General features: G+C 64.0%; 53 protein-coding genes and 1 tRNA gene. 17 read left to right on the forward strand and 37 right to left on the reverse strand.

Going from position 1 to position 54,309, the window contains the following annotated elements; all coding sequences use genetic code 11:
* Positions 1-58: 58 nt before the first annotated feature.
* From IH615_RS08820 to IH615_RS08835, 4 genes are read right to left on the reverse strand one after another with little or no spacing between them, the layout of a single operon-like run.
* A complete protein-coding gene (locus tag IH615_RS08820; RefSeq protein ID WP_291361461.1) occupies positions 59-613 on the reverse strand; it encodes a DNA-3-methyladenine glycosylase in 555 nt (184 codons plus the stop codon).
* Between the two features lie 43 nt (positions 614-656).
* Positions 657-1,718, reverse strand: coding sequence for a D-TA family PLP-dependent enzyme (locus tag IH615_RS08825; protein ID WP_291361462.1), 1,062 nt, complete (start codon positions 1,716-1,718; stop codon positions 657-659).
* Complete coding sequence (locus IH615_RS08830) at positions 1,715-2,488, reverse strand: SDR family oxidoreductase (RefSeq protein ID WP_291361464.1); 774 nt, start codon at positions 2,486-2,488, stop codon at positions 1,715-1,717. Before IH615_RS08830 ends, IH615_RS08825 begins: the two co-directional genes overlap by 4 nt.
* Entirely contained in the window at positions 2,485-2,871 is a 387-nt protein-coding gene (locus IH615_RS08835) for a RidA family protein (RefSeq protein ID WP_291361465.1), read from the reverse strand. Before IH615_RS08835 ends, IH615_RS08830 begins: the two co-directional genes overlap by 4 nt.
* A gap of 211 nt (positions 2,872-3,082) precedes the next feature.
* Between IH615_RS08835 and IH615_RS08840 the strand changes: the two genes are divergently transcribed.
* Entirely contained in the window at positions 3,083-4,549 is a 1,467-nt protein-coding gene (locus IH615_RS08840) for a M81 family metallopeptidase (RefSeq protein ID WP_291361466.1), read from the forward strand.
* On the opposite strand, the gene IH615_RS08845 is transcribed toward IH615_RS08840, so the two are convergent.
* From IH615_RS08845 to IH615_RS08880, 8 genes are all read right to left on the reverse strand, one after another.
* The gene (locus IH615_RS08845; protein ID WP_291361468.1) at positions 4,546-4,782 is read right to left on the reverse strand and encodes a hypothetical protein; all 237 of its coding nucleotides are present in this window, start codon (positions 4,780-4,782) and stop codon (positions 4,546-4,548) included. The two genes, IH615_RS08840 and IH615_RS08845, sit on opposite strands and share 4 nt — an antisense overlap.
* 78 nt (positions 4,783-4,860) lie before the next feature.
* Positions 4,861-6,873 (reverse strand): beta-N-acetylhexosaminidase, encoded by a 2,013-nt coding sequence (locus IH615_RS08850; protein WP_291361469.1) that lies wholly within the window; start codon positions 6,871-6,873, stop codon positions 4,861-4,863.
* 138 nt (positions 6,874-7,011) lie between these two features.
* Entirely contained in the window at positions 7,012-7,878 is an 867-nt protein-coding gene (locus IH615_RS08855) for a MurR/RpiR family transcriptional regulator (RefSeq protein WP_291361470.1), read from the reverse strand.
* A 27-nt stretch (positions 7,879-7,905) separates the two neighbouring features.
* Complete coding sequence (ugpC, locus tag IH615_RS08860; RefSeq protein ID WP_291361471.1) at positions 7,906-8,982, reverse strand: sn-glycerol-3-phosphate ABC transporter ATP-binding protein UgpC; 1,077 nt, start codon at positions 8,980-8,982, stop codon at positions 7,906-7,908.
* Between the two features lie 91 nt (positions 8,983-9,073).
* Positions 9,074-10,288 (reverse strand): sugar ABC transporter substrate-binding protein, encoded by a 1,215-nt coding sequence (locus IH615_RS08865; protein ID WP_291361472.1) that lies wholly within the window; start codon positions 10,286-10,288, stop codon positions 9,074-9,076.
* A gap of 119 nt (positions 10,289-10,407) precedes the next feature.
* Complete coding sequence (locus tag IH615_RS08870; RefSeq protein WP_291361538.1) at positions 10,408-11,250, reverse strand: carbohydrate ABC transporter permease; 843 nt, start codon at positions 11,248-11,250, stop codon at positions 10,408-10,410.
* Between the two features lie 101 nt (positions 11,251-11,351).
* Positions 11,352-12,236: a sugar ABC transporter permease gene (locus IH615_RS08875; protein WP_291361474.1), complete on the reverse strand. Its 885-nt coding sequence runs from the start codon at positions 12,234-12,236 to the stop codon at positions 11,352-11,354.
* Between the two features lie 11 nt (positions 12,237-12,247).
* Complete coding sequence (locus IH615_RS08880; protein ID WP_291361476.1) at positions 12,248-13,402, reverse strand: Gfo/Idh/MocA family oxidoreductase; 1,155 nt, start codon at positions 13,400-13,402, stop codon at positions 12,248-12,250.
* 374 nt (positions 13,403-13,776) lie between these two features.
* On the opposite strand from IH615_RS08880, the gene IH615_RS08885 reads away from it, so the two are divergent.
* The 4 genes from IH615_RS08885 to IH615_RS08900 all read left to right on the forward strand — a co-directional run bounded on the left by IH615_RS08885 (position 13,777) and on the right by IH615_RS08900 (position 17,997).
* Positions 13,777-14,262 (forward strand): hypothetical protein, encoded by a 486-nt coding sequence (locus tag IH615_RS08885; protein WP_291361478.1) that lies wholly within the window; start codon positions 13,777-13,779, stop codon positions 14,260-14,262.
* Positions 14,263-14,418: 156 nt separating this feature from the next.
* Positions 14,419-15,606: an MFS transporter gene (locus tag IH615_RS08890; protein WP_291361479.1), complete on the forward strand. Its 1,188-nt coding sequence runs from the start codon at positions 14,419-14,421 to the stop codon at positions 15,604-15,606.
* The gene (locus IH615_RS08895; protein WP_291361480.1) at positions 15,606-17,039 is read left to right on the forward strand and encodes a M81 family metallopeptidase; all 1,434 of its coding nucleotides are present in this window, start codon (positions 15,606-15,608) and stop codon (positions 17,037-17,039) included. Before IH615_RS08890 ends, IH615_RS08895 begins: the two co-directional genes overlap by 1 nt.
* Positions 17,040-17,217: 178 nt before the next feature.
* Entirely contained in the window at positions 17,218-17,997 is a 780-nt protein-coding gene (locus IH615_RS08900; protein ID WP_291361481.1) for an SDR family NAD(P)-dependent oxidoreductase, read from the forward strand.
* Positions 17,998-17,999: 2 nt separating this feature from the next.
* On the opposite strand, the gene IH615_RS08905 is transcribed toward IH615_RS08900, so the two are convergent.
* On the reverse strand, positions 18,000-19,724 hold the full coding sequence (locus tag IH615_RS08905) for a patatin-like phospholipase family protein (protein WP_291361482.1): 1,725 nt from the start codon (positions 19,722-19,724) through the stop codon (positions 18,000-18,002).
* Positions 19,725-19,823: 99 nt separating this feature from the next.
* Positions 19,824-20,867 (reverse strand): LacI family DNA-binding transcriptional regulator, encoded by a 1,044-nt coding sequence (locus IH615_RS08910; protein ID WP_291361484.1) that lies wholly within the window; start codon positions 20,865-20,867, stop codon positions 19,824-19,826.
* A gap of 235 nt (positions 20,868-21,102) precedes the next feature.
* On the opposite strand from IH615_RS08910, the gene IH615_RS08915 reads away from it, so the two are divergent.
* The 8 genes from IH615_RS08915 to IH615_RS08950 all read left to right on the forward strand — a co-directional run bounded on the left by IH615_RS08915 (position 21,103) and on the right by IH615_RS08950 (position 29,401).
* A complete protein-coding gene (locus tag IH615_RS08915; RefSeq protein WP_291361486.1) occupies positions 21,103-22,137 on the forward strand; it encodes a Gfo/Idh/MocA family oxidoreductase in 1,035 nt (344 codons plus the stop codon).
* Between the two features lie 10 nt (positions 22,138-22,147).
* A complete protein-coding gene (locus tag IH615_RS08920) occupies positions 22,148-23,086 on the forward strand; it encodes a sugar phosphate isomerase/epimerase (protein ID WP_291361487.1) in 939 nt (312 codons plus the stop codon).
* A 111-nt stretch (positions 23,087-23,197) separates the two neighbouring features.
* On the forward strand, positions 23,198-24,421 hold the full coding sequence (locus tag IH615_RS08925; protein WP_291361488.1) for a sugar ABC transporter substrate-binding protein: 1,224 nt from the start codon (positions 23,198-23,200) through the stop codon (positions 24,419-24,421).
* A 66-nt stretch (positions 24,422-24,487) separates the two neighbouring features.
* Positions 24,488-25,390: a sugar ABC transporter permease gene (locus tag IH615_RS08930; protein WP_291361490.1), complete on the forward strand. Its 903-nt coding sequence runs from the start codon at positions 24,488-24,490 to the stop codon at positions 25,388-25,390.
* Positions 25,387-26,208: a carbohydrate ABC transporter permease gene (locus IH615_RS08935; RefSeq protein WP_291361492.1), complete on the forward strand. Its 822-nt coding sequence runs from the start codon at positions 25,387-25,389 to the stop codon at positions 26,206-26,208. Before IH615_RS08930 ends, IH615_RS08935 begins: the two co-directional genes overlap by 4 nt.
* Entirely contained in the window at positions 26,205-27,266 is a 1,062-nt protein-coding gene (locus tag IH615_RS08940) for an ABC transporter ATP-binding protein (RefSeq protein WP_291361493.1), read from the forward strand. Before IH615_RS08935 ends, IH615_RS08940 begins: the two co-directional genes overlap by 4 nt.
* Positions 27,267-27,339: 73 nt before the next feature.
* Positions 27,340-27,720: a hypothetical protein gene (locus tag IH615_RS08945; RefSeq protein WP_291361495.1), complete on the forward strand. Its 381-nt coding sequence runs from the start codon at positions 27,340-27,342 to the stop codon at positions 27,718-27,720.
* 91 nt (positions 27,721-27,811) lie between these two features.
* On the forward strand, positions 27,812-29,401 hold the full coding sequence (locus tag IH615_RS08950) for a PAS domain S-box protein (RefSeq protein WP_291361497.1): 1,590 nt from the start codon (positions 27,812-27,814) through the stop codon (positions 29,399-29,401).
* 7 nt (positions 29,402-29,408) lie between these two features.
* Here the strand turns inward: IH615_RS08950 and IH615_RS08955 are convergent, their stop codons facing one another.
* The 7 genes from IH615_RS08955 to IH615_RS08985 form a co-directional block, all read right to left on the reverse strand.
* Positions 29,409-30,356, reverse strand: a complete 948-nt coding sequence (locus tag IH615_RS08955) for a BadF/BadG/BcrA/BcrD ATPase family protein (protein ID WP_291361499.1) — start codon at positions 30,354-30,356, stop codon at positions 29,409-29,411.
* The gene (locus IH615_RS08960) at positions 30,350-31,018 is read right to left on the reverse strand and encodes an N-acetylmannosamine-6-phosphate 2-epimerase (RefSeq protein ID WP_291361500.1); all 669 of its coding nucleotides are present in this window, start codon (positions 31,016-31,018) and stop codon (positions 30,350-30,352) included. Before IH615_RS08960 ends, IH615_RS08955 begins: the two co-directional genes overlap by 7 nt.
* Positions 31,015-31,878, reverse strand: coding sequence for a carbohydrate ABC transporter permease (locus IH615_RS08965; RefSeq protein ID WP_291361502.1), 864 nt, complete (start codon positions 31,876-31,878; stop codon positions 31,015-31,017). The genes IH615_RS08960 and IH615_RS08965 overlap by 4 nt, the downstream gene beginning before the upstream one ends.
* On the reverse strand, positions 31,875-32,795 hold the full coding sequence (locus IH615_RS08970; RefSeq protein WP_291361504.1) for a sugar ABC transporter permease: 921 nt from the start codon (positions 32,793-32,795) through the stop codon (positions 31,875-31,877). The genes IH615_RS08965 and IH615_RS08970 overlap by 4 nt, the downstream gene beginning before the upstream one ends.
* Positions 32,796-32,866: 71 nt before the next feature.
* Positions 32,867-34,108, reverse strand: a complete 1,242-nt coding sequence (locus IH615_RS08975; RefSeq protein WP_291361506.1) for an extracellular solute-binding protein — start codon at positions 34,106-34,108, stop codon at positions 32,867-32,869.
* Positions 34,109-34,155: 47 nt separating this feature from the next.
* Positions 34,156-35,220 carry an ABC transporter ATP-binding protein gene (locus IH615_RS08980; RefSeq protein ID WP_291361507.1) on the reverse strand — a complete coding sequence of 355 codons (1,065 nt, stop codon included), beginning with the start codon at positions 35,218-35,220 and terminating at the stop codon, positions 34,156-34,158.
* 157 nt (positions 35,221-35,377) lie between these two features.
* Positions 35,378-36,226: a MurR/RpiR family transcriptional regulator gene (locus IH615_RS08985; protein WP_291361509.1), complete on the reverse strand. Its 849-nt coding sequence runs from the start codon at positions 36,224-36,226 to the stop codon at positions 35,378-35,380.
* Positions 36,227-36,415: 189 nt separating this feature from the next.
* Between IH615_RS08985 and murQ the strand changes: the two genes are divergently transcribed.
* On the forward strand, positions 36,416-37,348 hold the full coding sequence (gene murQ / locus IH615_RS08990; protein ID WP_291361511.1) for an N-acetylmuramic acid 6-phosphate etherase: 933 nt from the start codon (positions 36,416-36,418) through the stop codon (positions 37,346-37,348).
* 56 nt (positions 37,349-37,404) lie between these two features.
* Here murQ and IH615_RS08995 read toward each other — a convergent pair whose 3' ends face one another.
* Positions 37,405-38,406 carry a serine hydrolase domain-containing protein gene (locus tag IH615_RS08995; RefSeq protein ID WP_291361513.1) on the reverse strand — a complete coding sequence of 334 codons (1,002 nt, stop codon included), beginning with the start codon at positions 38,404-38,406 and terminating at the stop codon, positions 37,405-37,407.
* Between the two features lie 167 nt (positions 38,407-38,573).
* Here IH615_RS08995 and IH615_RS09000 point away from each other — a divergent pair, with 167 nt between their 5' ends.
* Positions 38,574-39,221, forward strand: coding sequence for a TOBE domain-containing protein (locus IH615_RS09000; protein ID WP_291361514.1), 648 nt, complete (start codon positions 38,574-38,576; stop codon positions 39,219-39,221).
* A gap of 151 nt (positions 39,222-39,372) precedes the next feature.
* Here the strand turns inward: IH615_RS09000 and IH615_RS09005 are convergent, their stop codons facing one another.
* The 4 genes from IH615_RS09005 to IH615_RS09020 form a co-directional block, all read right to left on the reverse strand.
* Positions 39,373-39,822, reverse strand: coding sequence for a hypothetical protein (locus IH615_RS09005; protein WP_291361516.1), 450 nt, complete (start codon positions 39,820-39,822; stop codon positions 39,373-39,375).
* 585 nt (positions 39,823-40,407) lie between these two features.
* Positions 40,408-41,139 (reverse strand): DUF4386 domain-containing protein, encoded by a 732-nt coding sequence (locus IH615_RS09010; RefSeq protein WP_291361518.1) that lies wholly within the window; start codon positions 41,137-41,139, stop codon positions 40,408-40,410.
* Positions 41,140-41,250: 111 nt separating this feature from the next.
* Entirely contained in the window at positions 41,251-41,745 is a 495-nt protein-coding gene (locus IH615_RS09015; protein WP_291361519.1) for a zinc-binding dehydrogenase, read from the reverse strand.
* Positions 41,690-42,247 carry a hypothetical protein gene (locus IH615_RS09020; protein WP_291361520.1) on the reverse strand — a complete coding sequence of 186 codons (558 nt, stop codon included), beginning with the start codon at positions 42,245-42,247 and terminating at the stop codon, positions 41,690-41,692. The genes IH615_RS09015 and IH615_RS09020 overlap by 56 nt, the downstream gene beginning before the upstream one ends.
* Before the next feature lie 94 nt (positions 42,248-42,341).
* Here IH615_RS09020 and IH615_RS09025 point away from each other — a divergent pair, with 94 nt between their 5' ends.
* Positions 42,342-43,286, forward strand: a complete 945-nt coding sequence (locus tag IH615_RS09025; protein WP_291361521.1) for a LysR family transcriptional regulator — start codon at positions 42,342-42,344, stop codon at positions 43,284-43,286.
* Here the strand turns inward: IH615_RS09025 and IH615_RS09030 are convergent.
* The 8 genes from IH615_RS09030 to IH615_RS09070 all read right to left on the reverse strand — a co-directional run bounded on the left by IH615_RS09030 (position 43,258) and on the right by IH615_RS09070 (position 50,035).
* Complete coding sequence (locus IH615_RS09030) at positions 43,258-44,250, reverse strand: NAD(P)-dependent alcohol dehydrogenase (RefSeq protein ID WP_291361523.1); 993 nt, start codon at positions 44,248-44,250, stop codon at positions 43,258-43,260. The two genes, IH615_RS09025 and IH615_RS09030, sit on opposite strands and share 29 nt — an antisense overlap.
* A 322-nt stretch (positions 44,251-44,572) precedes the next feature.
* Positions 44,573-45,796 carry an FAD-dependent oxidoreductase gene (locus IH615_RS09035; RefSeq protein WP_291361525.1) on the reverse strand — a complete coding sequence of 408 codons (1,224 nt, stop codon included), beginning with the start codon at positions 45,794-45,796 and terminating at the stop codon, positions 44,573-44,575.
* A 27-nt stretch (positions 45,797-45,823) separates the two neighbouring features.
* Entirely contained in the window at positions 45,824-46,264 is a 441-nt protein-coding gene (locus tag IH615_RS09045; protein ID WP_366484950.1) for a RidA family protein, read from the reverse strand.
* Positions 46,251-46,997 carry a gamma-glutamyl-gamma-aminobutyrate hydrolase family protein gene (locus tag IH615_RS09050; protein WP_291361527.1) on the reverse strand — a complete coding sequence of 249 codons (747 nt, stop codon included), beginning with the start codon at positions 46,995-46,997 and terminating at the stop codon, positions 46,251-46,253. Before IH615_RS09050 ends, IH615_RS09045 begins: the two co-directional genes overlap by 14 nt.
* 4 nt (positions 46,998-47,001) lie before the next feature.
* Positions 47,002-47,673, reverse strand: a complete 672-nt coding sequence (locus IH615_RS09055; protein ID WP_291361529.1) for an amino acid ABC transporter permease — start codon at positions 47,671-47,673, stop codon at positions 47,002-47,004.
* Complete coding sequence (locus IH615_RS09060) at positions 47,670-48,320, reverse strand: amino acid ABC transporter permease (protein WP_291361531.1); 651 nt, start codon at positions 48,318-48,320, stop codon at positions 47,670-47,672. Before IH615_RS09060 ends, IH615_RS09055 begins: the two co-directional genes overlap by 4 nt.
* A gap of 11 nt (positions 48,321-48,331) precedes the next feature.
* Entirely contained in the window at positions 48,332-49,099 is a 768-nt protein-coding gene (locus IH615_RS09065; RefSeq protein WP_291361533.1) for an amino acid ABC transporter ATP-binding protein, read from the reverse strand.
* Between the two features lie 69 nt (positions 49,100-49,168).
* The gene (locus tag IH615_RS09070) at positions 49,169-50,035 is read right to left on the reverse strand and encodes an ABC transporter substrate-binding protein (protein WP_291361534.1); all 867 of its coding nucleotides are present in this window, start codon (positions 50,033-50,035) and stop codon (positions 49,169-49,171) included.
* Between IH615_RS09070 and IH615_RS09075 the strand changes: the two genes are divergently transcribed.
* Positions 50,010-51,239: a helix-turn-helix domain-containing protein gene (locus tag IH615_RS09075; RefSeq protein WP_291361535.1), complete on the forward strand. Its 1,230-nt coding sequence runs from the start codon at positions 50,010-50,012 to the stop codon at positions 51,237-51,239. The two genes, IH615_RS09070 and IH615_RS09075, sit on opposite strands and share 26 nt — an antisense overlap.
* Positions 51,240-51,512: 273 nt before the next feature.
* Here the strand turns inward: IH615_RS09075 and IH615_RS09080 are convergent.
* The 3 genes from IH615_RS09080 to IH615_RS09090 all read right to left on the reverse strand — a co-directional run.
* Positions 51,513-51,589: transfer RNA gene (locus tag IH615_RS09080), tRNA-Arg, on the reverse strand.
* A gap of 129 nt (positions 51,590-51,718) precedes the next feature.
* Entirely contained in the window at positions 51,719-53,149 is a 1,431-nt protein-coding gene (locus IH615_RS09085) for a HAMP domain-containing sensor histidine kinase (RefSeq protein WP_291361536.1), read from the reverse strand.
* A 53-nt stretch (positions 53,150-53,202) separates the two neighbouring features.
* Positions 53,203-54,309: FAD-dependent oxidoreductase (locus IH615_RS09090; protein WP_291361537.1), on the reverse strand; the 1,107-nt coding region annotated here is incomplete at its 5' end.

Consider the following 54,309-nt stretch of genomic DNA (forward strand, 5'->3'; position numbering starts at 1 on the left):
CCCTCGGTCCCTCCCCTCAAGGGGGAGGGAGGCGGAGGCATCGAGTTTGACGGCCGACTTACCGCAGTGGCTTGCTCAGGAACGGGGAGCCGCGGCGCACAAACCGCCATGGGGTCTCGACGCCCTTGGTGATGCCGATGCGCGGGCCGGTGGCGATGTCGTGGCTCTGGTCCGGCGGCACCAATGCGAATGGCGCTGCATCCAGTGGCAGGCCGTTATGGGTGATGCCGACATCCAGCGCCTGGCAGAGCTTGCCGGGCCCCGAGCAGAGTTGGCGCTCCGGCATGCCGCCCCGTCGCTCCTGCATCTGCGTCAGGCCATGCAAGGGTTCGAGCGCGCGGATCAGAACGGCGCTGCCCGGCTGGCAGACGAAATTGAGGCACCAGTGGATGCCGTAGATCTTGTAGACATAGGCGTGCCCCGGCGGGCCGAACATGGCCGCATTGCGCGGCGTCGGTCCTTTGAAGCTGTGCGAGGCCGGATCGGTCTGGTCATAGGCCTCCACTTCCACCATGGGGCCGCCGACGCCATCGACGAGCAGGGTCACGCCGATGAGGTCGCGGGCGACGTCGGGGGCGGGACGGTGGAAGAAGGTGGGGGTGAGCACGGTCATTTGCGCGTGTTGCTCCGCAGACGCGAAACCAACCGCACCGCCTTCAATCCACCCTGCCCCGCGCATCCACCTTAACCGTCTCGACCACCGCGTTCTTGCTGATCAGCGTCACCCGGTCGAACAGGTTGCTGACCACGCAGGCATGGTTGGGGATGATGCGCAGCTTGTCGCCGATCCTTGGTTTGTTGGCGCAATGGGTGAGGTCGATCGTGCCATGCTCTTCGCTCAGGCCCACGATGACCGCCTCAGGATAGGCCTCGATCAGCCCGAAGCCGGTCATGCCCAGCGTGTCGCTGGTCAAGGCCTTGGAACCGGCGTCGATGATGGCCCGATCCTCTGTGGGGCGGCTGACCACCGTAGCCAGCACGGTCAGGGCGCAGTCCTCGAAGGTACCGACGCCTTTGGCGACCTGGAAGCGGTCCATGTAGATGTAGGTGCCGGGGCGGTGCTCGGTGGCCGCAGTGACTTCGTGAGCACGCCAGAGGTCGGGCGTGCCGCCGTTGGAGATTATGACGGGCGGCATGCCGCCAGCGGACAGCGCGATCTTTGCAGCCGCCAGCCAGGCCGAATTGGCCTCCACCTGCCCGGCGGCCGGATAGGTCATCAGCCCGCCAAAGGCGAGGCCCGGCGAATTGGTGATCTTTTCGGCCAAGGCCAGCGCGGCGGCCGGTGTCTGCACGCCGCAACGCCCCATGCCGGTATCGCACTCGACCAGCACGGTCAGCGGCGTGGGCGAGCCGGCGAAGGTGCGCGACAGACCCTCGACGGTCTCGGGGCTGTCGGCAGTGACCGTGATGTGGATGCGATCATGCAGGGCCCTGAGCCGGGCCAGCTTGGCCGCACCGATGATGTTGTAGGGCAGGAAGATTTCGCGGATGCCGGCATCGGCGAAGACCTCGGCCTCGCCCAGCTTCTGCACGGTAATGCCCACAGCACCCAGTTCCATCGCCCGCTTGGCGAAGCGGGGCAGCTTGTGGGTCTTGATGTGCGGACGAAGCTTGAGACCATGGCTATCCGCATAGTCCTGCGCCCGCCTGAGGTTGGCCTCGACGCGGTCGATGTCGATCAATACGGCGGGAGTATCGAGTTCCAGAATGCTGGTCATTTTCCCCTCAGGACTTCATCGACAAAGCGCAGATTGCCCGCGGTCAGGCCGGCATCGACCGGCAGCACGGTGCCGGTAATGCCTGACGCTGCGTCGGAACTATAGAACAGAGCCGCATTGGCCACTTCCAGGGGCAGTACCATACGCCCCAGGGGATAGTGGGGCAGCACATTGTCGAGCAAGGTCGGGTCGGCGGCAAGGCGGTGGTCCCAGGCCGGCGTGCGGACCGAGCCGGGGCAGATCACATTGGCGCGCACGCCCTGCCCGCCGCGCTCAACGGCAATCGCCTTGGCATAGGCGATGAGGCCCGCCTTGGCGGCCGAATAGGCCGGGTTGCCGAAATGGGCCAGCGCGTTGACCGAGGAAATGAACACCAGGCTCCCCCTGCCCCGCTCGGCCATGGCTGACACGATGGGGTCGGTCATGGCATAGGCGCCGTTGAGATTGACGGCCAGTTCCGACGCCCAGATGTCGTCATCGAGCTGGCCGAGATGCTCGGCGCGGGTGAAACCGGCATTGGAGACGACGGCGTCGGGGGTGCCATGCTCTGCCAAATGGCTGACGATCGCGGCTCGGGTGGCCCTGGGGTCGGCCTGGTCGAACAGGACTTGGCCCGCCAGATCAAGACCATCAAGCATGCGCGCATCGCGATCGGCGCCGATGACGCTGGCGCCCGCTTCGCGAAATACTCGGACCAGCGACTGGCCGATGCCGCCGCCAGCGCCGGATATCAGCACGGTCTTGCCGTCGAGGCGGAAGGGCGAGGTCATGCGGGATCCTTATAGGCGACGCATTCGATCTCGACCTTGCAGTCGACCATCATATGGCTCTGCACAGCAGCGCGGGCGGGGGGATTGTCGCCGAAATAGCCTTTATAAACAGCGTTGAAGCTCCAGAAATCGCGGGGGTCGTCGAGCCAGACGCCGCAGCGGACGACGTGTTCGAGGCCGTAGCCGGCTTCCTCGAGGATGGAGATGAGGTTCTGGATGGTCAGGTGGGTTTGCTCGACGATGCCAACCCCTTGAATTTCCCCGTCTTTCATCGCCACCTGACCGGAGACGAAGAGGAAGCCGCCGGCTTCGACTGACCGGGCGAAGGGCAGGTTCTGGCCGCCGGCACCGGACTTTTCTGCTCCGTAGCGCTTGATGGGCATGAGGACGCTCCTTAGGTGAGTTTCTGAAAGCCAGTTTCGTAATTCGGGATTATATCGACGCCAATCGGCAATTTCTGCTGAAAATTGTGCGCAAGGATGTAAATTTCTTTCGTGATTGCTGCCCGCGGCCTATGCTAGCGTGAATGGCGGCAGCTGTCGGCATGCCGCAATCTTTCTTGCTGTTTTCCTGTTGTTTTCCTGCGAGCTCCCTGTGCGCGTCTTCACCGCGGCCCTGGCCACCGAAACCAATACCTTTTCGCCCATCGCGATCGACAGGCGCGCCTTCGAGGCTTCGCTCTATGCCCGACCGGGCGAGCACCCGGCGACGCCGACTTTGTGCACAGCGCCAATCACCGTGGGTCGCGAGGTCTGCGCGCGGGAGGGCTGGGAGCTGATCGAGGGCAGCGCCAGCTGGGCCGATCCGGCGGGGCTGGTGGCGCGTGCGACCTATGAGGAACTGCGCGACGAGATTCTCGGTCAGCTGCAGGCGGCCATGCCCGTCGATGGCGTGGTGCTGGGGCTGCATGGCGCCATGGTGGCGCAGGGATATGACGACCCTGAGGGTGACTTGCTGGGGCGGGTTCGCGACATTGTGGGGCCGGATGTGCTGGTCTGCGCCGAGCTCGACCCGCATAGCCACCTCACTGCCCGGCGTGTGGCGGCGGCCAACTTCTTCGTGGTGTTCAAGGAATTTCCGCATACGGACTTCGTCGACCGGGCGCGGGACCTGTGGGCCATCGCGGTGCGCGCGCTCAAGGGCGAGATCAGGCCGGTCATGTCGGTGTTCGATTGCCGGATGATCGACGTGTTCCCGACCTCCAAGCAGCCGATGCGCGGCTTCGTGGACAGGATGTTTGCCCTGGAGAAATCCGAGCCGGGGCTGCTGTCGCTGTCTGTCATTCACGGCTTCATGGCCGGCGACGTGCCGGAAATGGGCACCAAGGTGATCGCCGTGACCGATGGCGACGCGGCGCAGGGGGCCAGGCTGGCGGAGACGCTGGGGCGGGAACTGTTCTCGATGCGGGGCACCTTCATGGTCGCCCAGGTGGATGAGAAGACCGCCGTCGATGCGGCCATGGCCGCGCCTGAGGGACCGGTGGTGATTGCCGATGTCTGGGACAATCCGGGCGGCGGCACGGCGGGCGATGCGACAGTGATCCTGGCGGAGCTGATCGCGCGCGGCGTGACCGACGTGGCGGTGGGGACGATCTGGGACCCGATCGCGGTGCAGATCTGTTTTGCCGCCGGCGAAGGAGCGGAGATTCCGCTGCGCTTCGGCGCCAAGTCGGCGCCCCGGACGGGCAGCCCGATCGACCAGCATGTGACGGTCAAGCGGCTGGTGCGCGACGCGCAGATGCGGTTTGGCGAAAGCTATGCGCCGTTTGGCGACGCGGCGTGGATTTCCTTCGGCGGGATCGACGTGATCCTCAACTCCACCCGGGCGCAGAGCTTCGACCCGAGCCTGTTCTCGGCGATGGGGATCGATCCCAAGTCGCGAAAAATCCTGCTGATCAAGTCGACCAACCATTTCTACGACAGCTTCTCCAGGATCGCGTCCGAGATCGTCTATTGCTCGGCGGGCAAGCCCTATCCGAACCGGCCGGCGGAGACGGAGTACCGCAAGGCGCGGCGGGACATCTGGCCGATGGTCGAGGACCCGTGGACCGCGCGGGACTAGAACAGGCTGACCTCTTCTCCGGCGCGAAGGCGGTCGGCTATGGCCCGGCAGGGTTCGCTCAGCTTTTCATAATTGGCGTCGATGCAGGTCTGCATCGCTTCGCCATAGGCGACACCATCGCACCAGAGCTTGGCATCGTCGCCGCAGGACTGGGACAGTTCCCAGACCGAAACGGCCATGGCCTGGCTGGTGGCGAATAGCATGATGGCGGCGATGTAGACGCTGTTGCGCATGTCGAAAGAACCCCTGGCGGCAACAGGCCGCCAGGATAGATACGGAGGGCGCAACGATTTAGTTCACCAGGCGCGGTGCTACTCGGCGGCCCAATTTCCGTACATGATCGGCATGGTGCCCACGAGCGCCTTGAACCGCTCCCAGCTTTTGCGCTCGGGCAGGGTCCAGCCGGCTTCGGCGATGGCCGAGAGACGCGGGAAGACCAGGCGGTCGAAGATGGCGCGGTCGGTCATGCTTTCGCTCCAGATGCAGGCCTGGATGCCCAGCAGGTGGCCGAGGGCCTTTTCGGAAAAGCCGGCGCGGCTTTCGAACTCATAGGTTTCCTGCGGGCCGGACCAGCCGGCCCAGCCGGCGCCGGGCTCGGCCCAGGCGACGCCGTTGGCCATGTCGAGATAGTAGCGCTGACCGGGGGAAACGACGATGTCGTAGCCGCGCTCGGCCAAGGCCGCGTTGATCTCGACATTGCGCCAGCCGATGACGAAGGCCTTGTCCTTGTCCACGGCATCGCCATGGGCCGCCTCTTCCCAGCCGCCGGTAATGGCGCCCTTGGACGAGATATAGTCGTGGACGCGGCGGATGAAGGCGGCCTGGATCAGCGCGGTGGGGGAACCCTCGATCTCGTCGGCGCCGTGATGGTTGCCGAGCTGGTTGTACTGCGCCTCGTGCTTCCGGCGCATTTCCGGGCCGGCAAGTTTCTCGATCATGTCGAGCGCGAGGGGCGAGCCGGACCAGGCGGCCAGCGGCACTTCATCGGCGCCGATATGGAACACACCTGCTGGGAAGAGTTCGAGCATTTCGTCGATGACGGTTTCGACGAACTTGTAGACCGGCTCATAGGCCGGGTTGAGGCTGTTATTGGGGAAGCCCTGCACCGACTGGTATTCGCCGGTCTCGTTGGGATCGCGGAGTTCGGGCAAAGCCTGGAGCGCGGCGTAGAAGTGGCCGGGCATGTCGATTTCGGGGATTACCGAAATGGCGAGGCTGTCGGCCAAGGCCACGATCTGGCGGATGACGGACTTGGAATAATAGCCGCCGGTGGGATGCGGACCCGAGCCCAGCAGCGGCGGCAGGGCCTTGCCGTGGCCGCGCCAGGCGCCGATTTCGGTGAGTTCGGGGAAGGCCTCGATCTCGACGCGCCAGGCCTCGTCTTCGGACAAGTGCCAATGGAACTTGTTGAGCTTGTTCCAGGCCATCAGCTTGATCAGGCGGCTGACTTCTGCGCCGGTATAGAACTGACGGGCCACATCGAGATGGCAGCCGCGATAGCCAAAGCCTGGCTCGTCGGTGATAGTGCCGCCCGTGGGGAAGATGAAGGTCTGCGGGTGGAGTTTTGCGCCGCGCAGGATCTGGCCCAGGGTGACGAGGCCATAGAACATGCCCTGGCGCGTGGTGGCATCGACGATGGCGGCGTCCTCGGCGAAGTGGACTTCATAGGCCTCGGCCCCGAGGCCATCCTTGTAGCGGATGGTGACGGGCATGCCGGCCTCGGAGGCCGGGCGCACGATGGCCTCGACGGGAAAGAGATCGTCGACCAGACCGGCAAAGGCCGCGGCGGCCCGGCCTGCATCGGTGCCTTCCGGCTTGAGATCGAGTCCAGCAGGGGCGGTGCGGGTGCCAGTGGTGGCAACCGATTTCGGCCAGGGGATGATCGAGACCGGCACGGGCGCCTTTGCCGGAACGGGGAATTTGGCCGCACCCTTGAGCAGCGGCGAATTGTGGCCCTTGGCCTGGGTCGGGCTGGTGGCGAGCGTGACGATGGTGCCATCGGCCAGCACCACATAGCCGGAATTGGCGCCATCGCTCCAGTGGCGCAGACCATAGGACAGGCCGCGCGCGGTGGATTTCCAGGTTTCGCCCGGCTGCAGCACGAAGCCATCGGGCGGGGCGATCAGCGTGTGATTGGAGAGGCGCTTAAGCAGCTTGCCGTTTTCGAGCGTGGCATGCGGGTCGATGCGGGCGGGGCCGGAAAAGCCAAGCTGGAAGTTGCTGGCGGGTGTGTCGCCGGTATTGGTGAGCTCGATGCCGTAGCCGAGGGGGCTGTCATCGGTGGCGGGGGTCCAGGTGGTTACGAGAGAAAAGGAGATGGTCATGGAAATGTCTCTTGGTCGGATGTTTGGCTCCCCTCTCCCTTGAGGGGCGGGGTGGGGGCCAGCAGTGATGAACTGACCGACCCCCTCCCTCGATCCCTCCCCTCAAGGGGAGGGAAGATTGACTGAAGATGCGACGGACTAGTCCCCCAGTGGCTGGCCGTCGTCGCCGTCTCTGTTGACGACGAGCTGGTGCTTGATGCGGCGCATGCTGGCGATGGCGGAGGGCCCCAGGCGCGTGGCCACGGTCTGGGCGAGCACGTCGACGGTGGCGAGGAAGGCATAGCGGCCGGGCGTGGGTCGCAGGATATCGGTGTTTTCGTGCCAATTGACCGGCAGGAGAATATCGGACTGCGCCGAGACCATGGAGGCCGAACGGGTGATGACGATGCGGGTCAGACCATATTCGCCGGCCACGGTCAGCGTCTTGGCCAGTTGGGCATTGTTGCCCGACAGCGAGAAGGCGATGATGACCGTGCCTGGCGGGGCCGAGGCCGCGCGCATCATCTGCAATTGGTGATCATCCGTGGAGGCGACCTTGAGGCCCAGGCGAAACAGCCGCGTCTCGATTTCGCCGGCCATCATCGAGGAGGCGCCGCCGGAGCCGAAGGCCAGTACGAAGCTCGACTTGACGATGCTCTCGGCCGCCCGCTCGACGGCGGCGAAATCGAGGTGGTCGAAGGTTTCGTAGATGATGGACTGGATGCCGTTGATGACCCCCTGGCTGATCTCATGCACGCTGGAGGGGCCAGCGGCCGGGGCGAAATAGCGCTGGCCGACGAAGCGCGACTGGGCCAGCCGAACCTTGAAATCGGCATAGCTGTCGCAGCCGAGGCGCCGGCAGAAGCGGGTGACGGTGGGCGGGGAGACGGCGGCCTGGGCGGCGAGGTCGACGATGGACATCTTGAGCACGCTGTCGACATCGGCCAGCACGATTTCGGTCAGCGCGCGTTCGGAGCGAGTGAACTCATTCTTTTCGGTCTGCAACAGGCCGACAATATCCAGCATGGTTCCCTCCCCGGCGGCAGCCGGCCGTTAGTAGACGGCCAGGCCTGCGGAGTCGAACAGGTGAACCTGGTTCTGCGCGAAGCTGACTTCGAGCGGGCGCCCTTCGGGGACGTCAGGATCGCCCTCGAACAGGCCGACGAAGTTCTCGCCGCCGGGCAGATCGGCGTAGGTCACCGTATGAATACCCAGATGCTCGACGATCTTTGGCGTCACGGTGAGGGTAAAATCCCCCTTGCCCAGACGCAGGTGTTCGGGACGGATGCCGACGATGACGCTCTGGCCGGCAACGGAACGGGACTGACGCGGCAAGCTGATCGTGCCGAGGGCGCCCAGATCGACAGTAGCGGTGGTGCCATCGGCCGCGGTCACCGTACCGTTGATGAAGTTCATCTTGGGCGAGCCGATGAAGCCGGCAACGAACAGGTTGTCGGGCTTGTGGTAGAGCTCAAGCGGCGACCCCACCTGTGAAATGGTGCCAGCATCAAGCACGACGATCTTGTCGGCCATGGTCATGGCTTCGACCTGATCGTGGGTGACGTAGATCATGGTGGAGCCCAGGCGCTTGTGGAGTTCCATCAGTTCGATGCGCATCTCGGAGCGGAGCGCGGCGTCGAGGTTGGACAGCGGCTCGTCGAAGAGGAAAATCTGCGGCTCGCGCACGATGGCGCGGCCGATGGCGACGCGCTGGCGCTGGCCACCGCTGAGCGTGCCGGGGCGCTGCTGCAGGCGGGTTTCGAGCTGGAGCACGCGGGCGGCGGCGCTGACACGCCTGTCGACCTCGGCCTGGGGCAGGCGCTCGACGCGCAGCGGGAAGGCAATATTCTCGTAAACGGTCATATGCGGATAGAGCGCGTAGCTCTGGAAGACCATGGCAATGCCGCGCTGCACGGGCGGCAGGTCATTGACGGTGCGACCACCGATGACGATTTCGCCCGAGGTGACCTCTTCAAGGCCGGCAATCATGCGCAGCAAGGTGGACTTGCCGCAGCCGGAGGGACCGACGAAGACCACGAACTCGCCTTCGGAGACCTCAAGGTCGATGCCCTTGATGATGTGGGCTTCGTTGAAGGACTTTTCCACGCGCTTGAGGCTGAGCTGGGACATTGCTGGACTCCGATCGGGGGAGCCGCCGCCATCCCCGGAGGGACGGCGGCGGCGGGAGGATGTCGACCGCCCCTGACGGGGCGGCGGCGACTTACTTGTACTGCTCGAGATCGGCAGCGGCCTTGGTGAGGGCGGCAGCGGGCTCGGCAGCGCCGGTCACGACGGACTGGACCAGCTCGATCATGACGTTCTGCAGGCCGAGATAATCGGTCAGCAGCGGCTCGGGACCACCAAAGGCGATACCGTCGAAGAAGGGCTTCCAGTTCGGATCGGCGGCGACGATGGCGTCGACGGCCGGGCCCGGACGGAGCGGGGTCAGACCCTGCTCGGCTTCATAGGCCGACTGGTTTTCCGGGTTGGTGAGGAACTTGGCGAGGTCCATCGCCTTGTCCTCGTAGCCGGTGCCCTTGAACACTGCCATCGAGTCGGTGATCAGCAGCGTGCCCGGACCCTTGGCCGAGGGGCCGACCGGCAGCGCGGCGACGCCCCACTTGAACGGCGAGTCGGCCAGCAGGCCCAGCGTGCCCGAAGCGGCATGGATCATGCCGAGCTTGCCATCGAGGAAGATGGCGCGCACTTCGTTCTGCTCGTAGGCGGTCGGGCCTTCTTCGGCATAGGCGGTGATATCGCGCAGGGCCGTGATGGCTTCCAGGTTCTGCGGGCTATCGAGCACGATGTTGTTGTCGGCGTCGATGACCAGGCCGTCATTGGTGTAAACCCAATGGAGGAACTGGTGCATGGTGTTGTCGAAGGTCTTGGCGACAACGCCGAAGCCGTCGGCATCGGTCTTTTCCTCGATGGCCTTGGCGGCAGCGATTTCTTCGGCCCAGGTGGTCGGGGGCGCTTCAGGATCGAGACCGGCTGCGGCGAACAGGTCCTTGTTCCAGTAGAGGGCCTTGGTCGAGAACGCGACCGGGCGGCCCCACTGGGTGCCGTCGAAGGTTACAGTATCGGCGACATAGGGGTAGTAGGCGGCCTTTTCCTCATCGGTCATCGGCATATCGACGATGAGATCGTTGGAGGCGAGCTGCTTGAGGGCGCGCGAACCGATATAGGCCAGACCCACGGGGGTGCCGGCGACGGCAAGCGTGGTCACCTTGTCCTGGCACTGGCCCCAGCCCACGACTTCGACCTGAACGTCGAAACCGGGATTGGCGGCTTCCCAGGCCTCGATGGTGGCGACGTGGACGGGGCTGGGCGTATCGCCGCATTCCACGAAGGAGATCACCTGGTCCTGCGCGGCGGCATAGGCCGTCGAAGCAAGCAGCGCGACGATCGCACCACCCAGAATCTTGGATTTCGTCATTGTTGTTACCTTCCCTTGCTTACTGCCCCGAGGGGCGAGTTGCTTATTCGCCCCGAGGGGCAGGCACCTTGGGCCGCGTTGTTGCCCGGAAACCTAAGTCCCTGCTTTCCGGCCGCGGCCTAAGTTTTCACGGCGCCGGCCGTGAGGCCCGCGACGAGATATCGTTGTAGAAAGACGATCAGAATGAGCACTGGCGCGATGCCGACGAAACTGGCGGCCATGAGCTCGTTCCACACCACTTCCTGGCGGCCGAAATAGGCGAACAGGCCGATCGCAAGAGGCATGAACTCGGTTTTGGAGTTGAAGGTCAGCGCAAAGATGAACTGCTGCGCATAGGCTCCGATGAATGTGGTGATGGCCACGACCGCGATGCCAGGCATGGCAATCGGCAGGATGACGCGGCGCAGGGTGTAGAGGCGGCTGGCGCCATCGACCCAGGCGGCTTCGTCGAGCTCGCGGGGGATGCGCATCATGTAGGTGCGCAGCAGCCAGATGGCCGAGGGGATGAGGAAGGCCGCGCCGGGCACGATCATGGCCCAGTAGGTGTTGAGCAGGCCCATCTGGCGCATCAGTCGGAAAAGCGGGATGAGCAGCACGGCGCCCGAGAACATGTTGACCGCGAGGAACGCCCCCAGCAATGCGCCACGCCCGGGGAACGGGAAGCGGGCGAAGGCATAGGCGGCGGGCACCACCATGATCAGCACGATGACGGTGGCGGTGGTGGAGATGAAGAGCGAATTGACGATGTAGCGCCAGAAGCCGGGCACCGATTCCCACATGGTGAAATAGGCGGTGAGCGAGCCTTCCTTGGGCCAGAAGCTGTAGGGCGAGGAGAACAGACGCGACAGTGGCTTGAGCGAGACCATGAAGCCTTCGATGAAGGGCGCCAGCACGAAGAACAGGAACAGGGCGATGCCGGCATAGATGGCCGCGTATTCGTACCAGGTGTAGCGGTCGATCATGGCGCGGACGGCCTTGACCGGCTTGGCCTTGGCGATGGGAGCCACGGCGGCGTCATCGGCGGGGTGCGCAACCTTCTGCGCCGCGGTCATCGGTTCGCTGGTCATGCGCGTTCTCCGGTGTTGATCTTGCCGACGACGCGGAAGTAGGCGAGGCAGAAGAGCGACAGGAAGATGCAGATCATCACTGCGCGGGCAGCGCCTTCGCCATATTTGTAGGAGCCGATGGCGGTCTTGTAGGTGTCGATGATCATTGTCGTGGTGGAGCCGGATGGACCGCCGCGCGTCAGGATCCAGATGATGTCGAACGAATTGAAGGTCGCAATCAGCGAGAGCAGGCTCATGGTGACCATGGCCGGGATGATCATGGGCAGGGTGATGCGGCGGAAGCGGTAGAAGCGGCCGGCGCCATCGGTCCAGGCGGCCTCGTAGAGGTCGCGGGGGATCGATTGCATGGCGGCCAGGAGATAGATGGTGACCAGCGGCACGCCGATCCACACGTCGGTGACGATGGTGGCCCAGAAGGCGGTGTTGCCATAGGCGAGCCAGGCGACCGGCCCGTCGACGATGCCGAAATTCTGCAGGAGGCCGGAAATCATGCCGAACTGGCCGTTATACATCCAGCCCCACATGAAGATGCCGATGGCCATGGGCACGACCCAGGGCGGCATGGTGAGGATGCGGAACAGAGCCCGGCCGGGCACGGCGGCATTGAGCAGCACGGCGCCGCAGGTGCCGATGATCATCTTTATCGAGACCGAGAAGAAGGTCCAGACGAAGGTACGGACGATGACCTCGCCGAAATTGGCCCCGAATATCTTCTGGTAATTGGCCCAGCCGACCCAGTCATAAGCCGGGCGGAGCGCGGCATTGGTGAAGCTGAGATTGATGGTGTCGACCAGCGGATAAGCGACAATGGCGATGATATAGATCAGAGCCGGAGCCAGCAGGGCGAAAGCGAAGATCGAAGCGCTACGGGTGCCGGTCATCTCTGATCTCCTCAGTTCGCTCGCCCGAGAGCAGCATCGAATTGCTGCCAGATCGGGGTCATGTCGATGACGGAGCGGGTTCGCATCGCCTGGTCCATGGACAGGGCCAGCAGCCCCGCCTCGAGTGCGTCGGTCACCGATACCGGCAGCGGGACGCCCTCGAGCATGTGCTTGAGGATATCCTCGGCCATCTGCTCATCGGCACCATAGTGCTGGCTGAGCTCGCTCATCTTGTAGGTGGTGTCGACCAGCCGGTCTGATGTGCGCGAGTCAGTGACGCGCAGGAAATTGCGGATGAAATCACCCTCGGCCATGCCCTTGGCGCCCATCACGGCGAAACGCCGGAAATCGTCGGGGACGTTGAGGTTGGTATGGAAGGTGAGTGCCGCGCCATTCTCGTATTGCACGATGGCGGTCTGGAAATCGATGATGTCGCCATCGCTGTCGAACACCTTTTCGCTGCCCTGCCAGCCGCTGGGCTTGCGGTGATAGATTTCCATGTCGTTGACGCCGGCACTGGCTGGAGCATTGGCCGGAGTGAAGCTGCGGCGGCCACCAAAGCTCGAGACATATTGGGGCCGGCAACCCATGACGCCATTATAGAGATCGAGGTCGTGGCAGCATTTTTCGAGCATGAAGCTGCCGGCATATTTCTCGTAGCGGCGCCAGTCGCGCATGAAGAAGGCGCCGTGATAGGGCGGAATATGCTCGGACGCCTCGATGGAGGTGATATCGCCCAGCACGCCATCGGCCTGGGCCTTGCGCAGGTCGACATAGAGCGGCGCATAGCGCAGCACGAGGCCGACCATGACATTGTCCGAGCCGTACTGGCCAATGAGCCCGGCCAGTTCCATGGTGTCTTCAACCGTGGTGACGACAGGCTTTTCGGTGAAGATCTTCTTGCCGCGCTCGAGGCCGATGCGGATATGGCCCAGATGCAGGTGATTGGGGGAGCCGACCATCAGCAGGTCGAGATCCTCATTGTCGAGCAAAGCCTCGAGCGAGTCATACTGCTTGCCGACCGAGACGCCATGCTCGGCCGTATAGGGAAGCCCGGCGGGCGCCGGATCGACATAACCCACAATGGTAAAGTCAGGCCGGGCGGCGGAGAAAATCCGCGCCAGGTAGCCCAAACGATATCCGAGGCCGATAATGCCTACTCGCATGCTGCCTTACCCTGTTGTTCGTCCGCCAATCTCTGCCGGATTGGTGTGGTATTCTGTAAACGATTTTCAAGACTAGGATCGTTTCGAAACTGATGTCAACATGAATCCGTCACACTTTCAATACCAATTTAAGCCACCCGGTCGATTTGCTCAATGAGGCAGCATTTTGCCGAATTTCTGGGCGTTTTTGTGGAGTATCGTGGATGTTCGGGTGTGGACAAGCCCGACGGAAACGGGCAGCATGTCCGAATTGGTATTCATCTGGGCTCCATTCGGTCGTTTCACCCTTGTGGCGTCAATGAAAATTTGGAACACAATTGCTTTGCAGCAATGGCGCGCGATTTTCAGCGCCAGAAGAACCCGCGAGAGCATTCATGAGCAGTATGAACCCTTTCCCCAACGATCCGGATCGAAGCGCCATCTGGACCATGCTGGTAGAGCGCGACATCGCCGCTTTTGTCGCCGCCGACTGGGCACAAGTGGATGGCGACTTCATCAAGGAGGGGTTCCTGGGCATCAACGGCAAGAAGTCCGGTAATCCCGATGACTGGCGCATCAGCTTTCCGACGCTGGAGGCCTATCGGGACGACTGGATCCGCCAGGCCCAGGAAAGCCAGAAGCTCGACTATGCCGAGGACGTGCTCGAAGGCATCCATCGTGCGACCAGCCTTACCGAGATCGAAATCAATGGCGACATCGCCATCGCACACAAGAAGTTTGACGGCGAGATCAGGCTCAGCGACGGCAGCAAGGACGTCCTGAACTGGCAGACGCTGTATTTCTGCCGCAAGGTGGAGGGCGTGTGGAAGCTGACCGGATTTGCGGGGTACCTGCCCTATCCGATGGGCGCAGCCACCTGATTTACCCCGCGCGCGTGTCATCCCGGCGCAGGCCGGGATTCATGACCGCATGCTTCCACCGGCGCCGGTGTTCCGGGCGATGTCCGGACCTGGATTCCGGCCTGCGCCGGAAAGACCCGGTGGCTTGAATACCCTCAGCGGCAAAGTTGCAGAAGAATGCCCCTCCCCTCCCCGCAGCGCCTAACCATGCTGGTGTTCTTCCTGCAGCCTGTTGCCTTCGGGTCGTGGCTGCCGCGCATTCCCGATGTGCAGCAGGCGCTTGGCCTGGGGCCGGCGGGATTGGCCCTGGCCCTGCTGGGGCTGCCTTGCGGCACGCTGCTGACGCTGCCTTTTGCGGGTCCGCTGGTGGGCAGGATCGGGCCGCGCATGGCGATCCTCGCCGGCTTCGTGCTCTATTCGCTCGCCGTCAGCCTGCCGGCCCTTGCGACTGACCCGGCCATGCTGTTCGTGGCACTTGCGCTGGCCGGGTCGACCATCTCTTTCGTCGAGCTGGGGCTGAACGTCCAGGCGGACGCGGTGGAGAAGGCGACCGGCTCTGACATCATGACCACGTCGCACGGCTTCTGGTCGGTCGGCATCATGGTAGGGAGCCTGATCGGCTCTGGCCTGGCAGGGCTCGGCATTGAGGCACAATGGGCGATTCCGTTGGTGGCGGTCGTCGTGCTGCCGGTAGCGCTTGTGGCATCAACCGCCCTGCCCGTCCTTTCGGCCGAGGCGCCAGCGAGCGAAGACCAGCGCTCGGCCTGGGCGTTGCCGAGCTGGGCGCTATTGGGCATCTGCGCCTTCGTCTTCGGCATCACCATGACCGAGGGCGCCATGGCCGACTGGTCGGCCATCTTTCTGCGCGACGTGCTCGGCGCGGAAGCGGGCATGGTGGGCCTCGGCTATTCGGTGTTCGCCATGATGGTGGCGGCGGGACGCTTTGGCGGCGATACGCTCAAGAAGCGCTTCGGCGCGGTCAATACGGCGCGCATCTGTGGCACGCTGGCGATGATCGGAGCGGCCATGCTGTTCCTGGCCCCCACGACCCCGATCGCGCTGTTGGGTTTTGCCATAATCGGGCTGGGCGTTTCAGTCGGCTTCCCGCTCGCGGTGACGGCGGCGGCGGGGCTCACCGACCGCTCGGCATCGGCCAATGTGGCGGTGCTGAGCTTTGTCGCCCTGCTGGGCTTTCTCGTCGGCCCGCCGGTCATTGGCCTGGTGGCCGAGCAATTCAATATGCGGCTGGGCATTGCGTGCCTCGTGCCGGTACTGCTGGTGAGCCTGCTGCTCACCGGCCGGCTCCGGACGAGGAGCGCCAGACCCGGCGCCAACCCCGAAGCAGAAATACCCGGAGTTCTCTGATGCGCATCGCCGTTGCCGGCCTGCATACCGAATGCAGCACCTATAATCCCGTATTGGCGCGCGAGGCCGATTTCCGCGTATTGCGCGGCCCCGCCATGCTCAAGGACGGCTATTTCGATTTCCTGACGCATTTCCAGGCCGAGTTCATCACGATCCTGCATGCCCGGGCCATTGCCGGGGGACCGGTGGAGCGCCGCAGCTATGACCGCTGGAAGGCGGAAATCCTCGATGGCATCAAGGCGGCGTTGCCGCTGGACGGGGTCTATCTTGCCATGCATGGCGCCATGTTTGTCGAGGGCATGTTCGACGCCGAGGGGGACTTCATCAGCGCGGTGCGCGATGTCGTCGGGCCGGAGGTGCTGATCGCCGCGAGCTATGACCTGCATGGCAATGTGAGCCAGAAGATCATCGACAGCCTCGATATCTTTTCAACCTATCGCACCGCGCCCCATATCGATGTGGCCGATACGATGCGCCGGGCCGTGACAATGCTGGTGCGGGCCTTGCGGAGCGGGCAGCGGCCGGCAGTGGCCTGGGCGCCCGTGCCGGTGCTGCTGCCGGGCGAGCGAACCAGTACACAGGACGAGCCCGCGCGCAGCTTCTACACGCAATTGAGCGAGGTCGAGGACCCCACCGGCATCTGGGACGCCTCGTTCCAGGTCGGCTATGTCTGGGCGGACGAGCCGCGCGCCACCGCCTGCGCCGTCATTACCGGCACCGACCGGGCCGCCATGGCTGAAGCGGCACGGCACCTGGCGCAGGATTACTGGAATATCCGCGAAGGCTTCGTCTTCGGCACCAGGACCGGCTCGATCGAGGAATGCGTCAACTGGGCGATGACGGCCGGGAGCGGCCCTGCCGTATTGGCCGAATCTGGCGACAATCCAACTGGCGGCGGGGTGGGCGACCGCGCCGAAGTGCTGGCGGAACTGATTGCGCGGGATGCGCAGGGCGTGGTGTTTGCCGGCATTGCCGACAAGGCGGCGACCGACGCTGCCTATGCCGCCGGGGTGGGTCGATCGATCGACCTCAGCATCGGGGCGACGCTCGATACGTCCAGCAAGCCGGTCTATGCCGAAGCAGAGGTGGTGTTCCTGCTCGAAACCGATGAGCCCCGGTTGCGCGAGGCGGTGGTGCGGATCGGCGGGATAGAGCTGGTGCTGACGGCGCGGCGCCGACCGTTCCACAATATCGCTGATTTCACCCGGCTGGGGCTCGATCCGCGGGCGGCCAGGATTGTCGTAGTCAAATCAGGCTACCTGTCGCCCGATCTCGGACCGATCGCCAATCCGAGCCTGATGGCGCTGTCGCCGGGGGTGGTGGACCAGTTCGTCGAGCGGCTGGAGCGCAAGCACAAGAGCGTGCCGCAATATCCGTTCGATAAGGATTTTGCGTTCACACCGCAGGTGCTGTGGAGCAGCCGGGCGGGATAGCGGCCACGGGAGGCTGCCTGGTCGAGTGGGGCGCCGGTGGTTCACACAGAGACCCCCACCCTCATTCCCTCCCCCCCAAGGGGAGGGAGGCGCTGAGCCGCGCGCGGTGGACGGGTGCCGGGCGTAACCGAATCGCTTTCCGATGCGTTCCGCCTCCAGGCAAGCATCGGAGAGCATAATGGAATTTGCAGGCAAGGTGGCGCTGGTGACCGGCGCCGGATCGGGGATCGGCAAGGCGACCGCCCTGCGGCTGGGCGCTGGAGGCGCGTCGATGGTGGTGATCAGCCGGACGGTGGACGAGATCGAGGAGACCCGCGACGAGATCATCAAGGCGGGCGGCAAGGCGATAGCCATCGACGCCGACATTGCTGACGAAGCCGAGATGGCCAGGGTCATCGATGCCACGATCAAGCAGTTCAAGCGGCTCGACATCGTGGTGGCCAATGCTGGCATCAACGGCATGTGGGCGCCGATCGACGACCTGACCCCGGACGAGTGGGACCAGACCATGACGGTCAACCTGCGCGGGACCTATATGACGCTGCATCTGGCGGTGCCGCACCTGAAGGAGCGCGGCGGCTCGGTGATCATCGTCAGCTCGATCAACGGCAATCGCACGTTCACCTCGGCGGGCGCCACGGCCTATGCCGCGACCAAGGCGGCGCAGGTGGCCATGGCGCAGCAATTGGCGCTCGAACTGGGCAAGCACAGGATCCGGGTCAATGCGGTATGTCCGGGGGCCATCGATACCGAGATCGACGACAATACCGACAAGCGGAACACTCAGCTGGCCGAGATCCCGGTCGAATGGCCGGAGGGCGACATTCCGATCACCGGCGGCGAGCCGGGCGAGAGCCGGGATGTCGCCGATGTCATCGCCTTTCTGGCCTCGGACGCGGCGCGGCATGTGACGGGCGTGCCGGTCTATGTCGATGGCGGGCAGTCGCTGCTGCGCTAAGGCTAGAGATCGGGGCCGATCTTGAGGCGACCCGGCGGGCGGGGCAGCTTGCGCTCCTTGCCGACCATAGGCGGGGAGAAGAGGCGCGCGAGGCCGGCAAAGCCATTGAGACGCGCCCTTATCCTGGCGCGGTCCGCCTTGCCCACGCGACCATAGCTCTTGCTGACCGCCATGTAGCCCTTGAGCCAGGCGCCGAAGCCGCTGGCCGACCAGGTCTGCGCGGTGGCATGGACGGTGCGCTCCAACTGTTCGTAGGCGACAAGGGCGCGGCGCCAGCGATGTTCGTCGAAGTCGAGGGCGCCATTGGCAAAGCCCAGGCCCACTTCGCGGCCATAGCGCATCAGTGCTGCCGACCTGGCGGGCGGCATGGTGAGATTGAGGCCGCCTTCGGAGGCCGAGAGCATGACCCGGGCGATGCGCTCGCGCTGCCCGGGCATGCCGGACAGCATATTATCCTGCCAGTCCTTGGCGGCATCGAGAATGCTGCCGGCAAAGGCGAACAGGCCATCGACCTCATGCACCGGCAAGTTGACGCCGTCGCCAGCCGAGGTCGAGAACTTGACGCGGTTGCCTGATGCCAGGCCGCCGGGCGGCAGGGCATCGAGGCTGAGGGCGAAGGTGGGCCGCGAGGGCAGCAGGGCATCGAACATGTGGATGGGGAAATTGCTGCTGACCCCGCCATCGATGAACCAGAGCCGGCGCAGCCGGACCGTGCCGTCGCCGCCGGTATGGCGGGCGAGGACGGAGCTGGCGATATCCCTTGTCCACATCGGGACGGCACAGAACAGCAGCGGGAAGCTCAGGCTCATGCGGGCAGCCACGACGACAGGCAGGTCGGGCGCGGCAGGGAAGTCGCGCAGGGTTTCGTGATGCTTGGGGACGGTGGTGACCTTGGCGAGGTGATCGATGATGGCGGCGGGGAACATTGCGCGCCAGGCATCGAGGTCGAGGAAGGCGCGCATGCGGAGATTGGGCAGGGTGTGGGGGCGGCGCATGGAGAGATTGGTGGTCATCATGCGCAGTTCGATCGGCTTGCCATCAGGGCTGAGGCTTTCGAGGTCGCCGAAGGTCAGCGGCTCGGGACGGCCAGCCGGGCCGAAGGCGATGTCCTGGATGGCGGCATGCATCCAGTCGGTGAGCCCTTGCTGGGAGGCGCCGGGCTGGGTGAGGCCGGTGCAGAGGCCGAAATTGTGGCGGGCGAGCGCGGTGGCCGTGCCACGCAGGAAGAGGATCAGGGCCGCGACAGCGCCGATGGCGCCCCCCAGGATCGCCGCGACCGCCCCGCCCTGCGCCAGGACCGCAAGCGCGGCGCCAATGGCGATACCGGCCGAGAGAATGGGCCAGAACAGGGCCATGACGGCACCGGCGGTGGCGAGCTTGCCGCTATCGGCTTGGGCGCGCAGCAGGAACGCCATGAGCGTCCTGAACTGTGGCGCCGGCTGGAACAGGCCGGCCAGCAGGGCCGGTAGTTGCTCGCAATGGGCTTGCATGCGCAGGAAGCCATCGGGGTCGTTGCGGGTGCTGCGGGCATATTCGGCCGCGGCGGCAAAGGCGGCGGCGATGGCGCCGGCCGAGGTGCCGCCGATGGAGCGGAAGCGGTAGACCCGGGCCATTTCGAGGATGGCATAGGGGTAGACCAGGCCCGAGGTCACCCCACCCTTCATGATGATGTCGCAGTCTTTGGCGGGATCGGCGAAGTCGCTGGCTTGATAGCTGGCCAAGGGCATGGGCGGCTCCAATCGCGTTCGGCGGGACGCGACCAGCATAGCCCCCTATGCGCCGGCGAGGCGAGCCGTCAACGGATAGGGGTTAACCCTTGCTGCGCGTCAGGCGCTCGGCGGCGCCGGACAGTCGCTGTCGCCTTCGATCAGTTCGAGCGGCAGGACCTTGCGCACCACGCCCAGCGGATAGTCGGCGGCAAATTCGGGCATGGTGGCCAGAAGGGATTCGGCCAGCGTGATGCCGAGGTCGCGCAGCGACAGGCGGAAGCAGGTGAGCTTTGGCGTCAGGTAATGCGCCTGGGGGCTGTCGCGACCCATGACGGCAAAGTCCTTGCCCGGGTGAAGGCCGGAATCGGCGAGCCCGCGATAGAGGCCGACGGTCATCATTTCGTTGGTGAGGATGAAGGCCGTTGGGCGGGTTTCTGGTGGCATGGCGGCGATGCGCTCGCCAATCTGGTGGCCGCCGCGATCGTTGGGATGGGCGCGGAAGATCAGGTCGGGATCGAAGGCAATGCCGTGGCGCTCCAGCGCCGCCCGGTAGTGATCGATGAAGATGTAGCCCAGATTGGTGTCGTCCATAGGTGCGAAGATGCCGATGCGGCGATGGCCCTTGGCCACGAGACGATCGACGCCCGTCTCGGCCATGCCCTCGAAATCCAGGTCGAGCCAGGGATGACCGACATCGGTGAGGCTGCGGCCCAGCGCGATGAAGGGAACACCGCGCTGCGACAGGAAATCGATGCGGTGATCGTGCCGCTTGGTCGCCGAGATGATCAGCCCATCGACAAAGCCACGGTCGACGACACGCTGCAGATAAGCGTCGGGATCGTCTTCCGATGAGCAGAGCAGCACCACGAGATCGAGCTTGTGGCGGGCGCAGACAATCTGCACGCCGTCGAAGACGCTCATGAAGAAGACGTCGCCCTCGCCGGTGATCTGGCTGCCCGATTGCATCATGAAGCCGACGACACCGGTGGTGCCCTTGCGCAGGGCGCGGCCAGCCTGGTTGGGGACGTAGCCCATTGCCGCCGCCGCGTCGAGCACGCGTTGCCTGGTCTGCTCGTTGACGTCGGGCTTGCCATTGAGGGCGCGGGACACGGTGCCGATCGAGATGTCGAGCTTTTTGGCGAGCTGCCTGATGCCCTTCATGTTCGTGCAATCCCCCCTTCACCCGCCAGGCCGGCGATTTTGCCAGCTTCATGGACGGCGATTAGCGCTAATGCAAGCGTCCCCGGTCGGCGTTCTCCACAAGCGCAGAACGCACCAGCAAGCCTATTGACACCCGACCCTTACCACACATAGCATCGTAAACGTTTACGGGACATGCGCAAACGGTTTCCCACGCAGATGGGACGTTTTCGCCAGGTCCAGGGAGGTTTTCGCTTTGGTATTCAGGGCCGTTCTTGCGGGCTGCGGAGCCATGTCCAAGGGGTGGTTGTCGGCGGTGGCCGAACATCCGCTGCTCAAGGGCAGGATAGAGATTGTCGGGCTGGTCGACCTGCACCAGCCAACGGCGGCGGCACGTGCGGCCGAATTCGGACTTGCCAATGCCATCATCGGCTCCGATCTCGATGCCGTGCTGGCCGCCACCAAGCCCGACCTGCTGTTTGATGTGGTGATCCCGGCGGCGCGCCAAGGCGTGGTCGAGACCGGGCTGCGCCATGGTTGCCACGTGCTGAGCGAAAAGCCGATGGCGGCTACCCTCGAAGCCGGGCGCGCTTTGGTCGCCCAGGCAGCGGCCGCCGGCCGCGTGCATGCGGTGGTGCAGAACCGGCGCTTCATTGCCGGGGTGAGGCGCATTCGCCGGCTGATCGAAAGCGGTGCGCTGGGCGACGTCACGGCGCTGCATTGCGACTTCTTCATCGGCGCCCATTTCGGCGGCTTCCGCGAAGAAATGGAAAATGTGCTGCTGCTCGACATGGCGATCCATACGCTGGATGCGGCGCGGTTCATGGCCGGGGTATCGCCCAAGGCAGTCTATTGCCTCGAAACCAATCCACGCGGCTCCTGGTACGCGCATGGCGCGGCGGCCAATGCAATATTCGAATTCGATGACGGCGTGGTGTTCAACTATCGCGGCTCCTGGTGCGCCGAAGGGGCCAATACGAGCTGGGAAGCTGCCTGGCGGATCGTGGGCACCAAGGGCACGCTGCTCTGGGACGGCACGGATGCATTCGAAGCCAAGGCGGTGGCTGGCGATACCGGTTTCTTCCGCGAGTTGCAGGCCATCGAGGTACCTGACCCGGCCGATATCGACCAGACGCATGGCCATGCCAGCGTACTCGCCGAATTCCTCGATGCCATCGAGGAGGGAAGGCCGCCCGAGACGGCAAGCAACGACAATATCAAAAGCCTGGCCATGGTGTTCGCGGCGATCGAAAGCGCCAAGACCCGCCAGCGCGTCCTTATTGCAATCTAGGAATTTGCCCATGAGTAACCCCGCCAAAGCCATCCGCATCGGCACCATGATCCAGGCGACATCAGGCCAGGCGGCCGAGAACATTGCCGCCATCGCCGATCTGGGCTTTGAGAGTTTCGAGCCGTTCTTCTGGCAGACGACCAATGGGCAGGACCTGGCGGAACTGGGCAAGCGCTCGCTCGACGCCATCGGCAATCGCGACATCACCATCTCGACGCTGGGCATGTTCGGCAATCCGCTGGAAGACCAGGAGATGGACCGTCAGACCCTGCAGGGCTGGAAGGACTGCATCGACAATGCCCACCATTTCGGCGCGACCTGCGTGGCCGGCTTTACCGGCCGCATCCGCAACAAGCCGCTGACCGACAGCCTGCCGCGGTACAAAGAGGTGTGGAGCGATCTGGCCAAGCGCGCAGCGGACAAAGGCGTCAAGATCGCGTTCGAGAACTGCGCCATGGACGGTAACTGGGCGACCGGCGACTGGAACATTGCGCATAATCCCGACGCCTGGGAGCTGATGTTCAACGAGACGCCGGACGACAATATCGGGCTCGAATGGGAGCCCTGCCACCAGATGGTCTATCTCATTGATCCGATGCCCCAAATTCGCAAATGGGCGCACAAGTTCTTCCATGTGCATGGCAAGGACGCGACCATCCGCTGGGACGTGATCAAGGAGCATGGCGTCTTCGGCAAGGAGAAGTTCGTGTTCATGCGCACGCCGGGATTCGGCGACAGCAACTGGACCGACGTGATCTCCGAACTGCGGCTGGCCGGCTATACCGGCTCCATCGACATCGAAGGCTGGCATGACCCGGTCTATCGCGACGACCTCGAGATGACGGGCCAGGTCCACGCCCTCAACTATCTCAAGCGCGCCCGTGGCGGCGACTATGTCGATCACAACTCACTCTATGCGGGTGGCGATCCGTCGCTGGCACGCAACTGAGGCAGCTCCGCGGGCCACAGGCCCGCGGCACGAATGAATTGAATTCCACGGCCCGCCGGGAGGGCAGGTCGATGGTTTGCGGATGGTCCGCACTGTTGGGAGGAAACCAAAATGAGACTACAGAGACTTGCCTTCCTCGCAACGCTGGCACTTTCCAGCGTTTCGATGTTCACACTGCCCGCCGCCGCCCAGGTCACCGTCAAGATGTGGTCGATCGACGGCGATAACGGGCTCTACACGAAGCTCGCGGAGGACTTCAATGCCTCCCAGAGCGAGGTCGTTATCGAGAGCAGGCTGCTGGCATTCGACGACCTGGTGAACGAGGCTCTCAAGGCCTTCGCCACGGGCCAGGCGCCTGACATCATCTCGCTCGACAACCCGGATTTCGCGCTGTTCTCGTCACGCGGCGCGATGCTCGACATTACCGACCGCGTCGCAAACTCCGACGTGATCGACACCAGCGTCTACTATGAAGGCCCGCTGGCTTCGGCGATGTGGGACGGCAAGCTGTATGGCCTGCCCAAGGCGACCAACACCATCGCGCTGTTCTACAACAAGGACCTGTTCGCCAAGGCCGGCATCACCGAGCCCCCCACGACCTGGGACGAACTGCTTGAAGACGCCCGCAAGCTCAACGACCCCGCCAACAATGTCTATGGCATCACCTTCTCGGCGCGTGCCGGTGAAGAAGGCACGTTCCAGTTCCTGCCATGGGTGCAGATGGGCGGCGGGTCGTTCAAGGAAGTCAACACGCCCGGCGCCGTCAAGGCTCTCGAGATCTGGAAAACCCTGATCGACGAGAAGCTTGCCAGCCAGGACGTGCTGAGCCAGGGCCAGTGGGACTCGACCGGCACGTTCAACGCCGGCAACGCCGCCATGGCCATTTCCGGCCCGTGGGAACTGGGCCGCATGGCTGCCGATGCCAAGTTCGACTGGGGCGTTGCCCTGCTGCCCACCGAAACCGAAGGCGGCCCGCGCTCTTCGGCCATGGGCGACTTCAACCTGGGCATCTTTGCCAACTCGCAGCACCCGGACGAAGCGTTCAAGGTCATCGAGTATTTCGCATCGCAGAGCGATCGCCTGTTCCCGGAATTCTCCAACATTCCGGCGCGCAGCGACATTCCGCTGCCGGCAACCGGCGATGCCCGCACCGACGCGGCGCTCAAGGTGTTCCAGGAACAGCTGCAATACGCCCAGCCGCGTGGTCCGCATCCTGAATGGCAGAAGATCTCCAAAGCGATCTATGATGCCTTCCAGGCAGCACTGACCGGCCAGATGTCGCCCAAGGATGCGCTCGATGCAGCCCAGGCTACCATCACGGGCATTGTGGGCTAATACTTCCTCCCTGACTGGGCCGGTCGGAGCAATCCGGCCGGTCATATCGATTTTTGCGGAGGCGAGATGTCCCGGATTTTCAACAGCATGCGCGACGGCGTCGGGTTCGACCTGATCCTGGTGGGTGCGGCCCTGCTGTTCCTGCTGGCGCTGGCGGGCCTGCCGCTGGTCTATAATGTGCTGATGAGCTTCCAGCAGGTGGATATGTTCACCTTGGGCACGCTGATCCGGCCATGGGCCGGTTTCACCAACTATGTCGACGTGGTGCGGCAGCCCGAATTCTGGCTGGTGGCCAAGAATACGCTGATCTTCGTGTTTGCCTCGATGGCCGGGCAGTTCGTGATCGGCTTCAGCCTGGCCTTGTTCTTCGCGCAGAAATTCCCTGGCGCCGCGACCATTCGCGGGCTGTTTCTGGTGTCCTGGGTGATGCCGGGCCTGGTGGTGGGCGCGATCTGGAGCTGGATCCTGGCGGGCGATTTCGGCGTGCTGAACACGATCCTCAAATCGCTCGGGATAATCCAGGAAACGGTGTTCTGGAAATCGGACCCGAACTATTCGATCTGGGCGGTAGTCATCGCCAATATCTGGCTGGGCACGGCGTTCAACATGCTGCTGCTGGCAGTGGGCCTGGCCGCCATTCCGCGCGACCTCTACGAGGCGGCAGAGCTCGATGGCGCCAATGCCTTCCAGCGCTTCTGGACGATCACGCTGCCCATGATGCGCTCCACGATCGGCGCCGTGCTGTCGCTGGGGCTGATCGGCACGTTGCAGCAGTTCGACCTGTTTCCGGCCATTACCGAGGGCGGGCCGGCCAATACATCCAGCGTGGCCGGCTACTGGTCATGGCAGATGAGTTTCCAGCTTTACGACTTCGCCAAGGGCGCAACAATTTCGGTGATGATGTTCCTGCTCGTGCTGTTTGCCTCGGTGATCTATGTGCGCTCCACTCGCCATGAGGTGCGCGGATGACCCGGCCCTACGTTCCATGGCTGCTGCTGGCGCTGGCGCTGGCGGCCTTCTACCTGTTTCCGCTTTACTGGATGTATGTGACGAGCCTCAAGTCGGCCTCGGAAATCTACTTCAATCCGCCGACCTTCTGGCCGATCGCGCCTGATACGAGCATCTATCCGCAGGTGTGGTTCGGGCGGACCATGTCGACATTCCTGTGGAACTCGGTGGTCATCGCCACAGGTGTCACGACCATCACGGTGATCCTGGGCACGGGCTGCGCCTATGTGCTGGCGCGCTATCGCAGCGTCTGGGTCGATGTCGGCCTGTTCCTGATCCTGATGCTGCAGGTGCTGCCGGCGTCCGTGATGATCACGCCGCTCTTTGTCGGCTTCAACCAGGTCGGGCTGCTGAACTATCCGCGCACGGCGGTGGTGCTGGCGGCGGCGGCCAAGGCGATGCCGTTCTTCGTGGTGCTGGTGCGGGCGACCTTCATGAGCGTGCCGCGCGAACTGGAAGAAGCGGCGCTGGTTGACGGCAATTCGCGCGTGGGGGCCTTCTTCTCGATCGTGCTGCCGCTGGCGCGCAACGGCATCCTCGTTTGCGCCATCCTCACCTTCATGAGTGCGTTCGGCGAATTCATCTATTCCAAGTCGATCATCCAGGAAAAAAGCCTGCAGCCGGCCAGCGTGGGCCTTTCGGGCTTCCTGGGACCGAACTCTTCTGACTGGAACTCCATCATGGCCTACTCGGCGATCTATGTGACACCGATCCTGGCCCTCTTCGTCCTTCTGCAGCGCCGCATCGTCTCCGGCCTTACTTCGGGAGCCCTCAAATGAGTGCACAGATCGAGCTGAGCAATATCGACAAGCATTACGGGGCGTTCCACGCCCTCAAGGGCGTGAGCCTTTCGATCGAGAAGGGCAGCTTCGTGGCGCTGGTGGGGCCCTCGGGCTGCGGCAAGTCCACCCTGCTGCGGTCCATCGCGGGGCTGGAGACCATTACCTCCGGGTCGCTCAAGATCGCGGGCGAGACCATGACCGGGGTGCCGCCGCGCAAGCGCGACGTGGCCATGGTGTTCCAGAGCTATGCGCTCTATCCGCATATGACGGTGGAGGAGAACCTCACCTATTCGCTGCGGCTGCATGGCGTGAGCAAGGCCGAGGCCAAGCTCAAGGCGGCGGAAGTGGCGGCGACGACGGGACTGTCGGCGCTGCTCAAGCGTTATCCGCGCGAATTGTCGGGCGGGCAGCGGCAGCGCGTGGCCATGGGCCGCGCGATCATCCGCAACCCCAAGGCCTTCCTGTTCGACGAGCCGCTGAGCAATCTCGACGCGGCGCTGCGCGTGCATATGCGCAAGGAGATCCGGGCACTGCATGATCGGCTGGGGGCGACCTCGGTCTATGTGACGCATGACCAGATCGAGGCCATGACCATGGCCGATCATGTGGTGGTGATGCGGGACGGGGTGATCGAGCAGCAGGGCAGCCCGCTTGAGCTCTATGATCGGCCGGTCAGCAAGTTCGTGGCCGGCTTCATCGGCTCGCCGGCGATGAATTTCGTCCCGGGTACTGTCGGGGCCGACGGGCAGAGCGTGCAACTCGATATCTCCGACAGCCTGTCGCTGCCGCTGGGACGGAAAGTGGATGCGGGACGCAAGGTGCTGGTCGGGCTGCGGCCCGAGCATCTGCTGGTGGCCGAGGCTGCGAGCCTGCGCCTGCCGGTAGCGGTGGTGGAGTCCACGGGCTCGATGACCTATGTGACCACCGATACGACGCCGGAACTGACCGTGGTCGAGACCCGCCGCATGGGGGTCAAGGCGGGCGACGTCATCGGGGTCAGCATTGCGCCCGAGCATATTCACCTGTTCGACATGGCAACCGAGAAGGCCATCTAGGCCGGAATCGGGCCGCTTGGCTGGAACCAGTTGGCCGCCGGTGTGGTTGCACCGGTGCCAAGGAGGTTCCGGCATGACCATGTCTGCAAGTTACCGGCTCGTACCCATAGGCCAGCAATCCCCCGACGCGGTGACTGTTGGCGTCGAGCTGGCCGAGGACGGAACGCGCAAGGCGGCCGTCTGGTGGGAGTCCAAGGGCGACATCGACGCGGATGAAGCCGAATATGGCGACGTGGTCGAGGCGCTTGCCGCCGCCGAAGCGGCCCGCGCGCTGCATGGCCTGGCAGAAGTCGTGGTGGTGTTGTCCCGACCCGACCTCTGGGACAACCAATGGGGCTACTTGCGCCTGCCCGATATCGCCAAGGAGCCGATCGGGGACGTGCGGGACACCGACCTCAGTTCGCGGGAAACCTACGCGCTTGCGGCCGGCATCGAGGAAGAGCGCGACGCGTAGTTTTTTGGGAGCATTCAGGGCCCTAGTGATGCAACCGCTCGTCCCGCGGCGCGTTCTATTTGGCCGTCGGTGCGGCAGTTGAGGGCTACGCATGTCTGATCTATCCGATCCCATCCGCCACGACCTGATGGAGCGGAAGGTGCAGGGCGAAGCCCTGCGGGTCAGCGAGCAGCAGTTCCGCATGCTGGTCAAGGGCGTCACCGACTATGCGCTCTACATGCTCGACCAGGATGGCAATGTGGCCAGCTGGAACTCGGGCGCACGGCGCATCAAGGGCTATGAGGAATCCGAAATCGTCGGCCAGCATTTCTCTCGCTTCTATACCGAGGCCGAGCGCCAGGCCGGCGAACCGGAGCAGAATCTGGCCATTGCGCGGGCCAAGGGCAGCGTCGAACGCGAGGGCTGGCGGCTGCGCAAGGATGGCAGCCAGTTCTGGGCCCATGTGGTGATCGACGCCATCTATGATGACAGTGGTGAGCTGGTGGGATTTGCCAAGGTCACGCGCGACATTACCGAACGCCGCGAGGCGCAGATCCAGCTCGACCACGCGCGCAATGCGCTGTTCCAATCGCAGAAGATGGAGGCGATCGGACAGCTCACGGGTGGCATAGCCCACGACTTCAACAACCTGCTGATGGCTATATTGGGGAGCCTGGAGATCGTTTCGCAGCGCCTGCCGCACGACCCCAGGATCAGCCCGTTTCTCGACAATGCGGTCAAGGGTGCGCAGCGCGGTGCGGCGCTCACCCAGCGCATGCTGGCTTTCGCCCGGCGGCAGGAGCTTGAGTCCGGTCCGGTTGACGTGGCCGAGACGGTCGCCAGTATGCGAGACATCTTCGATCGGGCGCTGGGCCCTGGCGTGCTGGTTACCACGCGGATGCCGCCGGCGCTCCCACCCGCGCTGACCGACCGCGCCCAGCTGGAATCGGCATTGCTCAACCTGGCCGTCAATGCGCGCGACGCCATGCCCGCCGGCGGCTCGATAATCGTGGGCGCCGAGGAGAAGGTCGTCGCCAAGAGTGAGGGGAGCCTCCAGCCTGGTCACTATGTCGTCCTCACGATCAGGGATGAGGGCGAGGGGATGGACGAGACGACGCTTGCCCGCGCCACGGAACCGTTCTTCACCACCAAGGGTGTCGGCAAGGGTACGGGCCTGGGACTATCGATGGTCCATGGCCTGGCCGAACAGACCGGCGGGCGGTTTGTGCTGAGGAGTAAGCTCAAGGAAGGCACGACGGCGGAACTGTGGTTGCCGGTAGCGGCCGACGAGGCGGCCCCGACGTCGGCCACGGAGGAGTTCGACACGCCCAGCTTTCATCCCAGGCGGGTGCTGGTGGTCGATGACGATGCGCTGGTACTGCTCAACACGGCCACGATGACCGAGGACCTGGGCCATCACGTGGTGGAGGCGAGTTCCGGCAAGGAGGCGCTGGAAAAGCTGCGCAGCGGCCCCTTCGACCTGGTGATAACCGACTATGCGATGCCGCAGATGAATGGCGGACAGCTGGCTTCCGCCATCACGGCCGAATGGCCCCATATCAAGGTCATTGTCGCCACCGGATATTCGGAAATGCCCGAGGAGCTGCGGGGAAAGTTCGAGAGGCTGGGTAAGCCGTTCTGGTCGCACGACCTCAAGGCGGCCATTGAGCGCACGTTTTCCTCAGCGGCGCCGTTGACTTAGGCTCGGCCTAGCCGATCGACGACCTGTTAGCGAGCACCTGACGCCACCCTGCGTCGCCGGTTGTTCGCAGCCGGGCGGCGGCAAGACAGGCATCTGCATCGAGCAGGCGAACCTCATGGCCGGGCAGTGCGTGCCTGATCTCGCTGGCGATAAGCGGGTGAAGGTTCAAGACGCCGCCGACAAAGCCGATCGGGCGATGGCCCACGCGCGCAACGAGCGCCTGGGCCAATTGCGCCAGTTCAGCGGCGGCCTGCCGAAGGATGGACGCCGCGACGGCATCGCCCTCTGCCGCTGCCCGGGCAACGGCGACGGCGAGCGTACCGATCCGGCCCCGGTCACCGGCATAGACGAACTGGCGGACATCGTGCCAGCTTTCGCCCCCGATCTCGCCGAAGACCTGCCGCGCCAGCGCGGCGACACTGTCGAACGATCCCAAATGGTCCAGGGCGCGATACATGGCGTCCAGCGCTTGCAGCGCAATCCAGCTGCCAGAGCCAGCATCGTCAATCAGAATGCCGCGACCACCGACCCGCACGTAGTCGTCGTCCCCCGCGCCCAGGTGAAGGCCGATAGAGCCTGTGCCGGCGGATACCAGGTGGCCCACGCCGGGAGCGAAGTTGGCCATATAGGCCAGGACGATGTCGTCGGTGACGAGGATGGCGCCGGCCTCGAGGCCGAACAGGCGGGTTAGCAAGGCTTTGACGTCATGCGCGACGGCCGAGCCATAGCCGGTCAGGCCTGCCGTGAGGCTTCCCGCTGCCAGCCCGGCGCTGGCGAGGGCCTGGGCGATCTGCGACAGGGCACCGACGAGGCGATCGCGCTCGGCTGGATTGAATATGTGTCCGGTGGCCCCTGCCGCCTTGCCCCGGGTCAATTCGGTGCCGGCATCGTCGCAGGCGACCCAGCGGCTGGCCGTGCCGCCCACATCGATGCCCAGGTGGACCCTGGTCACCATGAAGGCACGCCCTGGGCGACGAAATGCCGGGTGATCTCGCGCGGATTGGTGATCATGGTGCCGACGACGACCGCATGCGCCCCCGCATCGAAAGCGCGGCGAACCAGAGCCGGCGTATTGTAGCGGCCCTCGGCAATGACGGGTGTGGCAAGCCGCGATGCGAGAGCTTCGAGCAGCACGAAATCGGGCTCCGAGGGTTTGGGTTCCGTCGCCGCAGTATAGCCCGAGAGGGTGGTCGCGACATAGGTCGCGCCGAAATCGGCGGCCGCCAGGCCTTCCTCCACGGTCGAGATATCGGCAAAGACTTCGGCGCCCAGGTCAAGCACCCGCCGCACCAGCCGATCGGGTGGCTCACCATCGCGCGGGCGGAGTGTACAGTCGAGCGCCACCACCTCGGCGCCATTGGCAACGATAACCTCGGCGGCGGCGAAACTGGGTGTGATGTAAACCGGGTAGTCTGCCGAAAAGAGCTTGTGAATGCCGATGACTGGCAGGCCTGCGGCCTTGACTGCCCTGATATCGTCCGGGCCATTGGCGCGGATGGCGACGGCGCCGCCATCGCGGGCGGCCAGCGCCATAGCGCCCATGAATTGCGGCCCATACAGTGGATTGTCGGCGCGCGCCTGGCAGGAGACGATGAGCCCGCGGGGCAGCAGCGTCACTTGACCGCGCCCGAGGTCATGCCGGCGATGAACTGCCGCGACAGCACGATATAGATGATGATGATCGGCGCGGCCGAGAGCGTCAGGCCCGAGAACAGCACGCCCCAATCGGTGGTATATTCGCCCATGAAGGTGGTCAGGCCCTGCGGCAGGGTCTTGAGATCGTCATTCTGGATGAAGACCAGCGGGAAGAAGAAGTCGTTCCAGATCGGCACCACGTTCTGGATGCCTGCGATGACCATGGCGGGGCGAACCAGCGGCAGCATGATCGACCACATGATGCGCGCCTCGCTGGCGCCATCCATGCGCGCGGCATCCTCGAGTTCATTGGGCAGGGTGCGGATGAACCCGGTCATGATGAACACGGTCGTGGGCAGGCCCATGGCGGTATAGACGAAGATCAGCGACAGCTGGTTGTTGAGAATGGACAGGTCCCGCATCAGCATGAAGAGCGGAATGATGGCAAGCTTGAGCGGCAGGGTGAGGCCGGCCAGGAAGAACATGAGAATGAAGCCCGACCCGGTGAACTGGTAGCGGCCGATGGCATAGGCGGCCATGGTGCCCAGGGTCAGGATCAGCGTCATCGAGGCGCCGGTGACGATGAAGGAATTGAGCAGGTAGCGCAGGAAATTCGTCTGGGTCCAGATTTTGACGAAGTTGCCCACCTGGGTGAAATCGGGAATGCCGAAGGGCGACTGGAATATCTGCGGGGTGGTCTTGAAGGCCGAAAAGATCATGATGACGATCGGCGCCAGCATGATGATCGTATTGGCGATCAGGATGATCTGCAGCAGGCCATCGCGACCGAGCGCACCGAGCAGGCCCCTACGATCGTAATAGGTGGTGGAGGCGGCGCTCATAGCTGGATTTCCCGGGCTCGCAGCCGCACGGTGATGACGCTGGCGATGACGGCGACAAAGAGGAAGATCAGCACGGCCAGCGCGCTGCCCAGGCCGAAATCCTGCTGGCCGGAAGAGACATTGCCGAAGGCGGTGCGGTAGAAATAGAGGCCGAGCACGTCAGTGGAGCCGAAAGGCGAGCCATCGAGCCCGGCCATGATATAGGGCAGTTCGAACCAGTTGAAGGCGCCGACGAAGAGCAGGGTGAAGACGATGGTGGCGCTGGGCGCCACCAGGGGCCAGACGATGCCTGTGATCTTGACCCACTCGCTTTCGGTTTCCATGCGCACCGCATCGAGGATTTCGCCGGGAATGCGCTGCATGCCGGCGAGGAAGACCAGGGTGGGGAAGCCCACCATGTGCCAGGCCTGCGCCACGATAAGCGACCAGATCGCGGTGTTGCCCTGACCGAGCCATGGCTGGGCGAGCCAGCCCATGCCGATGCCCCGCAGGCTGATATTGACCACCCCGAAGAGCGGATGCAGGAACAGCTTGAACAGGTAGGCGACGATGATGGTGGACAGAACCACGGGCAGGAAGACGGCGATGCGATGGAAGCGGGCGCCGGGAAGGCCACGCCACAGCGCATAGGCGAGGATGAAACCCAGCCCGTTCTGCAGCACCATCAGTGCGAAGAAGACGATGACGTTGTTCTTGAAGGCGTTGATGGTCCAGCTGCGATAGGGCTCGACGAACAGGACCGTGTGGAAATTCTCCAGCCCGACAAAGTCGCCCCGGCGCAGGCCCTGCCAATCGAAGAAGGCATAGGCGAAGGCGGAAATGATCGGATAGACGATGAACAGGGCCACGAAGGCCAGTGGCGGCACGATGAGCGCGGTGATCCACAGGCCGCGGCCGGTCATCCGAAGGTGAGGCATGTCGGGTTGTTTCGCTCTCGTGGCGGCAGATTATGCCCTCCCCCCGTGGGGGAAGGGCGGCGTCGGGAGGACTATTTCTTGAACGGCTCGTACCAGGCGGCAAGGCCCTCGGTCAGCGTGGTGCCGATGGCTTCGGGCGTGGTCTGGCCGGAGAACAGCTTCTGCATTTCACCCTGGATCAGCACCGAGCCGGAGGGCTCGCCATAGCGGAAATGCGCCAGCATCAGGTAGGGGATCGAGGACTGGTTGAGCTCATTGACCTCGGCCAGCAGCGGATTGTCGAAGGTGACGCCCGGCACGGTCGAGATATTGCTCAGGGTATCGGCAAAGGCCTGGCCGAATTCCTTGCTGGCGAGGTAGTTCAGGAACTTGAGCGAGGCTTCCTTGTTGGCGCCGGCAGCATTGGCCGCGTAGCCGCCGTCGAAATAGAGGCCGACCAGCTTTGCATCCTCGGCGGTCTTGCCGGGCGCGGCGAAGACGCCCAGTTCGATATCGGGATTCTGCGTCTTGAAGGTCGCCAGCTCATAGGAGCCGCCGATGAACATGCCGGCCATGCCTGACGAGAACAGCTGCTGGGCCGAGGGATAGTCGAGGCCGATAAAGCCATCGGGGAAATACTGGGCCGCCACTTCGGCGACGGCAGCCAGGGCACCGGTAAAGCGCGCGTCGGTGAAGTCGGTCGTGCCGGCCATCAGTTCGTCGTAGAAATCCTTGCCCATGAGCGAGGAGCCCAGGCCAAAGGTGACGGTCTCGTTCTGCCAGGCAGTGGCGGTGCCATTGGCGAAGGGGATGACGCCGGCATCCTTGAGCTTCTGGCTGGCCGCGACGAGTTCTTCCCAGGTCTGCGGCTCGGCAATGCCGTTGGCGTCGAACAGGGCCCTGTTGTAGATCACCAACTGGGTCTGGCTGGCGAAGGGCACGGCATAGAGGGTGCCATCGGCCCGCCCGCTTTCGGCGGCGAGGGAGGCCGCGGAGAACTCGGCCAGGGCCGGCACGGTTTCCGTGGTGAGCGGCTCGAGATAGCCGGCAGAGGCGACATTCTCGAGCCCGCCATAGGCGCGCACCATCATCAGATCGGGGCCGGTGCCGCCGGCCAGGGCGGTGGCGAGAATGGTGTTGTAGTTGGCGGCTTCGAAGGTCTCGAACTTGACCGTGATACCGGGATTGGCGGCCTCGAAGGTATCGATGAACTGCTCATAGGCGGCGCGGTCTTCCTGGCGCCAGCTCCAGAAGGTCAGGTCCTGGGCCAAAGCGGGGGCGGCGATGAGCACGGCCGCCAGGGCCGTGCCGATGCGGATAAGTCTGTTGTTCATGAATTCCCTCCTTGATTTCGTTCTGGCATGGACCTGTCCCCGGCGCCTCATGGCGCCAGCCGCCGGCCATCCTCGGCGGAAAAATAGTGCCCGGCGCCGGGCTCGACCTTGACGGTCACCGGGGCATCGGGCGGAAAGCTGTCATTGGGGGCGGTGCGGGCGGCCAGCAGCGTGCCATCGGCCAGGCGCACATAGACATAGGCGTTGTCGCCCAGATATTCGGTATAGATCACCTGGCCGGCAAAACCGTCGCCCGTGGTGCCCGGCTCCAGGCGCACGGCGTCGGAGCGCAGGCCGAGCTTGAGCGTATCGGCGCTGGGCGCGGTGGTCACGGCGATGGAGCCGCCTTCGGCCATGGCCAGCCGGTCGCCCTCGCGGACAACATCGATAATGGTCATGCGCGGCGAGCCGATGAAGGTGGCGACGAACAGGTTTGCCGGCTGCTCATAGAGCTGGCGGGGCGAACCGACCTGCTCGATGCGGCCGGCATTCATCACCACGATCTTGTCGGCGAGCGTCATGGCCTCGACCTGGTCGTGGGTGACGTAGATCATGGTGCCGCCGATCTCGTGATGGAGGCGGGCGATTTCGAGGCGCACGTCCGAGCGCAAGGCGGCATCGAGATTGGACAGCGGCTCATCGAGCAGGAAGACCTGCGGCTTGCGCACCAGAGCGCGGCCGATGGCGACGCGCTGGCGCTGCCCGCCGGACAGTTCGCGCGGCTTGCGCTGCAGCAGCGGCTCGAGGCGCAGCATGCGGGCAGCCTCGGCAATGCGGCTTTCGACCTCGGCCTTGTCGAGGCCCATCAGGCGGGCGCCGAAGGCCATGTTCTCGTAGACATCCATATGCGGGTAGAGCGCGTAGGACTGGAACACCATGGCAATGCCGCGGCGCGAGGGCGGCACATCGTTCATGCGCTGGCCATTGAGCACGAACTCGCCTTCCGAGATGGGGTCGAGCCCGGCGATCAGGCGCAGCAGGGTCGACTTGCCGCAGCCGGAGGGGCCGACGAAGACGACGAATTCGCGATCCCCGATTTCGAGGTCGATGCCATGCAGCACCGCGGTGTCCCGGAACCGCTTCCTGATGCCGCGGAGCGATAGTTGAGCCAAGATGCTTCTCCAATGGTGCTGCAATATCCGGAGCGGGATGTCCCGCGTTCAGGATCGGCCAACATCGGAATAGTAAATTCCGAATTTTTGCCCTGTCAAGAATATAAAATTACTCCCTGACGGGTGACGCCGAATCTCCCGGCGACCGGAACGGGCCTCAGGCCTTGAGCACGGTCACGGCGGTTTCGCTGCGGTGGATATATTCGTAGGCGTCGGACTGGCGGCGAAGCAGCAGGATGAACAGCATGTCCATCAGCATGAGCTGCGCGTCGCGCGAGGTGATAGCCGAGGAACGGACGCGCTCCTCGTCGGCCACAGTGAACAGGCTGATATCGGCAAGGTCGAGCAGCGGATTGGGCTGCAGGCCGGTAATGGAGATCAGCGTAGCGCCGCGCTGCTTGGCGAGTTCGGCAATGCGCAACGTTTCCATGCTGCGGCCGGAATGGGACAGCGCCATCAGCACATCGGCATCGTTGAGCGCAGAGGCATTGGAGATCTGGATGTGGCTGTCGCTGTCGAGCAGTACGGTGCGGCCCAGTTTGAGCAGCTTGAACGAGAAATCCTTGGCCACGAGCGAGGAGGCACCAACGCCGGCAAGCTGGATCTTGCGGGCATTGACCAGCGCATCGAGCGCTGCCTCGATATTTGCCTCGCTATTGGCGGAGGAGGTTTCCCGCATCGACAGCAGCTTGCTGCCGATCAGCTTCTGCAGGATCGTCATATAGCTGTCGCTGGCGTCGATGGTGCCGTGGATGACGCCGCCGGGCGACTGGCCCTCGAGCGCCTTGGCCTTGTTCACCGCCAGCTTGAGCTGCTGATAGCCGGCATAGCCCAGCTTCTGGCTGAATTTGACGACGCTGGACTGGCTGCGCCCCGTGGCGCTGGCCAGGGCGGCCGAAGACAGGGTCAGCATGCGCTCGGGATGGTCGATGATGAACTGGGCGATCTGCCGGTCCGCCTGTGTCATGGATTCCAGCTGCGCACCGAGAATCTTCAAAATGGACATGCTTGTTTCCCAGACGTGGCCTCAACGGACTTGTGCCGATCACCGGATAAAATGCAACGCAACACGCATCGTCGTCTGCCCGGCAGTTTCACCCCAAACGGCACTGGTATTGGAATACTATATTCCTGATTTCGTTGACACCTGGAATATTCGCTCCTAGCATTCCCGCCAAATTCGAGTGAAGGCACAATGGCAAGAAGCACCCTGATCGCCGAACTGGGCAACCTGGTTTCCGAGGCGCGCAACCCCGAGACCATGCAGATCGACCTGATGTCGACGCAGGATATCCTGGCCGCCATGAATGCCCAGGACGCCAGGGTTGCCGAGGCAGTCAGGCTCGTGCTGCCACAGATCACCATCGCGGTGGACCATGTGGTCGAGGCGTTCAAGGCCGGCGGACGGCTGATCTATATGGGAGCCGGCACCAGCGGCCGGCTGGGCGTGCTCGATGCTTCGGAATGCCCGCCGACCTTCGGCGTGCCCGATGGCATGGTGATCGGCCTGATTGCCGGCGGCGACCGCGCCCTGCGCCACCCGGTGGAAGGCGCCGAGGACGACAGCGACGAAGGCCGCCGCGACCTGGAAAAGGTCGGCGTCACGCCGGGCGACGTGGTGGTCGGCATCGCCGTCAGCGGCCGCACTCCCTATGTGATCGGCGGCCTCGAATATGCCAATGGAGTGGGGGCCACGACGGTCGCCCTGTCCTGCAATCCGGATTCGGCGATCGCCCGGCTGGCCGATATCGCCATCTCGCCGGTGGTGGGGCCCGAGGCGCTGACCGGATCGACGCGCCTCAAATCGGGCACGGCGCAGAAGCTGGTGCTCAACATGCTGACCACGGCCAGCATGATCCGTATCGGCAAGACCTATGAGAACCTGATGGTCGACCTGTCGGTCAGCAACGAGAAGCTGGCGGCGCGGGCCACCCGCATCCTGGTGGATGTCGCCGGCTGCTCGCCCGAGGCGGCGGAGAGCTATCTCACCGAGAGCCGCAACAATGTGAAACTGGCCATTCTGATGGCCCTGACCGGCATGGATGCCGCTCAGGGCGAGAGCGCGCTCAAGCAGGCCGACGGCTTCCTGCGGCGGGCGGCCGGGCAGCAGCAGCGCATCGCCGGCTAGCAGGCCAGAGCAATCTCTTCCATCCCGCGCGTCCGCCTTTGCAGCGGGCGCGCTGCTCAGCCCTGGTTGACGCGGTCGCCCACTGCGCGGCGCAGCGCGAAGATACCGCTATCGAAATGGCGGGTGGGATGCACGCGATTGGTCAGCAGCGTCCAGGCCCTGCCCCGGGCAAAGTCGATCCACAGGCCGGTGCCGGTAAAGCCGGTATGGCCGATTGTTTCGGGCGTGCAGTAGCCGCCGCCGGACCAACCCTCGTGAGGCCGCTCCCAGCCATGGGTGCGCCGGGCCGAAAGCGGCGCCCGCATCAGCGCTGCCGCCGCGGGGGAGACCGTGGTGCCATTGAGCGCGCCATGGGCAAAATCGAGCACGGAGGCGATCTGGCCGAAGAGGCCGGCATGGCCGGCACCGGCAAGCGCCGCGCAGTTCTCGTCATGCACCTCGCCAACCAGCATGCGGCCACGCCAGGGGTCGTCTTCGGTTGCGGCGGCCCCTTCTGGGTCTGCGGACCAGGCAAAGCCGGACCCGGGATCGATCTGGCGCATGGGGCGACCGGCCAGGCGCTCGATGGCGATGCCGAGGAGAATGAAATTGATATCGGAATAGACGGCCGGCCCGGCGCTCCAGTCGCGCTGCAGCACGAAGTGGCGCAGCAGGTTGGGGTCGGAGCCATAGGTATAGAGCGGAAAGATGCCTGGAAACGCCGTCTGGTGCCCGAGGCATTGCCGGAACGTGACCTTGCGTTGCCAACTCTCCAGATTCTGCTGGGCGAAGTCGGGGATGGCGCTGGTGATGGGCGCGTCGAGATCGATAGCCCCCTGCCCGGCCAGCGCCAGGATGCGAGGGGTAGTGAACAGGACCTTGGTGAGCGAGGCGAGGTCGAACCAGGTCGTCTCCGTCATCTTGCGCTCAATCGGGATGCGTTGTGCCAGGCCCGTGGCACGGGTGATCCGCTGCCCCGAGGCATCGACAATGCCGAGCACCCCACCGGGGATACGCCCGGTAGCGACGGCATCGGCCAAGGGGACAAAGGCATGATCGAAGATGGCTTCCAGGCTCATGGTTACTCCGGGCGAACAGGGTGATCGGGGCCGCCCCGACCCCGGCTTCGCTGGGGCGCCAGGCCCAAAAAACCCTTCGAGGCAGGAGCTTAGGCTGTTCGCCGTGATTGTCGAGAGTCGTTCATGCCGGTCTTGTTCTCCGAACGGCCCCCGTGCCGAGGCCAATCATGCTTCTTTGGATTCCCGCCTCGCCGCCATCTGTTTCTGACGCGTTGACAGCGCCGTTTTGGCGGCGCAATTTCGTCGCAGTCACACGCAGTGGCCGGACGCTGGCCGATCGGATCGTGCACATGCGGGCCGGCAATATCGAGCAGGTGGGTACGCCGCAGGAAATCTACGAGAACCCCCATACCCTGTTTGTGGCCGGCTTCATCGGCACGCCCAACATGAACTTCCTCAAGGGGACAGTTCGGGTATCGGGTCAATCGGCTGTTGTCCTGGTTGGCAGCGCAGAGGTGCCGCTCGATGCAGGTCGCTTCACCGTGACCGACAAGCAGGAAGTTGTCCTGGGAGTGCGGCCCGGTGACGTGACGCTTGTCCGAGGTGAAAAGGATGGCCGCGATCAGTTCGGCGCAGCGGCGGGCCTTGTGGAATATCATGGGCACGACACGCTGGTGTCGATGAACTTCCAGGGTCAGCCGATAACGGCTTTGGTGCCCTCCAAGCAGCGCGTCGCGGAAGGCGACATGATCCGCTTCCAGCTTTCCAGCGATCACCTTCACCTGTTCGACGTTGCGTCAGAGCTGTCCCTGCGGGTGGATAGCGCGCCGGCCCAAGCAGTGACCGAGGCCATCGTCCACAAGATCTATCCCTGATCGGCAGGCCGTGCGGCGCTAGTGCCGCACGGCCAGTTCGGTCTGGCGCGCGCCTTCGAGCCGGCGACGCTCCTCTGAGCGGTTCTTGTAATCGCGCGGCGTCATGCCATAGCGTTCTTTGAAGCGCCGGTTACGAGCCGTTGCAGGCCCGTCAGGTCGCCGATCCGCCCGAGCAGAGCCGCGCCGTTGCGTGCCGTGGCGCCGGTGAACGCAACGCCGCGCTGGATGCGCTGCATGAAACCATCGAGCTCGGCGAGCTCGGGAATCTGATCACGAAAGCGCATGATCCGGTCGGCATCGAACTGCAGGATAGTGTCACGCCCTCGATCCGCTGGCCGGGATTGAGCGTGGTGACCCAGTCATGTGGCAGGCCGCCGCCCACGATGGTCAGGTGGCCCGGTCCGAATTCACCAATATAGTCCCCGACGAAGGCAATGCCGCTGGCATTGTTGATGAGATGGATCTCGACTTCCGGATGGTAGTTCCAGACATTGCGCTCCCACGGGTAATCGTCCCGCCGCCAGAGGAAACTCTCATCTTCGCGGGTTACGATGCGCTCGAAACGTGGCACATCCGATGGCTTGGGCGCTGCTGTGGACATCAACTTCCCTGATTGTAGCGACAAACTAACACGCCAACAGGCAAACTCAATTCTGGGAGACATCTCGAACGCTACCTTTGCAAGGATATTGGAATGTCAGCTTTTAGCGATCGACTGAAATTGGCAAATGACCGAACTGGGGCGCGAAGCGGAACGGCAGGGTAGGGGGCCGATTGCGGACTGTCCGCCTTTGGGGGCTGCATTACGGGAAGCAGCCATAGAGCACGCGGCCGGTCCAACGGCTTATTGGGGCCGGAAGCCGCCCATCCCGCCCACCTCTTCGCTTATCGGAGATGGGCCATGACAGCTAACGAGGCCAGTTTTTCTGGCCCAGCACTGCATCCTTGAGCTCGCTCCAGGCACGTGTCTTCAATGACCTTCCTACACCGTGAGCCGGGAGGCAGGTCATTTCGCTGAGCGGAGGGCAATGACGAGCAGGGCAACTCCGGCGAGCGAGCCGAAAACCATGACGCCAATGCCCGAGAAGATCCAGAAAACGTCCATCTCTTGGCTCCTTGTTTGTGGGGCGAGAACGCCCGGGGCAAGACCGGGTATCCGTCCGCTGCTGCGCGGCTAAGACTGCACCTAGGCGACGGCCGCGCGGGCGTGCACCGAAATGAACCTCCGGTGCACCCGCCCGCCCATGATCGTTAGCCACAGGCACGTGGCGATCTCCGCGAGCGCTGCAGGGATCACGGCCAGCGGCGAGACCATCGGCTCGAGCTCAGGGGCGAGGAAGACCACGAACAGGTCGGTCCAGTAGCCGGCGAGCGCCAGCATCATCACGATACCGAGCAGCTTCGGCACGAAGCCTGAGCGGTAGAACAGCAGACCGATGGTGAAGCACCATGCGCCAAAGAAGATGCCGTTCGCGGTGTAGCCGTAGGCATGCAGGTTGAGCAGGAACTGGATGAGGTCCTGCACCTGCTCCGGCGGGAAGGACGGCAGCGCACCGTTGACGAGGAGCAGCACGCCGAAGTGATAGACGACGTTGGCGCCCATCCACGGCAGTCGCAACAGGTTTAGAAAGAGTGCGAGCAGCGCGAGGTTCTTGTCGACCTGCTTCAGGAGCACCCAGAAGGCGAGACCGAGGAAGGCGTCGAGCAGCAGCACGAAAAGATCGGCGATACCTGCCAGCGCGTAGGTGGTCTGGTCGGCCGTAATTGCCGACATCGTGGCCGCCGCGTCGCCCTGTACGACCATGCCGGTCCTCACGGAGAATTCGGCGAAGCCGGCGAGGATGGCCACGCCAAGATAGGCGAGACCGGCCGCACGGGCCCAGTTAAAGCGCGTCGTTTCATTGGCAGTGTTGGTCATGGAACTCTCCGATTTGGCAAGGCGGTGACGGTCGCCGGCCGCAACCAGCGGCCGGTGGGATGCCGGTGGGCAAAGGCGCGAGCGCCTTCGCGTGAGATTGGAACGGAGGCGCTAGGCGGCAGCGCGTACCGGGAGGGGCATGGCGACGTTGACCACGACCGCGCCCACCTTGTGCCGCTCGGAAACCCGCCGATACGCGTCGGCAATGCCAGTCAGCGGCTCGATGCTGTCGATCACCGAGCGGACGACGCCGCTCTCGACGAGGTCAGCGAGGACGGCCAGGTCCGCGGCGCTGTCGCCGTTGACGCCGATTACGATCCTGCGGCCCTGCCGGTCGGTACGCATCGAGCGAAGGATGTCCGGAACACCAAACTCAAGCGGCACGAAAAGTCCACCAGGTGACAGGACGCGCGCGGCCTCGCGGAAGCTCGATACCCCCGCGGTATCAAAGATGACGTCGTAGGTTTCTTTGCCGCGTGTGAAGTCGACTCGCTTGTAATCGATGATGTGGTCAGCCCCCAGCGACCTGACCAACTCCACATTGTCGGTGCTAGTGAGCGCGGTAACCTCCGCACCGAGGTGCTTGGCAATTTGTACGCCGAACACGCCAACCCCGCCCGATGCGCCTGTGACCAGCACCTTTTTGGCCGGACTGAACCTTGGCGAAATCGCGCAGGAAGACCAGGGCCGAGAGGCCACCGAAGGGCAGCGCCGCAGCTTCGCCATAGCCAAGGGTCTCCGGTTTCTTGACGATGGTTTTGTCCTCGGCAATGGCGATGTACTCGGCGTGTGCGCCGGCCCCAACAACGCCGAAGACCTCGTCGCCCATCTTGAAGCGTGTGACCGAAGCGCCGACCGCCACGACACGGCCCGAAAAGCTACCGCCCTGGATCGGATTGCGTGGGCGGAAAAGGCCGAAGATCATCCGCGCCGGAATCTGTAGCACGCCGCCGGCATTCATTTCGACCATGCGCCAAGCGCCGGTCGAGACCGACGTGGCGTAAACTTTGACGAGGACCTCTTCGTCATTGATTTCAGGGCGCGCTACCTCGGCGATGTGCACCACCTTCTCTGCCGGTCCGTAGTCCTTGTTCACTGCAGCTTTCATTGTAATTCCCTCGATCCACGTCGTTGCTGTTTGGATGAGGGAGTTCTAGGCGTCTCTGTTCCCATTAGAAATTGACTGAATTCTTTCTTTTGGTATGCGTATCCGTATGGATTGGCGGTCAGTAAAGTTCGACTGGAACAGGGCGCGCGCATTCCTCGTCACGGCCGAGGAAGGCTCGCTCTCTGCCGCGGCGCGGGCGCTCGGCATGACCCAGCCGACGCTCGGCCGCCAGGTCGACGCATTGGAGGAAGAGCTCGGGGTGGTGCTCTTCGAACGGGCCGGACGGGGGCTGGTCCTGACGCCATCGGGGCTGGAACTGCTCGATCAGGTCCGCAGGATGGGCGAAGCAGCGACCGGCGTGTCGCTGACCGCTTCGGGGCAGACGCAGTCGGTTGAGGGAAGCATTCGCATCACCGCCAGCGAGATCGAGGCGCTGACCCTGCTGCCGCCGATTATCGCCAAGCTTCGTCGTGAAGCTCCCGGCATCAACATCGAGGTCCTCGGTTCCAATGTCGCGGCCGACCTGCGGCGGCGCGAGGCTGACATCGCCATCCGCAGCTTCCGTCCGACCGAGCCCGAACTGATTGCGAAGAAGATTCGCGAAAGTACCGCCCGGCTCTTCGCCTCTAGTGACTACTTAGACAGGCTGGGCCGTCCGGTAACGCTGGAGAAGGTCAACGGCGCCGACTTCATCGGCTACGAACCGCCGGATACATTTGTTCACAGCCTCAATGAGATGGTCGGCCTGTCCGTGAGCCGGACCAACCTGAAGGTGATCAGCCCGAGTACGGCGATGCACTGGGAGCTGGTGAAGCTCGGGGTCGGCCTGTCCGTCATTCCTGATCGGCTGGGAGACGCGGAACGTGGGGTCGAACGGGTGCTGGACGGGGTTGCCAAGCCGCTCGTCTTTCCGACCTGGCTGACGACGCACCGCGAACTCAACACCTCGCGGCGCGTGCGTTTCGTGTTTGACTTTCTTGCCGACGAGTTGGCAGTTCCGGCGGCGACTTCTACCCCCGCGAAGAAGCCTCGCCGCTGACGTCGAGCACCACGATGCCGGTCTTGGCGCCGCTTTCGACATAGCGATGCGCATCGATCGCGTCTTCGAGTGGAAAAGCCTTGTCGACAACAACCTTGAGCCTGCGGTCTGCTATCTGTTGTTTGAGGGAGTCGAGGTCCTCGACCGGTTCGCCTGCGAGCTGAAACAGCACTTTCACGCGTCCGCGACGGTTCTCGACCAGCCCCCTCAGCATCTGGCGCGTGTGCGGATTGCCCAAGAAGTAGCGTCCTCCATCATTGAGTGCGGTGACACTTGGTCCAAATGGGCTGAGCCCGACAACGTCTATGATCGCGTCATAGCATTCGCCGGTGCGCCAGAAGTCGGTCGACTCGTAGTCAATGACCTTGTCGGCGCCGAGGTCGCTGAGCATCTGATGCTTGCTCACCCTGTCGACCGCGGTCACCTCAGCGCCCGCCCCCTTGGAGAGTTGCGTTGCGAACATGCCGATCGAGCCGCCAGCGCCGTTGATCAAGACCTTCTCGCCCGGCTGCGGATCGCACTTGCGGACGAAGTGCAGGCCGTTGAGACCGCCGGTCGGAATTCCCGCTGCTTCGGCATAGCTCAGCGTCGGCGGAATGGTGGTCAGGCTGCCAGCCTCCGGTATGGTCGCATACTCGGCATAAGCCCCCATACCGAACCCTGTTGGACCGAAAACCCGGTCCCCCACCTTGAAGCGCGTGACGCCTTCGCCAAGCGCCTCGACAACACCTGCCACCTCCATGCCGAGCACCGGCTGCCGCGGCCGGGTGATGCCGATCGCCAGACGTGCCGGTACCCAGACCCAGCTGACCATCTTGAAGGCGCGGACCTCGCAGTCGCCCAGCGTTATGCCCGCAGCGTGGACCCGAACTAGCACCTGGCCCGGCTTTGGTTCTGGCTTGGGCACGTCCCGAAGCTCAAGGACATCGGGCGGGCCGTAGCGCGTGCAGTAAACAGCTCTCATCACTCCCCACCATAGCGAAGGCGATCTCGATGACAACCACGACGGGGCCGGCCCATCTTGGCGCAAGACAGCGGAAAGCCGTAAATGTGTAGGGTTCCCAGCCGTTTTGATGCGGGAGAGAGGCCAACCAAACCGACCGCTTTCGGGAAATCGAAATGTCCATTCAAACGGCTGGAATGGGGCGCGTTCCTGTCCGGCAGCTATCGACCCCTTTTCGGTCATTCGCCGACGAAACATGACGTTCCATAAGCGGCCATTGGATTGTAGGTGGCCATGAGCTGGTCCTCGATCAGCCCACTCAGTCGATATTCCCTACATTGAACTACCTGATGCCGTCAGCGATCAATTCGGTAACCTTGGCAGCGGACCCCAGCGCCAGCGTCCACCCCAAGGCTCCGTGTGCAAGATTGAGGTATAAGCCTGTGCGGCTGTCCCGTCGGATGATCGGCCGGGACGACGGAGTCATGGGCCGGGCGCCTGTCCAGGGCTCAAGCGGTGCATCGGGGCCCACGTCGTAGCAGCCGCCGAACGCCTCGTAGGCTGATTGGCGCAGGGACTCCAGCCGCTCGGCCTCAAAAGTCCAGTTCCGACTGCCGATATCAGCAATGCCCGCAATCCGGATGTGATTGCCGATACGCGCGAACACGGTCTTGCGTTTGACGTCAGTGATCGACACCTGCATGGCATCGCCCAGTGCAGGTACCGTCATGGAGTATCCCTGCACAGGCCAACTGGTGCCGGGGGCAACGAGGCCCTTTGCCAGCCCCGCGGTCTGGCCAGTGCAGAGCACTGCCGCATCAGCAACCAGCGTCTCGCCTGTAGACAGTCTCATCCGAACATCACGCCCGGGCTTTGCCTCGATCCGCTCTACGCTTTGGCCCAGTAGAAGGTTGAGCTCGTATTGCCTTTGCATCACCGAAATCAGGTGCTCACAGAAGAGATGCGGTTGGCCGACAGCGTCTTGTGGGCTGTAGACCACCCCGGCGATTGGGTCGCGATAGGCGGTTAGGGCCGGTTCGATGGCCGTGGCCTCGTCCCGGTTCAGCCGCTCCAGCGGGTATCCCAGGCCGGCTTTGAGTTCGCAGCCCGGTCGAGAACCAGCGAAGGCCTCGGGCGTTGCATAGAGGATCATCTTTCCGGCGACGGCGTAGTCGAACTGCAGCTGGTGGCGTCCCAGAAGCTCGGTGAGGGTCGACTGAGATGCGGCGGCCAAGCCGAGCAAGTAGCGCGTATTGTCGAGAAAGCGGCCCTGGCCGGCATTGAGCAGGAAGCGCAGACCCCAAAGCAGAAATTCCGGGTCGGCCTGCAAACGGACGCGATACGCCGGGTCGCGGCCAAGCAGGATGTCCGGGAAGTGCGACAGCAGGGAGGGCGACGCGAGCGCATCACTATAGGCATAGCTCAGCTGGGCGCCATTGCGCGCGCTCGTGCCCTGAGCTGGGCCGGTGTTCCGGTCAACGAGTATTACCTGATGGCCGGCACGCGCCAACTCGTAGGCCGTGCACACTCCGACGACCCCGGCACCAACAACCGCAAGGCTCGCCATGTCAGTGCTCGTCCTTCAGCATTGCGGTCAGCTCGATCTCCACAGGCACGCCGCGCGGCAGGGAAGCGACGCCCACTGCCAGGCGCGCATGATGCCAGCGATCGGGAAGAGCTCGCGCAGCAATTCGGATGCGCCATCAACCACCTTGCCGTGCTGCGAGAACTCCGCCACGGCAGCCACATAGCCGGCGAGCAGAACGAAGCCGGCGACGTTGTCGAGCGAACCTGCGACGATCGCAAGTTGTGCCAGGCAATTGAGCAGAGCGAGCCGCGCGCAGGTGCAACCCAGCTCAAGCGAAACATCTGCGCCGAGGCGGCCTGTGGCGACCACCCGACCGCGCACCAACGGAACCTGGCCAGACACGGTGACTGTCCTGCCCCAGCAGATTGCCCCAACAAAGGCGCCCGGCGGGGCGGAGGCTTCGGGTAGGCTGAGACCAAGTTGCTCCAGGCGATCAAGCACCGACATGACTGTGCCTTGTGGTTGCGCGAACGGCGCATTGGGAAACGAACGTTGCCAAGATGGCCCGGTCAAGCTCAGTCAGTCGGTACTCGGGATGCCATTGCACACCCAGGCAGAACGCTGTGGCCTCACCTTCGATGGCCTCGATCACACCATCATCGGCGCGCGCGGCTATGCGAAATTGCCCAGGCCCCACAAGCACATGGCGATGAAGGCTGTTCACCTCGGCAGTGTCTTGGCCTGTCAGCTCGCTCAACCCCAAATCAGGGGCAAGGTTTATGCCATGGACGGTCCGATCGGGCACGATTTGGGGAATGTGCCGTGACGGACCGTCTCCATCTGGACCTGCAACGACACGTCCACCAAGATGCTGGCCGATCAATTGCATGCCGTGGCAGATACCCAGTAGCGGAACGCCCCCCCCGATTGCCGCAGCGATCAAGGCAGACTCGAATGCTTCGCGGTCGGCTTCGACCCGGACACCGGGTCGCGAGCCGGTGATCACGACGCCATCGCATAACTCCAGCGCCGCGCCGATGTTTTCGGTGCGGTATGGCAAGATCATCGGCATGCCGCCGGCCTCGGCTATGGCATCGGCGTAGTTGACGCGAACGATGTACTCGGCCTCGGTCGGGTTGAGCGCCGAGACGTCGAGATCGGGGGTCATCAGGACCAATGGGCGGGACATGGACCGATCGTCCCGCACGACGGCGGACGGGATGGGAACGTTTGTGGACATTGCCTTACCTGAGATTTGCGGTGGCGCGTCGAGCCATGGCTCGCGCAGCCAGGGAGAGTGGGAAGGCCAGGACGAAGTAGAGCACGCCAACCCAGATGAAGGTTTGCAGCGGCATGAAATACTCGGTCGCAATGGCTCGCCCTTCGAGCACCAGTTCCTTGACGGTGATGAGCGAGGCCAGGGAGCTGTCCTTGAGCAGCGCGACGAAGGTCACGATAATCGGCGCGGCGCTGACCCGCAGCACCTGCGGCAGAATGATCAGCCGGAACGACTGACTCGGCGTGAACCCGACTGCGACCGCAGCTTCGAACTGCCCTTTCGGGATGGCAAGAAAGCCGGCGCGCACCACCTCGGCCATCTGCGCCGCAAAGCATAGACCTAGTCCGATTACGGCCGAGGTCAGGGCATTGAAGACAATGCCGACGCCCGGAAGGCCAAAATAGATCAGGAACAGCACGACCAGCAGGGGAATGCCGCGGAAGACGGCGACATAGACCGACGCCAGCCGGCGCAAGGGTGTCGACTTTGCCACCAGACACAAGGCCAGGAGCACGCCCAGGACCGATGCAACGATGAAACCCAGCGCCGAAATCAGGGCAGTGTTGACGAGCGCCTTGAGCAGACGCGGGGCCCATTCAGACCAATAGCTTACAAAGGATAGGAGGAACTCAATCATGCTCGCCCCTGTCCAAAATGGGTTTCCAGCCGCCGCACGAGAACAGCCAGCGGGAAGCTCAGAACCAGGTAGATGACTGCCGCCGTGGCATAGATCAGCGTGGTCTGGAACGAGGACGTAACCATGGAGCGGGCCTGGAACATGATTTCCGGCGCTGCGATCGCCGAGACGATCGAGGTATCCTTCATCAGTTGAAGGGCATAGTTGCCCAGCGGCGGCAGTGAGACCCGCAAGGCTTGTGGCGTGAGAATCAACATGATGGTCTGCCAGGGCGTGAGGCCGACGGCGAGGGCCGCTTCGGTCTGTCCGCGCTTTAGCGAGGCATAGCCGCCGCGGTAGATGTCGCAAGTGATCGCCGCGCCAATGAGCCCCAGTCCCAGGATCGCCGCCGGAACGCTGGCGATGCGCAGACCCAGTGAGGCGAGCCCGAAATAGATGATGAAGAGGTGAGTCAGGGCTGGGATATTGCGGAACAACTCGCAATAGGCGTCCACTGCCACCCTGATCCAGGCCTTGCCGGAAAATTCCCGCAGCAAGGCCAGCGCGAGGCCGAGGATCACAGCCACGAAGAGGGCCGAGATCGTAACGATCACGGTGATCCCCGCGCTAGTCAGCAGGCCTATGAGGATGGTCCAGAAGATATCCACTCGACCCTCCGTCAGTGGGCAAGCTGGCGCAGGAAGCTGCGCAGGCGATCGGTATTGGGATTTGCGAGGATGTCGCGTGCGGGGCCCTGTTCGGAAATCACACCGCCATCAAGAAAGAAGATGCGATCGGCAACTTCGCGGGCAAATGCAATCTCATGGGTGACGAGGAGCATGGTGCGACCTTCGTCCGCCAGCTCGTGGATGACACTGAGCACTTCCGCCACCAGCTCGGGATCGAGCGCTGACGTGGGCTCGTCGAACAGCATCAGCTTGGGACGCTGTGCTAGGGCACGGGCGATAGCCACGCGCTGCTGCTGACCTCCCGACAGTTGCTCGGGCTTGGCGTCGCATTTGTGCTCCATGTGAACCTTAGCCAGCATGGCTTCGGCCAGCGCGTCAGCTTCCGCGCGGGACAGGCCCTGTACCATGCGGGCAGCAATGGCTACGTTTTCGCGCACGGGGAGATGCGGCCACAAGTTGAAGCTCTGGAACACCATCCCCATCTGCGCCCGTTGCGGCGCCAGCTGGCGATTGCTCATGGCCCTGGCGGTCGGTGCGGTCGAAACACCTACCCTTGTCCCGTCCAGGAATATCTCGCCCGCCGTCGGCTGCTCGAGATAATTCACGCAGCGCAGGCAGGTCGACTTGCCAGACCCCGAAGGTCCGATCAGCGCGATCTTCTCGCCGGCGGCTACATCGAAGTCTATGCCCTTGAGAATGTCGAGATTGGCGAAGCTCTTGCGCAGGCCGCGCACGGATAGCAGCGGTGTTGAGGTCATGTGCTTGCTCACGGGGGTAATGGCGGGCAGGCCAGGGAGAGGCCTGCCCGCTTCAGGCCGACTAGGCAGCTAGTTGCACTGCGGCAGCTGGTAGTCGTCCGGACGGTCCACGCCGGCGCGGAAGTTCTCGCCGTCGGCGGTGAACCACACGGCGTCGCTCAGCCCATACTTCTCGCCGATGCTGCGCATGCCGCAGCCCTGCCACATCTCTAGGATGATGGCGTCTGCCGCCTGGCGCAGGTCGTCGTCGGCCTTGTTGAAGCCGAACACAACCTGACCAAGGCCGGTCAGCAGCGGATAATCCGGGTTGTTGTCGGTGAAAGCCTTGAACTCAAGGTTCCAGTCCGGATTCTGCTTGATGGCATAGCCGACGACCGGCGGATCGCCGATAACGGCCTGGATGCGGCCCGCAAGCAGGTCGCGCACTGCTGCGTCGGACGTGTCGTAAAGGTTGACCGTTACACCCGGAATGGACTCAAGTTCCGGCACGAAGGAGAAGCCGGTAATGGTGCCGATGGTCTTGCCTTCGAGATCAGCGAGGCTGTCCCAGCCGCTGCCGGCCGGCGCCATGATGCCATTCTTGAAATAATGGATCGGCTCGGACAGCGACATGATCTCGGTGCGCTTCTCGGTCCAGCCCATGGTGCCCAGCATGACATCAACGCGCCCCGCCTCGACCGATGCAATGGTACCGGACCACTCCATCAGCGCTGGCTTGACCGCGAGCCCCAGCCGATTGGCGATAACCTGCATGATTTCGCCGTCGTAGCCGATCAGTTGACCGTCCTGCCAGCCCGAGCCCGGCATGTCGCCGGTGAAGGCAACGGTCAGCTTGCCCTCTTCCACAACGTCAAATGCACTTGCCGAGGTGACGGCTGCCATCGCCGTCAATGCTGCCATGACGGCGCGCATGAGTCTGCGTTCAATCAATTGCATGATTGTTCCCCTGTTCCCGATCCATTTGGTGAAACCCACCGGCGGCGCCGCGACCAAACCCTCATTTGTCCGGCTCGCCATGGACATGAACGCTATGCCCATCTTCAAGGCTCGTCTTTTATCTTTCAGCCATTTCGTTTACTTTTCAGCCATGACCAACGGTTCCGACATCGATCCTGGAAGCGCCGATTACGTGCAGTGGCTTGACGAGGTCTGGCAGCGCCGTCATTCCGTGATGCCAGCTGGCGCTCATACGCTGTCGGTCGGCATCCTGCTTTGGCCAGGCTTCCCGCTTATGTCGCTGACGGGGATTCTCGAAAGTCTGCGCCATGCTGGCGACTTCGGCGACATGTCCCGGCAGATCGAGGGCCGCTGGGAGATCATGGGTGCCGGGGGCCCGGTGCGCTCCAGCTGCGGCATCGAAGTCCGCCCGACCCAGACCTACCTCCATCCGGGAGAGTTCGACTATCTGTTCGTTGTTGGTGGGCTGTTGCCACAACTGGCCAATGCGCCGGCCGGGCACCGCCGCTATATCCATGCGGCCCGGCAAATGGGATGTACGGTAGTGGGGGTGTGTACCGGCAGTTTCGTGCTGGCGGAGGAACATCTCCTCTCCAGGGTCACCGCTTCCATCCATCCCTATCACCGTCGCGACTACGAGACGGCGTTTCCGGGTCATCGGTTGACAACCAGTCAGGATTTCGTGGCCGCCGACGGGATTGCCACCGTGCCAGGTGGCATATCGATCCTCGCCTATATGGCTCAGATCGTGTCGGCTCACTTCGGGGCCGACCGCTCTGCAAAGGTGGTGCATCAACTGTCCGTGCCGGACCGGCGGGGCGTCGGCGAGTTCGAGCGCAGCGGCATGGTGCGGCACCGCGAGATTGCCGATCCCCGTTTGCAGAAGGCGATTGTCATGATCGAGAGCGGCCTCGACGCTGCGGCGGGTGTTGCAGAAGTAGCGTCCCGGCTGGGTATGAGTGAGCGCCACTTTTCGCGGCTCTTTCACACCGAAATCGGCAAATCGCCTCGCGAGTACATACTGACGACACGGCTGCGCCTCGCGAACTGGCTACTTTGCCACACGACCAAGTCGATCACTACAATAGCCTTTGAGGCCGGTTTTTCGAGCCCGGCTCATCTGTCCGCCACCTTCCGAAAGAAGCTTGGCAAGACACCAACCCAGGTCCGGCGCGAACCATGACCGGGCTGCGCCGGTCATGCAACGTCGGCTTACCCCCATCTCTCGACCGTAACCCGACCGTCCGCCAACCACCCCAATTCAGTCATCTGCCGAACCCTTGGAGGTGACTGCAGCTTTTGGGACCTGTTCCCTGCCACAGCCGATGTCGGTAAATCCGGCTTAACGGCCTAGTGAAGTCCTTAGCCGTGGCGACCCGGTGGCGACCCACTGTGACGGGTCAGAGACCAGCAGAGCCGCGGCACTGTCTAAGTCTTTGAATATATTCGAGAGAATTGGCGCGCCCTAAGAGATTCGAACTCCTGACCCCCAGATTCGTAGTCTGGTGCTCTATCCAGCTGAGCTAAGGGCGCGCACTGCCGATTGAACGGCGGTTTCAGGCGGAGGCGGTGTGCTCTTCGGCCTGAAGCGGCGCAACCCATACATGGGCGGTTCCGGCTTGGCAAGCGCGCAGATGACAGTTTTTCGTCGTCGGCCGGACGTTACGGTCGGACAAGCAGGCTGGCCGGGAAGATCAGCTCGAAGCGGGTGCCCAGGGGCTGGTCGGCCAGCACCAGCCGGCCGCCATGGGCTTCGCTGATTTCGCGGGCGATGGCGAGGCCGAGCCCGGTGCCGCCCGAGCGGGCCGAGCCCTGGAAGGCGACAAACAGGTTGGCGCGGGCCCGTGGCGCCAGACCCGGGCCATTGTCGCTGACGGAGATGGTGACGGCCTCGCTGTCCTGGTTGACGGCGACGGACACTTCGGGTGCGGCGATGGTGTTGCCGGCGCCCTCCAGCGCCTCGCGGGCGTTCTTGAGCAGGTTGACCAGCACCCGGCCGAGCTGGGCGGCGTCGACGTTGAGCACGAGCGCTGTGGGGGTGGCGTTGCTGAAGGCGATGACGGGGTGACCGACGAGGCGCGCCTCGAAGGCGGCGTCATCGACCAGGGCGGCGATGCCGGTGGGCGCCATGACCGGCGGCGCCGCGGTTTCGCGGCCATAGTCGAGCACCGACTGGGCAAAGCCGATGGCCTTGTCGAGCGTGGTGACGAGGCGCGGCGCCAGCCGCTGCACCTTGGGATCGTCGAGCGTCGCCACCTGGTCGGACAGCAATTGCGCCGAGGTCAGCGTATTGCGCAGGTCGTGGTTGATCTTGGCGACCGCGAGGCCAAGATCGGCCAGATGCCGGCGCTGGCGCAGCATGGAGAAGAGGTCCGATTCCATCGCCGCCAACTCGCGCTCGACAATGCCGATCTCGTCGCGGCGGGCGGAGGGCACGATGATGCGACTGGCATTTTCGGGCGCCTGGCGGAAGGCGAGCATGTTCTGCGTCAGCCGGCGCACCGGATAGATGAAGAGGTAGCTGGCCAACAGGTAGAGCGCCACTGCGGTGATGGCGGCAATGGCCAGCGAGACGATGCCGATCTGGCGGGAATAGGCCAGCATGTCCTGGCGCAGCGGGCGCTCGGACATCAGCAGCTCGACCAGGCTATCGTCGAGGTCGCCCTCGCCGACGATGCGCAGGGTGCGGTCGGGATCGGCAAAGAGCGTATCGAGCGCGCCTGTAATCAGGGTCACCAGGTCGGTCTGGCGCATATCGGCAGTGACCACAAGGTCCGGTCGGATGGGGCTCGCCAGTTCGATGAGCTGGCTCTGGCCCTGGCGGCGATAGACGATGGCGTTGGCCCCGGCCGAGGTCAGCAGGCGATCGGTCAGCTCGCGCGGCAGTGCCATGACATCGGGCACGGCATCGAGCACGCGCGCCGCCACCACCCCCACCCGCAGCCGGTCGTCGAGCCAGTTCGCGCGGAAGGCGGCGAGCGTGGGCAGATAGACCACGATCTCGACCAGAAGTATCACCGCGATAATGGTGGCGATGAGCTTGATCGAGAGGCCGGAGAACCGGTTGGGCAAAACGCTGCGTTCGGCTTTCATTTCAAGTCATTATAGGCAAAGCCGGCCAAGGCGTAAGCCCCCGGACAGGGGGATCAGGGGAGAAGGCGCCCAAGGCCGGGGAGGCGCCGCGTAAAGCTGGGGCGAGGCTGCTGCGCCAGGTGCTGGCCGGCGAGGTCCACCAAAGCTGCGGCGAGGCTCGCCTCGGGCAGGGCCAGGCGGGCGAGCTCGCCCAGCGGCAGGCCCCGCGCCATGGTGAGCGCCAGGAGGGCAATGAGGTCCCCTGCCCCCGGCCCGACGGCGCCGGCACCGATGATGGCGCCCTGCCGGTTGGCCACGAGGCGGATCGCCCCCTGCGGCTGGCCGATGGCCTGCGCCGCCTCGATCTCGGCCAGGTTGGCCCGCAGCACAATCTGGCCCGTACGGAGCGAGGGAGCAGAATCAGCCCCGACCTGCGCCAGAGCGGGCTGGGTGGCAACCAGCCTGGGCAGATGCAGCGGCTCGAGGCGCCCATTGCCCACGCCCAGCAGCCGCTCGACCAGGAGGCTCGCCTGGCGTGCCGCAATATGGGGCTGGTGCTCGCCCGCGGCGCCACCGATGGCAGTGACACGGCCATTGGAGGTCCGCCCGTCGGGGCCCAGCAGCAGGTGATCCGGCTGCAGGCGGTCGCGGCGCAGCTTGAGCGCACCGAGCAGGACATCGTCGAGATCGGGGACCCCGCCCATGGCCATCAGGATATGGGAGACGTCGAGGCTCTCCTGCCCATCGGCGACATCAAGCGTGATGCCGGTGCCCTGGCTGCGCGGCACGACCGCGGCAACCTGGGCATCATCGCGGATGACGACGCCCTCTTCGCGCAGGGCGCGCAGCAGGATGGCGACAAGTTCAGGATCGAAACCGGGCAAGAGGCCGCCCTGGGGCACGATGGTCACTGCAGAGCCCAGTCGCCGGTAGGCCTGGCCGAGTTCGAGCGCCTGCGGCGTGCCGCCGATGACGATGAGATGGCTGAGCTTGCGGATATTGTCGGCAATGGTGTCCGGCGTGAAATGGGGCACCTGGTCGAGGCCAGGCAGAGCGGGAATCGCCGGATAGGCGCCGGTCGCCAGGGCAAACTGGCGGGCGCGGATGCTGGTATCGCCGCAGCGCAGCGTCTGCCGGTCGGTAAAGCTGGCCTGGCCCGTCAACAGGGTGACGCCCAGGGC

The sequence above is a fragment of the Devosia sp. genome (assembly GCF_014860165.1).
Classification (GTDB): domain Bacteria; phylum Pseudomonadota; class Alphaproteobacteria; order Rhizobiales; family Devosiaceae; genus Devosia.

Coding starts and splice junctions, on each gene's coding strand:
- IH615_RS08825 (WP_291361462.1), bottom strand. CDS start 1,718: ATGACCAGCATTCTGGAACTCGATACTCCCGCCGTATTGATCGACATC.
- IH615_RS09020 (WP_291361520.1), bottom strand. CDS start 42,247: ATGAAAGCTGCAGTGAACAAGGACTACGGACCGGCAGAGAAGGTGGTG.
- IH615_RS08820 (WP_291361461.1), bottom strand. CDS start 613: ATGACCGTGCTCACCCCCACCTTCTTCCACCGTCCCGCCCCCGACGTC.
- IH615_RS09075 (WP_291361535.1), top strand. CDS start 50,010: ATGAGTCTGCGTTCAATCAATTGCATGATTGTTCCCCTGTTCCCGATC.
- IH615_RS08845 (WP_291361468.1), bottom strand. CDS start 4,782: ATGCGCAACAGCGTCTACATCGCCGCCATCATGCTATTCGCCACCAGC.
- IH615_RS09085 (WP_291361536.1), bottom strand. CDS start 53,149: ATGAAAGCCGAACGCAGCGTTTTGCCCAACCGGTTCTCCGGCCTCTCG.
- murQ (WP_291361511.1), top strand. CDS start 36,416: ATGGCAAGAAGCACCCTGATCGCCGAACTGGGCAACCTGGTTTCCGAG.
- IH615_RS08930 (WP_291361490.1), top strand. CDS start 24,488: ATGTCCCGGATTTTCAACAGCATGCGCGACGGCGTCGGGTTCGACCTG.
- IH615_RS09030 (WP_291361523.1), bottom strand. CDS start 44,250: ATGAGAGCTGTTTACTGCACGCGCTACGGCCCGCCCGATGTCCTTGAG.
- IH615_RS08900 (WP_291361481.1), top strand. CDS start 17,218: ATGGAATTTGCAGGCAAGGTGGCGCTGGTGACCGGCGCCGGATCGGGG.
- IH615_RS08895 (WP_291361480.1), top strand. CDS start 15,606: ATGCGCATCGCCGTTGCCGGCCTGCATACCGAATGCAGCACCTATAAT.
- IH615_RS08905 (WP_291361482.1), bottom strand. CDS start 19,724: ATGCCCTTGGCCAGCTATCAAGCCAGCGACTTCGCCGATCCCGCCAAA.
- IH615_RS09025 (WP_291361521.1), top strand. CDS start 42,342: ATGCGTATCCGTATGGATTGGCGGTCAGTAAAGTTCGACTGGAACAGG.
- ugpC (WP_291361471.1), bottom strand. CDS start 8,982: ATGTCCCAGCTCAGCCTCAAGCGCGTGGAAAAGTCCTTCAACGAAGCC.
- IH615_RS08830 (WP_291361464.1), bottom strand. CDS start 2,488: ATGACCTCGCCCTTCCGCCTCGACGGCAAGACCGTGCTGATATCCGGC.
- IH615_RS09035 (WP_291361525.1), bottom strand. CDS start 45,796: ATGGCGAGCCTTGCGGTTGTTGGTGCCGGGGTCGTCGGAGTGTGCACG.
- IH615_RS08950 (WP_291361497.1), top strand. CDS start 27,812: ATGTCTGATCTATCCGATCCCATCCGCCACGACCTGATGGAGCGGAAG.
- IH615_RS08890 (WP_291361479.1), top strand. CDS start 14,419: ATGCCCCTCCCCTCCCCGCAGCGCCTAACCATGCTGGTGTTCTTCCTG.
- IH615_RS08875 (WP_291361474.1), bottom strand. CDS start 12,236: ATGACCGGCACCCGTAGCGCTTCGATCTTCGCTTTCGCCCTGCTGGCT.
- IH615_RS09000 (WP_291361514.1), top strand. CDS start 38,574: ATGCTTCTTTGGATTCCCGCCTCGCCGCCATCTGTTTCTGACGCGTTG.
- IH615_RS08935 (WP_291361492.1), top strand. CDS start 25,387: ATGACCCGGCCCTACGTTCCATGGCTGCTGCTGGCGCTGGCGCTGGCG.
- IH615_RS08880 (WP_291361476.1), bottom strand. CDS start 13,402: ATGCGAGTAGGCATTATCGGCCTCGGATATCGTTTGGGCTACCTGGCG.
- IH615_RS08870 (WP_291361538.1), bottom strand. CDS start 11,250: ATGATCGACCGCTACACCTGGTACGAATACGCGGCCATCTATGCCGGC.
- IH615_RS09010 (WP_291361518.1), bottom strand. CDS start 41,139: ATGACCAACACTGCCAATGAAACGACGCGCTTTAACTGGGCCCGTGCG.
- IH615_RS08985 (WP_291361509.1), bottom strand. CDS start 36,226: ATGTCCATTTTGAAGATTCTCGGTGCGCAGCTGGAATCCATGACACAG.
- IH615_RS09070 (WP_291361534.1), bottom strand. CDS start 50,035: ATGCAATTGATTGAACGCAGACTCATGCGCGCCGTCATGGCAGCATTG.
- IH615_RS09065 (WP_291361533.1), bottom strand. CDS start 49,099: ATGACCTCAACACCGCTGCTATCCGTGCGCGGCCTGCGCAAGAGCTTC.
- IH615_RS09005 (WP_291361516.1), bottom strand. CDS start 39,822: ATGTCCACAGCAGCGCCCAAGCCATCGGATGTGCCACGTTTCGAGCGC.
- IH615_RS08955 (WP_291361499.1), bottom strand. CDS start 30,356: ATGGTGACCAGGGTCCACCTGGGCATCGATGTGGGCGGCACGGCCAGC.
- IH615_RS08975 (WP_291361506.1), bottom strand. CDS start 34,108: ATGAACAACAGACTTATCCGCATCGGCACGGCCCTGGCGGCCGTGCTC.
- IH615_RS08855 (WP_291361470.1), bottom strand. CDS start 7,878: ATGCTGGATATTGTCGGCCTGTTGCAGACCGAAAAGAATGAGTTCACT.
- IH615_RS08865 (WP_291361472.1), bottom strand. CDS start 10,288: ATGACGAAATCCAAGATTCTGGGTGGTGCGATCGTCGCGCTGCTTGCT.
- IH615_RS09045 (WP_366484950.1), bottom strand. CDS start 46,264: ATGTCGGTGCTTGATCGCCTGGAGCAACTTGGTCTCAGCCTACCCGAA.
- IH615_RS08835 (WP_291361465.1), bottom strand. CDS start 2,871: ATGCCCATCAAGCGCTACGGAGCAGAAAAGTCCGGTGCCGGCGGCCAG.
- IH615_RS08965 (WP_291361502.1), bottom strand. CDS start 31,878: ATGAGCGCCGCCTCCACCACCTATTACGATCGTAGGGGCCTGCTCGGT.
- IH615_RS09055 (WP_291361529.1), bottom strand. CDS start 47,673: ATGATTGAGTTCCTCCTATCCTTTGTAAGCTATTGGTCTGAATGGGCC.
- IH615_RS08920 (WP_291361487.1), top strand. CDS start 22,148: ATGAGTAACCCCGCCAAAGCCATCCGCATCGGCACCATGATCCAGGCG.
- IH615_RS08940 (WP_291361493.1), top strand. CDS start 26,205: ATGAGTGCACAGATCGAGCTGAGCAATATCGACAAGCATTACGGGGCG.
- IH615_RS08925 (WP_291361488.1), top strand. CDS start 23,198: ATGAGACTACAGAGACTTGCCTTCCTCGCAACGCTGGCACTTTCCAGC.
- IH615_RS08945 (WP_291361495.1), top strand. CDS start 27,340: ATGACCATGTCTGCAAGTTACCGGCTCGTACCCATAGGCCAGCAATCC.
- IH615_RS09050 (WP_291361527.1), bottom strand. CDS start 46,997: ATGTCCACAAACGTTCCCATCCCGTCCGCCGTCGTGCGGGACGATCGG.
- IH615_RS08850 (WP_291361469.1), bottom strand. CDS start 6,873: ATGACCATCTCCTTTTCTCTCGTAACCACCTGGACCCCCGCCACCGAT.
- IH615_RS08910 (WP_291361484.1), bottom strand. CDS start 20,867: ATGAAGGGCATCAGGCAGCTCGCCAAAAAGCTCGACATCTCGATCGGC.
- IH615_RS08885 (WP_291361478.1), top strand. CDS start 13,777: ATGAGCAGTATGAACCCTTTCCCCAACGATCCGGATCGAAGCGCCATC.
- IH615_RS08970 (WP_291361504.1), bottom strand. CDS start 32,795: ATGCCTCACCTTCGGATGACCGGCCGCGGCCTGTGGATCACCGCGCTC.
- IH615_RS08995 (WP_291361513.1), bottom strand. CDS start 38,406: ATGAGCCTGGAAGCCATCTTCGATCATGCCTTTGTCCCCTTGGCCGAT.